The organism is Hahella sp. NS-SX17 (assembly GCF_057367735.1).
In genome coordinates this window covers 3,689,718-3,747,388 of sequence record NZ_CM170632.1, presented here as the reverse complement: position 1 = coordinate 3,747,388, position 57,671 = coordinate 3,689,718, and the positions used below count along the sequence as shown (strand labels likewise).

Sequence of the window (57,671 nt, the reverse complement as noted above, 5' to 3'; positions counted from 1 at the left end):
CCAATAGTTTCCAACAAAAACTCTTCAAACTTACCGAATGGCACACCATTCACCCAGGGCTTTTCTTTCTCTGGGTGGAGCATGAGATGCCACCAATCATCAGGCCAAAAAACATGCTCTGAAACCCATTTCACTATGGCGTATTCAATACCCTCATAATTCCTAATGGAAAGGTGCGCATGCCAACTATGCTCGTAATAAGAGCGAGAGTCGTTAGCATAAGCTATAAACGTCAATGCTTTTTCATTCTCGCTTAGTGTTGGATTGCCCCATGACCCTGGCGTTCCGATAAACTTTATTCTTCCAGAACTATACTTTTCCGGCCCCTCAAAATTATGGGTGTATGCTCTAACTATTCTGGCCTCATATTTCTGCTGATCGAGCATATGAACACTGTCTATCAACAATACATCTTTTGAGGAAAGTCGGCCTTTTAGTAATGCTTTAAACTCTTCTATTTTCATATACCAATCAAATTATTAGCGCGCTAATCTACGATTTTGTAGCGGTTATTCTGCGCTAGTAACAGGCGCCAGGCGCACCAGTAACAGCCGCTCTTACTAGCCGCTACCCTTTCAACAACCTGGTCAAAGCATCAATTTCTGACGAAGGAAATGCCCTTTGCCACCTCTTATCAAGCTCTTCTGCACTGTGTATCCCTTGAAGTCTACGCAAGCCCCTCCAAAACGGGAGGCAGATCTCTTCGTAGGTTCCTTCGGCTGCGTAAATAGTCTCAGATTTGTCCATTCTTCGATGGTCAGGATAACCGACTATATTGAGGTGAACTTTTTCGTTCTCTTTTTTGAAGTTAAACTCGTATTCATATGGTTCAGTATTAAAAGTGGCTTTCTTTTGCACAGGCCACTGCTGGGACTTCATGTCAAAAAGGGCGTCAACCAGCTCTGAAAATGAGTCGTAAGGGGTATAGGAAAAACCTTCATGGATTTGGTTCTTTCCATTTGCTTCAAGCCGAAAATTCACCCAGCCATGCTCAATATTCTCGAAGTAAACTTTCAATGGCGGCCACCTAACGTTTTGACTAGCTATTCAACCACACCAATCCCAACTCCCCAACCGCTTTTTCGCCCGACTTCAACACTCTGCAACAACACAAAATCCAGATTGAGCCGATGACAGGGCCCTGTTTCTTGAGACGAAACTCAAGCTTCTAATGTTTCAAAAATCGACTCGTCATCCACCCACCAGTCTCACTTTTTGAGACCGCCAAGCTCTGATTCTGATCCTTCATATTGAGGTTTTCAAAGGGTGTTGAGAACGAATTGTATACAATATACATTCCCTCGTTGCATAACGAAAATAATACGACGAGGTAGTCATGAAGATAAGCAAACTACTGATGCTGGGCGCTATTTCTCTGATAAGCAGCGTGTGTACGGTAAGCGCAGTGGCGAAGCCCTACCCTCCAGGAACTCAACTCGCAGCCCGACAGGAAATTACGTTGAACAATGGTGGCGAGGTCACGTCTGTCGATCCCGCCAAATATGCGGCGGAGCCCGCTTTTAATCTGGGTCGCGATCTGTTTGAAGGCCTCGCGATTCAGGACAAGACCGGTAAAACCATTCCCGGAGTGGCGGAGAGCTGGTCGGTCAATGACGACAACACCGTCTACACATTCAAATTACGTCGCTCACAATGGTCAAACGGCGATCCAGTGACCGCTCACGACTTTGTTTATAGCTGGCGTCGCCTGCTCGATCCCAAAACCGCCTCGCCTTACGCCTGGTTCGCCGCCATGCCGAAAATCAAGAACTCGGCGCAGATCATGGAAGGCGAAGCGGACCCCGCGACCCTGGGCGTGCGCGCGGTGGATGATTACACCTTTGAAGTCACCCTGGAGCAATCCGTTCCTTTCTTCCTCAAGCTCATCACCCATCCGGTGTTGGTCCCTCTGCATGAGGCTACCGTTGAGAAATACGGCGCTGCGTGGACGCAGCCGGCGAATATCGTCACCAACGGCGCTTTTACCGTGTCTGAGTGGAAAGTGAATGAAAAAATGGTGCTGAAGAAGAACCCTCATTACTGGGATGCAGATAATGTGGTGCTGGAAAAAATCACCTGGCTGCCTATCGGCGACGCCAATGTGGCCCTGAACCGCTATCTGGCCGGCGAGATTGATCAGGCGCTGTCCATTCCTTCCGCGCAGAAGAAGCAATTGCTGAAGAAGTTCCCTGAAGAAGTGGCCAACACCAGCGCATCCCTGGGCTCCGTTTACTACTACATGAACACCGTCGCCGGACCCACCCAGGATGTACGCGTGCGCACCGCCCTGTCCTACGCCATTGACCGCGACATCATGACCAAGGCGATTCTGAATAACGGCGGCGTGCCTATGTACACCCTGGTGCCGCCGCAGACCGACGGCTACAAGCCTTACACGCCCGAGTACGCCACCTGGACGCAGAAGCAGCGCAACGAAAAAGCCAAACAACTGCTGACAGAAGCAGGCTATGGCAAAGACAAGCCGCTGAAACTGTCCTTCACCGTGCCCACGTTCTCCAATGACGTGAAGATCGCCACCGCCATGGCGGGCATGTGGAAGAGCGTGCTGGGCGTGCAAGTGGAGATCAAGCAGCTGGAGCCGAAGGTGTTCTACGCCCTCAAAGAAACTGGCGACATACACCGCGGCGGCTGGGTCGCCGATTACAATGAAGCCTCCTCCTGGCTGGACGTCTTCGTCTCCTCCGGCGAATTCAACGACTCCAAATACAGCAACCCGCGCTACGACCAACTCATGCAAGCCTCCAAAGTGCTGACCGATCCCTCCAAGGAATACCGTGAGGCGGAGACGCTGTTGATCAACGATATGGCGATCATCCCGGTGTACCGCTACGGCAATGATCAGTACCTGATCAAACCCTATATCGGCGGCTATGAACGCACCAATCCGGAAGCCTCCTACTACCGCAAGAACGTGTATGTGAAAGCCCATTAAAGTGGGCGATCTCTTGGCCTGGATGTCGGAAGTACAGAGCCGGTGCGTCCAGGCCCTTTTTAACGGATTCCTGAGAGCGTCATTATGTTGCTATACATTTTGCGTCGCCTGTTGATCGCCATTCCGACGCTGCTGTTCATCGCCCTGGTGTCGTTCTGGCTGATGCACGTCGCTCCCGGCGGCCCTTTCGACATGGAGCGTCCCATGCCGGAAATCGTGCGCGCCAATATCGAAGCCAAATACCATCTGAACGAGCCGTTTTTCACCCAGTTTTTCATCTATATTCGCGATTTCGTACAAGGCGATCTGGGTCCGAGTTTCGTGTACCAGGACTTCACCGTGACGCAACTGGTGGGCCAGTCCTGGCCGGTGTCGGCGACGCTGGGTGTGTTGTCTTTCTGTATTTCCGTGCCGGTGGGCATGCTGCTGGGAACCCTGGCGGCGTTCAATCGCAACAGCAAGCTCGACTACTTTCTGATGTCGTTGTCCATGACTGGCGTGGTGGTGCCCGCTTTCGTGCTGGCGCCAGTGCTGGTCACGATCTTCGCCATACAGCTCGACTGGCTGCCCGCCGGGGGCTGGGAGGGCGGCAAAACGGCGTTTCTGATTCTGCCTGTATTGAGCCTCGCTATCGGTTCCGTCGCCAGCATCGCCCGGGTCATGCGCGGAGCCATGATTGAGACGTTAAACCAACCTTACATCCGCACCGCCATCGCCAAAGGTCTCTCCACGCCCTATCTGCTGTTTCATCACGCTTTGCGGCCCTCGTTGATTCCCGTGGTGGCGATGTTAGGCCCTGCGTTTGTCGCGGTGGTCACCGGATCAGTGATTATCGATATCTTCTTCGGCACCGGCGGCATGGGGCAGCACTTCGTCTCCGGCGCGCTGAATCGGGACTATGGCCTGGTGATGGGCATCACCCTGATCGTGGCCTCGCTGACCATCTTTTTCAATCTGGTGGTGGACCTGCTGTACACCGTCATCGACCCGCGCATTCGCATTTAGGAGGCCGTCGTGCTGACAACCAGAAAACTCGATCCGCAATGGTTCTCCGATCAGGTCACTGCCCCTGTTGAAGCCGTGGCGGGACGCAGCCTGTGGCAGGACGCCTGGATGCGTTTCCGCAAGAACCGCGCCGCCATGGCGTCGGTGTACGTGTTGCTGTTTATCGTCGTTTGTATCGTCATCGGGCCCCATGTCGCGCCTTTCAGCCACGATGAAATCGATTGGAACGTGGTGGCCGATCCTTACGAGCTGGGCAAACCCTCTCTGGAAACCGGGCATTATTTCGGCACCGACGACCTGGGTCAGGATCTGTTCGCCCGCACCATGCAAGGGGGACGTCTCTCCATCATGGTGGGCTTTATGGGCGCCCTCGTCGCCGTAGTGATCGGCACGGTCTGGGGCGCCATTTCCGGTTATGTGGGCGGGCTGGTGGACAGCGTCATGATGCGGGTCATCGAAGTGCTAGACTCCGTGCCGTTCATGTTCATGGTGATCCTGTTCGTCACGCTCTTCGGCAACAATATCTATCTGATATTTATCGTCATCGGCATGGTGTCCTGGCTCAACATCGCCCGCGTGGTGCGCGGCGTCACCTTCAGCATCAAGCGGCGCGAGTTTATCGAAGCGGCGCACTCCATCGGCGTGTCCAAACTCACCATCGTGCGTCGCCATGTGCTGCCCAACGTGCTGGGCATTGTGATGGTGTATTCGTCGCTGATGGTGCCCGGTTTCATTATGTTTGAATCCTTTCTGAGTTTTCTGGGCCTGGGCGTGCAGCCGCCGGACACCAGTTGGGGAATTCTCATCGCCGAAGGGGCGAAAACCATTGATGTGGCGCTCTGGCTGCTGATGTTTCCGTCCCTGTTTCTGGTCGCCACCCTGTTCTGTTTCAACTTCATCGGCGACGGCCTGCGCGACGCCCTTGATCCGAAGGACCGTTAACTCTCATGCGCCCCGGACCACTCATGCATCTAATAAAAAAGCAATCATCCAGTAAGCGCCAGGAGCTCTCATGACCATATTGTCCATCGAAAACATGAATGTTCGCTTCGAAACGCCGGACGGACTGGTGCAGGCGGTCAGCGATCTTTCCTTCACCGTGCGCGCCGGCGAAACCCTCGGCATTGTCGGGGAGTCAGGCTCCGGCAAAAGCCAGTCGGTGTTCGCCCTGATGGGACTCACCGCCGATAACGGCCGGGTGTCCGGCGTCGCCAATTTTCACGGCGAAAATCTGCTGGCCATGAGCAAGCGGCAACTCAACCGCATTCGCGCGGAGAAAATCGGCATGATCTTTCAGGACCCGATGACCTCTCTGCATCCATTCCTGAAGATCGACAAGCAGCTCACCGAAGTGCTGATGATTCATAAGGGCATGAGCAAAGCGGCGGCGCGGGCGGAATCCATCCGCATGCTGGACGCGGTGCGCATTCCCTCGCCGCAGGCGCGTATGGGCCAGTATCCTCACGAGCTGTCCGGCGGCATGCGGCAGCGCATCATGATCGCCATGGCGTTGCTGTGTCATCCAGAACTGTTGATCGCCGACGAACCCACCACCGCCCTGGACGTGACCGTACAGGCGCAGATTCTGTCGTTGTTGTGGGAGCTGCAGGGGGAGTTCAATACCGCCATCCTGCTGATCACCCACGATATGGGCGTGGTCGCGGAAATGTGCGACCGGGTGCTGGTGATGTATGGCGGGCGCAAGATGGAAGAAGCGGACACGGAAACCCTGTTCGAACGTCCGGCCCACCCTTACACCCAGGGCCTGCTGAAGGCGATTCCGTCGATCACCGAAGATATGCCGCGCCTGCCGACCATTCCCGGCAATCCGCCCAACGCGCTGATCAACAGCAAGGGCTGTCCGTTCCGGGAGCGCTGCGACTTGCAAAAGCCCAGCTGCGAGACCGCCCTTCCGCCCCTGACGCGGCTCGGCGCCACGCAACTGGCCGCCTGCCACGCACTGGCGCAGAACAAAACCACGCCACTGGCGCGCACCGCCTGACGCCATCGACACAGGATCTGCTGGATGAACGCAAAAGAAGTCTTACTCTCCGCCCGAAACCTGGAAGTGCACTTTGCCATCGGCAAGCACATTCTGCCCAGCCGACGCCCGCGTCTGAAGGCGGTCAACGGCATTGACGTGGATGTCTATCGCGGCGAAACCCTGGGCATTGTGGGCGAATCCGGCTGCGGCAAGTCCACCCTGGCGCGCGCTTTGTTACGGCTGATCGAGCCTACTCGGGGCGAGTTGCGCTGGAAAGGCGAAGACATGCGCAGTTTCGACAAAAAAGCTCTGGTGCGCCGTCGCCGGGAGTTCCAGATGGTGTTTCAGGACCCCACCGCCAGTCTCAATCCCCGTTTGACGGTATCGGAATGCATCGCCGAGCCTCTATTGACCCATGAGCCGGGTCTGCAACGCCGGGAAATCGAGCGTCGAGTGATCGCCATGATGGACAAGGTTGGTCTGTCGGCGAGTCAGCGTAATCGCTATCCCCACGAATTTTCCGGCGGCCAGTGTCAGCGCGTCGGCATCGCCCGCGCCCTGATTCTCAACCCGGATCTGGTGGTGTGCGACGAGCCGGTCAGCGCGCTGGACGTGTCGATCCAGGCGCAGGTGATCAATCTGCTGGACGACCTCAAACAGGAGATGGGGCTGACGCTGGTGATGATCGCCCACGACCTGAGCGTGGTGCGCCATATCAGCGATAGAGTCATGGTGATGTACCTGGGCAAGCCCATGGAAGTGGGCCTGTATGACCGGGTTTTCGATCAGGCGCAGCACCCCTACACCAAGGCGCTGTTGTCCGCGGTCCCGATCGCCAATCCCAGACTGGCGCGGCGCCGGGAGGTGCAGCTTTTGCCCGGCGATCTGCCCTCGCCGCTCAACCCGCCCAGCGGCTGCGTTTTCCGCACCAGATGCCCGGAGGCCACCGATCTCTGCGGGAGCCAACCGCCCACTCAGAGCGGCTCTGACGAGCATCATATTTTCTGTTCCAACACCTTGTTATTGGCGGGCCAATGAGATCGCTCGCCAACATGCCAGCGCCGGGATGCGCTTATCGTGGGAGACAGCACCTGACACGCGCAGGGTCTGTCGTTTTCAGTTTTTCCGCCGATTTAATCGTCTGTCATTAGGAAGTTTTAAACTATGAACACGCCCTCAGTCACGCAACGACTCGAACACCTTCGCAAGGCGATGGACAAGCAGGCGTTCGCCGCCTATATCGTCACCAACAACGACCCGCATTCCAGTGAGTATTCGGCTGATCATTGGCTGGCGCGAACCTGGATTTCCGGTTTCAACGGTTCGGCGGGCAATGTGGTCGTCACCGGCGATGGCGGCGGCCTGTGGACGGACGGTCGTTACTTTATTCAGGCGGAGGAGCAACTGGCGGGATCTGGCCTCAAGCTCTTCAAGGCCAGGCTGCCGGAGACGCCGACCATCCCCCAGTGGCTGGCCGCCACCCTGCCGGAAAACGCCCGCGTGGGCGTGGACGGTCGCTCGATCAGCCGCTCATTTTATCAGGAGCTGCTGGAAGCCTTCGCGCCCAAGTCGATTCAGTTGGTTCTGGATCAGGACCTGATCACGCCGCTCTGGTATGACCGCCCCGCCCGCCCCAAAGCGCCGGTGTTCAACCATGAATTAGGTTACGCCGGCGTGGACGCCCAGGAAAAAATGCAGCGCATTCGCGACTGGATGACGGAACAACAGGTGGACGGTCTGCTGGTCTCCACGCTGGACGATGTCATGTGGGCGCTGAATATTCGCGGCGGGGATACGCCCTATTGCCCGATTTCCGAGTCCTATCTGCTGGTCACCGCGCAGCAAAGTCAGGTCTTCATCGATCACGACAAGTTGCCAGAGGCGGTGGAGTGCACCCTGGCGGAATATGGCGTGACGGCGCACAGCTATGAGCTTGTCGTCGAAGCGGTGAATCAATTACCGGAAGGCTGCAAGCTGTCCATCAATCCCGCCAGCGCCAACAGCCTGTTGGTCAACCAGATCAAGCCTGAGATCACGCTGGTGGAAACGCCCTGTCCGGTCACCGACATGAAGGCGCAGAAGAACTCCACGGAAATGGAGAACTTCGAGCAGGCGCTGCGTCTGGACGGCGTGGCCATGGTGAATTTCATGTACTGGCTGCAGGCGCAGGTTCCCGGCGGCAAGGTCACCGAGTTATCGGCGGAGAAGCAGTTGCGGGAGTATCGTCGCGCCACGTCCAGCTATATCAGCGACAGTTTCCGCACCATCGCCGGGTTTGGTCCTCACGCGGCGAAGATGCACTATTCCGCCGGCGCCGACAGCAACGCCACCGTGGATGAGAGCAACTTCTTCCTGGTGGACTCCGGCGGCCAGTATCCGGGCGGCACTACCGACATCACCCGCACCTTTCATTTTGGAACGCCCACCGCGCAGCAATGCAAGGACTACACCCTGGTGCTCAAGGCGGTGATACGGCTGACGCAGACGGTGTTTCTGAAAGGGGCCACCGGCGCCAATCTGGATATCATGGCGCGGGGCATGTTGTGGCGTCATCGCATCGACTACAAGTGCGGCACCGGCCATGGCGTCGGTCTGTGTCTGAACGTGCATGAAGGCCCGCAGAACTTCTCGCAGAATCCCAAAGAAGTCGCCCTCAAACCCGGCATGGTCATCACCAATGAACCCGGCGTGTATCGCGAAGGCGAGTATGGCGTGCGCATCGAAAACATCATGAAAGTGGTGGAACTGGAGGAAAACGAATTCGGCGTCTTCTATGGCTTCGAAACCATCACCCTGGCGCCCATCGCGGTCAACGCTCTGGATATGTCCATGCTCAGCACGGAGGAAACCGATTGGCTCAACGCCTATCACTGGCGCGTGTACGAAGCGCTCAGCCCCTATCTGGAAGCGGCGCAAACCGCCTGGTTGAGGAACGCGACCAAGCCGGTTTAACCGCGCATATCAAACAAACACGCCGTTTTTAGCTTTACCCGTTTATCTGAAGTTGGCAGGGCCTGTTCATGTTCGGGCCCTGCCTCTCGCGGCGTATCGCCGCACCAGCGCATCCGTGCGCCCGGTTATTAACCTGTCAATGTTGGCGTCAGGTTAATAACAAGCAGTACAGGTAGTAGAAGTACAAGAAGGTCCATCCATGTATTGCCCGGCGTTCGCCGGGCTTTTTTTGCGGGATTCGAAGCGCTTACTGCCCCCGTACAAATTCGCTCCGCCAGTTTTGGATATGGGTGAGATAACGCTGACAGGCGACATCCAGTTCCGCATCGGTCAGGTAGTCGGCCTGATACACCACAAACGGATCGCCCCAGGGCAGACGGCAGCGATTGGCGGTCGCTTGCAGCGGCGTCAGCAGGGTTTCCATGGTGAAACGATTCTGCCCGCGAGGTTGATAAGCCGCCTCGGTATTGCCAGCGGTGGTGGCGATCATGATAGGCGCGCCTTCGAAGCGGCGCCCGGTGTTTTCGTAGTCCAGGTAGTACATGTGGGTCAGCACGAGGTCCTGCCAGCGCTGCAACAATGGCGGCGTGGAGTACCACTGAACAGGAAATTGCAGAATCAGGCGTTCGCTTTGCAGCAGTCGGTCAATCTCCGTGGCGACGTCTATACGCTCATCCGGATACAGCCGATTCATATCCACCACATCCAGGTTGTCGAGGGTTTGCGCCGCCGCCATCAGTGCAGCGTTGATGCGTGAAGGGCGATAACGGGAGTGGAACATCAGCAGTGTGGTTTTCATCGTTGGCAGTCCTATTAGTTGGTTTTCAACGCGTTGCTGCGCTGTGTGTCGATAGGTGCTAGATTGCGCCACGGGCTTATATTAATCTAATCGATAGTTTATATATTTGATTATTCGTTTTATGAATTTACGCAGCGTCGATTTAAATCTGTTAGTGATTCTGGATGCGTTAATGGACGAGCGTCATGTCACGCGCGCAGCGAAGCGCCTGCACTTGTCGCAGCCAGCCACCTCCAGCGCCCTGGAACGCTGTCGCCACCTGTTTGGCGACCCTCTGCTGATTCGCGGTCGTGGTGAGATGCGCCTCAGCGCCAAAGCGGAATCCCTGCGTGAGCCGATCAAGGCGCTGTTGACGCAGGCGGAGCGCGTGATTAATCAGGCTGATACGCCTCTGGCGGAACTGCGCCAGACCATACGCATCCTGATGGCGGACTTTCCCGTTTCCGCGCTGCTGGGGCCGTTACATCAACGCCTGATGAGCAGCGCCCCCAACCTGGATCTGATCGTGCAGCCCTGGCATGGCGCCAAGTCCGCCCTGGAGCAGCTCGCCAAAGGTGAAGCCGATCTGGCCGTGTCAGTGTTTCCCAATGTCGGCGCCTCATTCCGCTGCGTTGAATTGTTGTATGAAGACTATTGCGTGCTGATGCGCAAAGACCATCCCGCCGCCCAGGACTTCAACCTGCAGCAATGGCTCGCCTATCCCCATGTCCTGGTCTCCGGCCGCGGCGACACAGACAGCCCCGTCGACCAAACCCTGCAAGCCCACGGACTCCGCCGCCGCGTCGCCCTCGTCGTCCCCTACTTCCAAATGGCCCCCGACCTCGTCGCCCAATCCGACTACATCGCCCTCCTCCCCACTCACTGCGTCCCCCAAGACACCACAAAATTCAACGTCTTCCCGCCCCCCATACCAGTAGAAGGCTTCCCACTGCACCTGGCGTGGCACGTGAGAAGGCAGGGAGATCAGGCGGTGAGTCATGTGGCGGGGGTGATTCGGGAGGTTACTGGGGGGGGGAGTTGTTAATGTCTTGAAAAGTCGATCATTAACGGATTAATAATGCCTCTAGTCAGCCCAAAGAGAATACATAGTGCAGCTTCCGTCGAGGTTCAAGAAGCTTCAAATTTTGGAGTACAAAGTATCGCTGACAGTCCTTACCTTACCGATATATAGAGCTTACCTTACTTGCTGAAGTTCACAGTAAAATCGTTAGCCGTGAATGAGCCCAAAGCTGCTGTTGAAATTTCAAAGTAAAGTGATTTATCTGCCCTCCCATGTGGAAGCTAATTTTTGCACTACAATTTCATACGAGAGCTAGTCAAGAAAATCCGCTCTACTATTCAAATGATAGCTCCATAATCACGTTTAAGCCCATGATTGGTGACTTTGGTTAGCTAGTATGAGAGTTTCATGCCTTACGATAGAGAATTTCAGATGCATTAAAAACGGAGCTATCTACCTCGACAATCACACGGCACTAGTTGGGGCGAATAGTTCAGGCAAGACCAGCATTATTGAAGCGTTAGCAGTCCTTTTCGGAAGAGACAGGCTTGTTCGAAACCTTACTGAATATGACTTCTATGGAGCAGCTCCAGCTGCAAAAGATCGTTTTTTTATAAAGGCTGTCATCACAGACTTCTCGCCTAATAATCCAGAAGATCATCAAGACTGGTTTCGTATGGGGCGCGGTATTCCAAAGTGGATAAACCCTGGCGATCAAAGTATTCACCCAGTTCAACAAGAGAGCGACTGGAAGCTCTGCGTAGAGCTAGCAGTAGCTGGGCGGTTTGACCATGAGGACCTAACGGTTGAGCTCAAACGATTCTTCGTTGATAGCAATAATACCGAAGATCCGTTTGATGATGAGTTCACAGAGCGCTTTCCCTCCAGCCTTCTCAAGGATGTCGGCTTCTTCTTGGTACCAGCCTCACGCACTTGGGACAGAATGCTATCATTCTCATCAGAATTATTTAGACGAGTAGTCGCTACGGTAGGGGCTCTGCCAGCACAAGCAATTATTGCGCAGCGTGAACAGCTTAGAAATCCACAAGAGAAGTTGGAAGATGAGCCTGAAATCAAAACCGTTTTTGATCGTGTGAACGAAGAGCTAGCCCTGTTATTCAGCAACGCCCCTAAAAGTTTACTTCGGTTAACAGGAACTAGCAGTGATTCCGTTCTGAATGCTTTGGTACCTCACTTTACAAATCCTAGAAATGAGCATCCAGCTATTCCTGCAAGTAGAGAGGGAAGCGGCATAGTTTCTATGCAAAACCTACTATTGCTTTTGCAGTTAGGTGTAATGAGAAGAAACAATGATCAAAGTTTTTTTGTTGGCATCGAAGAGCCCGAACTTCATATCCCTCCTAGCCAGCAACGTAGACTAACCAATAGATTAAAGTCATGCTGCGAACAGACTATCGTTACGACACACTCACCATCAATTGCAGCTGAGTTTGAGCCACACTGCATTAGAATACTAGAGAACAAAGAAGGTGTCCTGGCTGCTCGCCCACTGATGAGCAGGCCTTTAGATAGCAACGATACAAACCCTGTCAGACAGCTAATTCAATGGCAAAGAAGAGATGCAATTAGCTCTTTGATGCACGAATGTTTATTAATACCAGAAGGTAAAGTTGACTGCGAGTGGATTAAAAAGCTAGCTGTTGGACTTGAGCTACAGCAAGAAAAACCAACTGAAAAAGGCCATATGTTCAGTTCGTCAGTTGGAGTCTTTCCAACCGATAGTTCAAGTGTTGTGGAAATCTCTAGAGTAATGTCAGAAGCTCACAGCAAAACATTTTGTCTAGTTGATGGAGATAGTGCGGGGCTAAGTTATATAAAAAATTTAAAAAATCTAAACAAACCACCCGCCGGAGTATTCAAATGGCCAAATAATTGGACTATCGAAGATGTAATTGGATCTTTACTTGAAGCTGACAGTAGCAACTTGCTACCAAACATAAACTCTATAACGAGCTCAAATCACTCCTGCATTAAAGACTTCATATCCAACCACTTGAAAAAGGGTGGAAAAGGTGACTACGTTCTACATGAGAAAATTGCCAAACAAATTTTCTCTTTCGATAAATGCATAAAATTAGCTTCCACTCTATTAGAAGCAATAATGGATATCTCCTGCACAAATAACTTACCCTCCGCAGTTTTCGTAAAATCCAGTTTATCTAATAATAAGCTCACAGTTTATGAGTACTCGCCGTGAGCAGCTCATTCTTTGAAGGTGCAGCAGGGACGGGAAAAACATTTAATCTCATTAAAAGGCTAAACGAACTAGTCACAAATAACTTTCTTGGTGAGGGACAAAAAGTCCTTGCGTTGACATATATGCATGGTTCGCGAGCTCGATTAGATCAATCACTTTCCGAACTTAAGAGCCTCAAAGGTCGCTATGACTGCATGACTTTTGACGCTTTTTCATGGTATTTGACTTATCGATGGAGAGATTTTCCTAGTATAAACTTATCTATGACTGACGCTTCCCAAAAAAACCAGTTCGATGAAATATGCCTTAAAGCTGCAGAACTGCTAAAAAATCCATGTATTCAACGCTGGGTAAACGCTACCTACCCCGTTGTTATCATCGACGAGGCTCAGGATTTATTATCGGCAAGATTGCATATCATGAAAAATCTTTTTTTAAACAGTATACTAATTGTTGCAGCTGATTCATACCAGAACCTAAATGATCAAAATGAAGAAAACGAAGCAGTTAATTGGTTAGCCAACAATATCACACCAACAAAACTAACAACACCTGTAAGAACAAATGATAGAGGACTTACAACAGCAGCTTCAAACATACGAAATGGAGAGCCAATAATTCCTTTACTAAATAAAACTGATAAAGGTTTCATAATAGAATGGAAAAACAGAGGATTTAGTATTATCGAGGTTGAATCCTGGAATATTCTCGCATGGGAGGCAGGATACCGCATTCGCAACAAGAACATAACAAATGCCATATTGGTATTATCACACAACGACACAAATAGTAATAAAGCAATCGCCAAGATAACCACTATAGAGCAGAATTTGAATAAGAAAAAAGGAACCAAATTCGGCCCATTTCCTGATTTAAAAGTCAACCCCACGTCAGAATTAAGCAACAAATCAGTATCTTCATATATAAATACTATTCCTCCTACTTTCAACATAGAAGAAGCTCTCAATCTTGCCCAAGATTTTCCTGCCCTACCGATAAGATCCTCTCTTGTTCAGAAGATACTCAAAAAGAAAAGAGTATCCGGCTTAGAAACTTTAGAAAAAGAACTCTTTATTAGAATGATAGAAAAGTCAATTCATGAGCAGAAGAAGATTTTCAATAAGCCGCCACCTAGACAAATAATGACAATACACCAAGCGAAGAACAAAGAGTTTGACAATGTTATAGTAATGTGGACTTATGCATTATCATCTAAGTCTTCAGATGAATATAAACGGCGTCTTCTATATAACGCTATCACTCGTGGCAAGAATAGTTGCACAGTAATTGTACTCGGCAAGGGGAGGCTGGGAGAAGCACCGTTCAGCAACTCAAGCTAGCCTAAGCTCTCGATAATGCCCATTTCTTCGTCTGCGCTGTTAGAACTTCACGACGAAATACCTATTTCCGCTACTCATTTCTCCTCAAACTCCCACTGTTTCGCCCCTCCCCTTGATATTTAATTGATATCTCCTTGATTTTTGCTTGGTCCCTGCTTTTCTACAATTCCTTAAAAGGCTTATCAAACAAGGCGGTTTGGCTATACGAGGGGTTGGAGGCGGTCGGATGTGGGTGTTGTTTCGTTATCTTAATCGTCAGATTCTGACGTCGCTTTTTGGATTGACGTTTCTGCTGCTGTTTGTGTTCACCAGTACGCGTTTCGCTCAGTATCTGACTGAGGCGGCGACGGGGCAGATTTCTGCGGATGTGCTGGCGCCGATCATGGCTTATCGTCTTCCCGGTTTCCTGCAGTTGATATTGCCGTTGGCGCTTTTCCTGTCGATTTTGCTGAGCTACGGGCGCATGTATCTGGATGCGGAGATGACCGTCATTTTCGCCCGCGGGGTGAGCAAGTCCAGGCTTGTCGCCGTGACCATGGGGTCTGGTTTGCAATCGCCCTGCTGGCGGTGTCCTTGTGCCGAGCGAACCCCGGACAGGGACGCTTCCACCGCCTCCTTACGGTATTGCTGGTGTACGTCAGTTATCTGGGATTACTGATCTACTGCAAAAAGGCCGTCGCAAAGCAGTCACTGCCGGAGTGGCTTGGCCTATGGTCCGTGCATATCGCCTATTTTTGCTTCGGACTGCTGCTGTTGTACGGACAGGAGATCCGCTTGCGGTTGCAGCCGCGAAGCTCAACGCCGTCGGTTTGGTCGGCGCCTCATTCCGCTGCGTTGAATTGTTGTATGAAGACTATTGCGTGCTGATGCGCAAAGACCATCCCGCCGCCCAGGACTTCAACCTGCAGCAATGGCTCGCCTATCCCCATGTCCTGGTCTCCGGCCGCGGCGACACAGACAGCCCCGTCGACCAAACCCTGCAAGCCCACGGACTCCGCCGCCGCGTCGCCCTCGTCGTCCCCTACTTCCAAATGGCCCCCGACCTCGTCGCCCAATCCGACTACATCGCCCTCCTCCCCATCCACTGCGTCCCCCAAGACACAACAAAATTCACCGTCTTCCCACCCCCCATACCAGTAGAAGGCTTCCCACTGCACCTGGCATGGCACGTGAGACGGCAGGGAGATCAGGCGGTGAATCATGTGGCGGGGGTGATTCGGGAGGTTACTGGGTGAGCGATGCGTAACACCTCAAGTTTTTACATTTCAGCACCCCAATTAGTTATTTATCCTCGTGATCTTTCCTTCTTCAGGTTTGCATTCTGATCTCTTCCAGGGTTATCAGAGTCGGTCGCCTCTGGGTCTTTTGCTATATATCGCCCAAGAGCTGGGTAGGCTTCCAAATTCTTTTTGAGCCACTCTTGCTTATCAGCGATTTCGAGAGCGCCATTGCTTAATGCCCACTTCCTGAATCCTGCAGGAGGATTTTTAATGCCATAAATATTAGCATTCAAAACTTTTGCTCCCTCATTCCAATTAATGGAGGACAAATTGGCACCAGACAGGTCTGCTCCGATAAGTGAAGTGTTATTAAATTTCGCGCCAGTTAGATTGGTATTAGAAAGATTAACGTACTCCATCTGGGACTCTGAAAAATTAACATATACAAGATCCGCATTTTCAAAGTTGGCGTGATACATGGATATATGGCTCATATCTAACGACGCCAGACTAATATTCTGCAGTGGAGCCCATCTTAGGTCTACGCCGAAACCTAGCGTCGCAGCTACGGGCAACATTTTTTTAGCTCGCAAATCATCCATAGCAGATTCAACTTCGATTCGTCTAATACCAATATATTCAGCTATGGCTTCAGATCTAATCCTAGACTGCGTATCTGGTACGGCAGCTGTATATAAAAATTTCCCATATGATTTTTCATTCGAAGAATATATTATTTTGATTAGCTCCGTTTTCCGTGATGAAACGTTAGTCAACTGCTGTTCTTTAATCTGAGTTAGAATTAAGGTATTTTGGCGATCTACCAATTTGTTTTGAGCCTCCATCAGGTCTGATTGTTTGTACATATAATACAGACTAAAGTAAGCGACTAGCCCGCCGGAAATTATTACTGACGAAGGTTTTGGAAGCCAAAACATCGCAAATGCGGTACTTGCAGCCTTTCTTCTTGGGTCATCCCTGGACCATACCTTTCTTTTTATCCAGAAGTTACTCCATATTGGAATGATACGATGCTCTTGCTCAATAAATTTTGCTTCTATTTCAATATTATCCATAACAAAGCCCACTTAAAACCACATATAAAAAGCCGAATGTATCATTTTACACCGCACTTCAAAGAAGTCTTAATCCACACAAATTAAAAACAAAAAGTCAAGAATTTATCTATATAAATAGACCTTCACCCTCTCAATCGCACTCACAAATCGTTATTCTCAATATCTTCAAGAAAGTCACTGACATCGTAATTCACGCTGAAGCCCTTTTTGGCCAGTAGGCCATGAAATTCGAACTCGGAAATCCCCGCGACTTTTCCAGCTAATGCGCCGTGAATGCCACGGTCTTTGTACAAGGCGATCGCCAGTAGTTCCAGCGCTTCTTTCTCTGTGAGCTGTAGTTTTTCGGCTAATTCATCATCTATTTCGATTTTCAATTCTCGCCCTCATTCGATAAGTACTCTTTTCGGATATCAGGTCGTACCTTAGCTCATGACGCCCCTCAGTCCCCCCTCTCCTTCAAATACCCCGAGTTGATCATCTGATTTTTGATGAGGGCCTGGGATTTTTTCAGAGCGTCGTCGATGCTCATTTTGTTTTCCAGCACATTGGCGAAGTTGAGGCTGATTTGCGCGCCGAATGAGGAGAACTCGTTGATGCTGACGTATTGCGCGCCGGTGTATGGAATCGGGAGTGCGGAGACATTGCTGGCGTCCGAGCGTTCAATGGCGTTCAGCACCAGATCAGAAAACGGCGCCGCCTGATGGTAGGCAGGGTTTTCATAGGTGGAGCGGCGGGTTCCCGGCGGAACCGCCACCCAGCCTTTGGTTTTCGCCACGAGGTCGATGTACTCCCTGGAAGTGGCCCAGGTGATAAATTTCTTCGCCGCCGCTTTGTGTTTGGACGCGGCGGGAATCGCCAGCGACCAGGCCCACAGCCAGCTTTGATCCACCTTGCCTCTCGGCGCGGGCGCAAAACCTGTCTTGTCGCTGACCTGGGAGAACTCAGGATTATAGAGAAAACTCGCCGCTACGGTGGCGTCGATCCAGACCGCGCAATGGCCTTGCGCGAACAAATCCAGGCTTTCCCGATATCCCAGACTGGTGGGGTTCGGCGGGCCCTGAGTGGTAATCAGATCCACATAATAATCCAGGGTCTGACGCCACTCTTTTGAATCCAGTTGCGGCGCCCAGTTCATATCAAACCAGCGTGCGCCAAAGGCATGCGACAGAGAGGATAACAGCGCTACGTTTTCTCCCCACCCAGGCTTCCCTCTCAGACATAGCCCGTAAACCTGATTGTCAGGATCATGCAGAGTTCGCGCGATCAGCTCAATATTCGCGAAAGTTGGATGCTCGGGCATCTCCAGTCCGGCTTTTTTCAGCAGGTCCTTGCGGTAATAGGTCATGATGCTCTCGCCATAAAACGGCAGCGCATAGAGCTGATCTTTGTAGGCAAGCGACAGCCTGACCGTTGGTAAGATGTCATCGAGACGATAGGCCGTCGGCAGCGGATCGAGAGGTGATATCCACCCATTGCCCGCCCATAGGGGGATTTCATAAATGCCGATGGTCATCACATCAAACTGGCCGTCGGAAATGGCGAGATCGCCCAGGAGACGCCGTCGTAAAGTGCTTTCGTTGATGATGCGCCAGTCGAGTTCGATATCCGGATTTTGCGCTTCAAACGCCTTCGCCAGCCCCTGCATGATCACCATGTCAGGGTTGTTCACGGTGCCGATAACCAGTCTGATTTTGTCATCGCCGCGGTCCACATTGGGCAGCAGGCCGTATTCAAAGCGCAGCCGGTCCAGCGTCCCATCCTCGCGCATTTTTCTGAGGCCTTGATTGAACGCGGTCACCCACTTGTCAGCGGACGCGCGATTGTTTGCAAAGGCGATATGAAACTGTTTGTCGGCGAGGGGCGGATAGACAAAATCCAGCTTCCCGATGTAGTGCGGCCGGTAACCGACGATCAGATCCGCCGCCGTGAACTTATCGATCAGCACGAACTGGATGCGGTTGATCGCCAGCTTGTCGATGTTTTGCAGTTCGCTGGTGACTTCCTCGATTTGAATGCCGGGAATGCTGCGCAACTCCTGCAACGTGGATTCGCCCCGGACTTGCCCGATAACGCCGCCGGACAAGCCGCTTAGCGCCTGCATTAAGTTCACGGAGGGCGGCACGGAATATTGAAAGTAATTGTCCTTGCGTTTCAGAATCCCGATGGAGTCTCCCGGGAAAGGGTCGCTCAGCCGAAACTCCTGCTGCGAAAAGGCGCCCGCATAAACCGGCACAATGCCATCGACCTTGCCGCGCTGCGCCATCGCATTGGCTCTCGCCCAGGGATGAAACGAGATATGAACGGTCACGCCAGAGCGCTTGAACGCCTCCGTCACTACCTCATGGGCATAGCCGTTCTTCCATAGATTCACGCCAATGTAGGGCTCTTTCTCCCCGCTCACCAGCTCGACCACGGGTTCCGCTCCCTGCGCCGACATCCACCCGCAAAGAAGCAGGCATAAACAGCGCGTTATTACCCTATGCAAGGCCATAGCTGATTCCTCCGGCGTCGCGTCTAACGACATTGCCCAACATTCCTTATTACTCCCTATCCACTACGCCATTTTTCATCAATACGCGTCAACGCCTTTCTGACGCAACCTTTCCGCAATATTGTGCGACGCCTGCACGAACTCAGACATATGGGACAGTTCCTGCTCCAGGTTAATCGGCTTGCCGGTGAGTTTTCGCTCCAGCAGGACGGACAGCTTTTTACCGATAAAGTCGCCAATCTGCTGGAATTCCTCCATCTGGATAAACTGAATGCCCCGGTATGGCACGGGCTGAATGCTGGGGCGTTCGAAATCCGCGCTTTTGATGGCCTTCAGCGTAATATCCGCAAAGCTGGCGTACTCGCGGTACGACGGGTTTTCATACAACGCGTGGCGGGCGCCCGGCGGCGTCTGCGAGATACCGAAATTGTTTTCCACCAGACGATGATAATCATCAGAGGTCGCCCAGCTCACGAAACGCCAGGCCGCGTCTTTGTGGAGAGAACCTTTCGGCACGGCGAAACCCCAGGACCACAGCCAATTAGTCCCTCTGTCAGTGACCTGCGAAGGCGCGGCGGCGTAACCCACCTGAGCGTAGAAGGACGCCTGGGCGATGGCGCCGCCAGCGGCGGTGGAATCCACCCAGATGTCACATTGGCCCGCGACAAAGGCCTGCAGATTTTCGGAATAGCCGTTGTTCCAGGAAGACGCCAGACCGTACTCCGCCATCATCGATAAGTAGAACTCGATGGTCTGATTCCAGGCCGGCTCCGCCAGCGCCGAACGCCAGTTTTCATCGAACCAGCGGCCGCCGAAACCGTTCACCATGGTCGCCAGGATAACGACGTTCTCCCCCCACCCCGGTTTGCCGCGCAGACACAATCGCCCATGCTCCCCTTGCGACTTCTGCCGCAACTGCGCCAGGGCTGATTCAATGCCGCGCCAAGTCGGCTGCGACGGCATCTGCAGGCCATAGCGACTCAGTACATCCTTGCGGTAATAGGTTATGGAACTTTCACCATAATACGGCAAGGCGTAATACTCGCCGTCGTAGCGAAACCCTTCGATAATCTCGGGAATCCACTTCTTCATTTCGCCATCGGTTTGATAGGCCGCCGGCAACGGCGACAAACGCCCTTTGCTCCCCCATATGGGCGCTTCAAACAAGCCCAGGGTGTAGACATCGTATTGGGCGCGTTTTTGTTTACTGTCGCTGGCCTGCATACGTCGCAACACGGACTCATCCACGATTTTCCAGCTAATTTGAATGTCCTGATTCTGCTCTTCGAAATGGTGCGACAACGACTTCATGTTCAACATATCCGCATTGTCGACAGTGGCGACGACAATCTCGACCGCCTGACTTGGAACGCTTGCGAACAGCGTCCCCAGACTCAACATCAACAAGGTTACAAACGGATAGTTACTGCGGTGCTTCATGGCGTTTCTCTCTGGTTAAAGCAGCTCCTCGCCGCTGCGGCGACTTACTTCCACAGCGACGCGACCTTTCTGCAGGCGACAAGAAGCCCTGGCCCAAAAACGCGACTGCTTTGGGCGGGTTAACTTGTCAGAAAGAAGATTCAGGTATCAGGAAAACAGGGAGCGTCGTCAGTTCGGTTTTTGACGTCGCAAAGTTTGGTCCATTGCTATAACAACAAGGGGAAACGGGCTTATCCGTGAAGATGACAGAGACTGAACACCAAGATGGAAACTGAAGACAAAGAAAACGTCTGTTTTGACTTTCATGACAGCGCCTTTGTTGTACTTATTCTGTTAACGACCAGCCTGCCCCTTTCATCAAGCGCCGATACTGACGCTCGCGGGAGAGCCTGAGAGTGCAATCATTAGACAACGTGCGCCTATCTGGCTCAAATACTAACCAGGGGAATTACCTGTACATTTTTGTGCATTGTTTTTATCTGTTTTCCGGGGTGAGTCGCCGGAAAACCAAACCGGTTAATTCACGCTACACTAACTGTGCAGGAAGATTTTCCTTATCAACCCGACACAACAAATCGGCATTCCAGCGGTCCCCTTATGAAAGCACTCGGCATCATCAGCATCCTACTGGCGCTCCTCTACGTCGCCTACCTGTCCGTCGAACACAGCGAAGAAGCGGAACGCCAGAAAGAGAAAGCCGAACAGCAGATCGATCAGGCCCAGAAGCAGATTGAAGCAGCCATGGAGAAGAATCGGGAGCGGTTGGAACAAGGGGCTCAGTAAGCTAACTGATCCTGGCCCCTCAGGCTCTAGTTAAGAGGACTCCTGAGTGAGAGGGGCGGATTGAAACTGGCGCAACAGCCGAAAAAACGCAGCCATTGCATCCTGTTCCCCGAAGTGCTTCAAAATCATGTTACACCAGCCAACAGTTGAACTCCCCTCGTCCAACTCCTTGGCGACAAAGAGGTCAAACGCAGTCAGTAGCTTATCATCCTTCGCATCATTCCGCCCCACAACCCAACCGTTTACGAACGACATCAAGCAAGGCAGATCGTGATTCTGAAGCCACAACCAAGGCCTTTTTTCGACTTCGAACAACGCCTCAAGCAACGGCTTGTCTCTCAGGTTGACGACGTTAATGGGGTACGTGTCGCGTGGGTCTTTTTCCATGGGGAAGTTCCTTCATTGGCGTCCTATACCTTCGACGCATTCAGGGAAAAAACATATTTCTCTATAGCGTCGAGTATCTTTATGGATTTAACCGTTTTCGCCTTGTTGATAAGAGAAATAAGGTTGTCCAGGATTTCCTGATTTGGCTTAACAAACCAATAAGATTGATAGTGAAGTTCGAACCATTCTCTTAGCGCACTTTCTGGCAGGTCGGACTCAGGATTCTTCAAATGGGCATTTAGAAGAATGGCCAGATAGTCCCATTTGCTTTTCTTCCTGGCTATCTTGACGATACGTCTAAGCCGCCCAGTTTCATTGCTCCTCCACAACAAGCTAACAACATCCTGGGCGCTGTAGGCTTCATCCGCCGCCAAAATCTCACTCGCTATGCGCGCCTCTGATTCTGAGCCGGCAATCATCTTGTCTTCAAACCAGGCGGGAGGCATGCAACCAAGGTTCCCCGCCGCCCTGACGACGGCGCTGCGAACTCGCGGATCATTTGAGCTTTCGAAGTGGCTCACGTGCGCCCAATCGCCAGCATTGCCCACTTCAGATAGACCTAGTATTGCTGAAGCGAGTTTTCTGGGGTTATCAGATTGCAGATGATTTATGTAGAACTCCGTGAAGTTAACGGCTGACAAACGCTGAAGATAATACTTGCAGGTATTTCGGGTGCCTTTGCTTTGATGGAGCAGGTTGGCGAGCAGGAGCGGTTCGGCGTCATTTGGAAAAGCCTCCACGACTGCATACAACGCCCTTTTACAAATTGAAGGCTGCCGATCCGCGGCTAAGGTTTCCAGAAGCGCATACTGAGACTGGGGACTCTCCAGTCTGTGAATGAGATTAAACGACTTGCCCCGGATCACCACGTCTTTGCTGGCTGTCGAGAGCTGCAGCAATGCGCCTGGATCGTATGAAAGTTCCGTTAATACCTTGAAGGCCAACCGCGCCAGTTTGTAATCCGCGTCTTTGACGGCTGTGGCCAGCGCCTCGTGTCCTTTATCTGAATCAAGGCGGTCTTTCACCGCGCGTTGGATAGCGCTCAAATCACGTCGTGTCTTGTTGGTGAGCTGATCCATGAGGTGCAAATACTGGATGAGCTGACTTTCCTGAAGCCGCGGAAGATTTACGGCAGTGACGTCAAACGCAATCTGGCTGACCTGTGACACCCAGTCGTTGGCTCGCACAAAAGAAACTCTTATCGCAGTCTCCATGTCCACCGACGCCAGTCGCTCAAGCGCCTGCATGCGGACATAACCGTTATTGTGGCAACAGAAAAGCGTGAGCGCTGTGACGAGGAGTCTTCCCTCAAAGGGGAGATTATCTACCGTTGATACGGTTGCCTGAAACCAGTTTTCCAGCCAGCTTTTACAATCAGGGTCGTAATAAGCCGAGCGAATGCTTTGATCCAACCAATGCAGGTTTAGACTGTCATGGCCGTCCAGAATGCGGGCCATTTGCTCAAGCGCCATAGTGCTTATTGTGATATCGGGATGCGCGACGAATGGCGTCAGTGCAGCAATGGCTCCAGGGCTCTCCAGTTGACTAAACAGGGCCGAAATGATTTCAGCGGGCGGTGTGTTATTCCCGGTGAAGAAGGCTCTCAGCTTCCTTTTGGGTTGAGTTGGCTGGGCTGCGGCGTAGATCTGGTGGACTATCGCTCTCTCGGCGGACGTCAGGTTTCTCATGTTATAGCTAATCTCTGCGAAGTGAGCATTACACCCTAGGTAATGCTACCAGCCGTTTTTTTGGCCAGTCGGCCAGACTAAGGGAAGTTCAATCGCCAGGTCAATCTCTTATTCATATCGCCAGATCGACCATTTTCCAGCTCCATCTTAAGACGGTCTTAATGCCCAGTAACATTTAATACCGTTTCCTGGACCAGGAATCGATCACCTCACCCACACTCGGCAACAAAAGAACAATCGGGGCATAACATTGAAAAAGTTCTCTCTGCTAACCAGTGTTCTCATGTTTTTGACGGCATGCGCTGACTCTCTTGGCTGGTTATCCAGGCCACAAGATCCTAAAGACAGGAACTATCGAATTGAGCAGGTGCGATTTCAGGGCGGCGACGCGGATGTCACGCTGGCGGGGGAGTTAACCCTTCCCCTGGGACGAGGGCCGTTCCCGGCGATTATATTGATTACAGGCTCTGGCCCTCAGGATCGCAATGAGGCGATCGCCGGTCATAAGCCCTTTCTGGTTTTGTCGGATTACCTTACCCGCAATGGATTTGCGCTGCTTCGTTATGATGACAGAGGTGTTGGCGAAAGCACTGGTACGTTCTCAAGTGAGAACAGGTGGAAGCCTACTCTATCGGATTTTGCACAAGACGCCGCCGCTGTCTACCGGTTCATGCAGAACATTCCTGCCATCAACCAGGAGAAAATCGGTTTTCTTGGTCATTCGGAAGGCGGCTATATCGCTTCTGCGGCCGCGGAGTTTGTTCCTGCCGCGTTCATGATTTTTCTCGCTGCGCCCGCCCTTCCCTTACTTCCTGATGTGATGGCCACGCAAGTAGCGGATATCGCGCGCTCGCAGGGTAAATCTCAGCAGGACATAGAGCGGGAGAAAGCGTTATGCAGAGACCTTACGGAGATATTGAGAACAAGCCCTTCCGTAGCGGATGCAAGAAGCCGAATAGAGAAACGCTTGCAGTCCCATGGCCTCACGCGGGCGGAAATAAAAGCCAACATGGAAGTATGGGGTTCGGATTGGGGACGTCATTACGCAAGTTACGACCCGCTTCCTGCATTCAGGCGCTTCAAAAACCCCGTTCTGGCCCTGTTTGGCGGCAGTGACTTGCAAGTATCAGCGGCTGAAAATGCGCCCGTTATGAAAAGCGTTCTGACTAATCCTGAATCCGAGGTGCTTGTATTAGACAAGCTCAATCACCTGTTTCAACCTTCGGAAACAGGACGAATAGAAGATTACATCTTGATCGATACAACGATTGATCCCAGGGCGTTGAATGCGATCAGCGAATGGCTGTCTGGAATATTGTAAGTATGGCTTCATTAGAAGCCTCAAATCCTGTTGCTAACTGATCGAGTAAACTCATCACCTCAACTAAATACAGGCCCACACCACGAGCCTGACCTGTTCCGGCTGATAGCGACCGCTGTCGATCAGCGCTTCAATCAACTTAATAACAGATCCCCATTGAGTCCCGGCGAGGCGCCTGTATTCCTCAGCGGATGCTGGCCTCAGTAGTTCCGAGTAATACAAATGTGTGTAGCCAAAGTGTTCGTTAGCGCAGCCCTTCTCTTCATCTTCAAACGTTTTGATGTCCTGAATATCCCTCAGGGTTTGATAGCTGGGGTTAGCGGGCAGCCCTCTTTCCATTGCGATGGGACAGACGTCTTTCCAGCCATTTCCGATGCCGAAAAGTAAAACAGACCCTCTGTCGCACACGTCGATTAACGGCGAGAGGTTCAGGAGCCCAAACCAGTGCTCACTACTATCCGCGCTATGAGCAACTTCCACCCAACCATCGATATCAATGCCCATGTCAGTCACCCCGCCCTTTGTCAGACATACTCTCCATACCCTCCCCCCGCAACACCTCCTCCAACTCCTTCCGCACCGGCATGGGCGTAAATGCGTTGACGTTGGCGCCGCCGGTGTTGCCGATGGGGAGGCGGCCGGTCAGGTGGCCGAACGGGGTCAGGAACAGGCGCCATAGTTGTCCGAGGATTTCGCGTCGGTCTCGTTTCGCCCAGCCTACCCGCAGCATCCAGAGGTGGACGTGATAGTGCCAGCCCAGGCGGCGTTGTCCCAGGACGTGGGCGTTTTCCAGATGGGCGAAGGCGGCGTCGAGGCGTCCCTGGCGCCACTCATCCCGGGCGGCGTCTATTTCTGCAGCGAAAGCTTGTTGCAATGTCATCGTCATAAGCCTCAAACCTATTGCGTCATCAAGGGGATTTCACGCATTGGATATGTCACTGAAGTAAAACCTTAGCTCGATCCATTGCGAGTCAGGTGATCTTTTAGGATCGACTCCACGTCTTCTATCAGCATGTCTTTCAACGAATGCACTTCATTGACCTCTTTCCCACTTCGTACACCACTACTTACTGGGGGATATTGAAGCATCACCTCTATTTTCTCCACCCCTAAAGCGTTCGGCGATCATGCGAATCCGGGTCTGGCGCGAAGGTCTCATCATGCTAGACTTTACCCTTACAGCCGTTTCTTCCCGCCCGGATGTCCTGGGCCATCATTTGATTGAAGTAGAGAGCGCGACGGCAATGTCCAAGCACAGAAAGGAGTTGTCACAGACAAACAGGTCCGAGCGTTTGCGTCATGCCGCCCGCGTCGATCTGGTGTTGAGCGTCGTTGTTGTCATAGGACTGACCATCCTGACCAGCCTCTTTCAAATTGATCTTCTTGAAAGCCTCTACTATTTTTCCCGCGCTCACGAAAACTGGGAACTGGATGAAGTTATCATTGGGGTCACCTGGATCGGGATTGCAGGAGTCATATATGGCGTGCGCCGCTTGCTCGACATCCGGACCCTGAATCATGAGATCGCCTCTCACGCTTATTACGACATGGTGACCGGTCTGCCCAACCGGGTGCTCGCCATAGACAGACTCAACCAGCTCCTCGCCAGCGCCAAACGCCGTGATTCACAGGTGGCGGTGCTGTTTCTGGATTTCGATAATTTCAAAGCCATCAACGATAACCACGGTCACGCCAAAGGCGACATGCTGATAAAAAGCGTTGGCGAACGCCTGTTGCTGCAGGTGCGCCAAGGCGACACAGTGGCCCGTCTCGGCGGCGATGAGTTTTTGATACTGATCGACCTTGGCGTTTCCGATAGAGACATTCTTCCCACCGTATCCCGCCTGATCAAAACACAGAAAGAGCCTCATGCATTAGACGGTATTGATATCACCGTCGGTTTCAGCATTGGCGTAGCGCTGTTCCCCAAGGACGCAGATACGCCGGAGAGCCTGCTAAAAGCGGCGGATATGGCCATGTATCAATCCAAAAGCGATGGTAAGGGGCAAGTGCAATTCTATTGCGACGACATAGGTAAAAGACTGTCTGAGCGTTATAAGCTTGAAAAAGGGCTGAAGTACGCCATTCAGAACGAGGAGCTTTATCTCGCCTACCAGCCGCAGATCGATCTGCGTACCCATCAGGTGATTGGATACGAAGCGCTGTGCCGCTGGCGGCATCAAGGCGACCATGTCCCTCCTGATATTTTTATCAAGATTGCGGAGGAAACGGGCTTCATACACGAACTGGGTCGCTGGGTTATGCTCACGGCGCTGACGGAGCGCAAGGGCTGGGTCGAAAAAAAGGACGCTATTATTGCGATGAACGTTTCCGCCCGACAGTTACAACGGGATGACTTCGTCGAAGAAGTACAACTGTTATTGCAGGAAACGCAAACGCCCACGCACCGTCTGGAGCTTGAAATCACAGAGACCGTCGCCGCCGCGGAGCACGCCTCCAACCGCAAGAAGCTTATTGCGCTGCACAAACTGGGCGTCAAGATTTCTCTGGATGACTTTGGTACGGGTTATTCTTCATTGGTGAGATTGCGGGAACTTCAGGTCAACCAGCTCAAGATCGATAAAAGTTTTGTCTCTGGCCCGGAAGATCTGGACGTCAATAAACAGATTATCAAGGCGATCATCTCGCTGGCGGACAGCCTGGACCTGACTGTAATCGCCGAGGGGGTCGAAACCGTCAAGCAGCAGGAAATGCTGCGGCAGTTCGGTTGCGACTATGTGCAGGGATACTTATTCAGTCACCCTGTCCGCGCCGAAGACATTATCGAAACATCTCGCGCGATTGAACAAAAGGCCGCCGTCAGCGTCGTCGCCAAAGCAAAAAAATAGCCCTCTGGAGCTCATCGCACTACGTAGCGCTACGTACATTTGACGAAAAAATTCCGTAGCGCTCCTAACCTCCCATTTTCTGAATCCAGGCATATACTTAAATCTTGCGCTGACTTTCACTCCGAAGGAGGATTATGCACTATGCGGGTCAACCAGCCTGTCACGGGGCGCAACCTGGAACTGCCGCCGGACGCCAACATCCTGTCCACCACCAAACCGGACAGCCACATTACCTATGTCAACCCAGACTTCATCAAAATCAGTGGTTTCACCAAAGAGGAGTTGATTGGACAGCCGCATAACATCGTGCGCCACCCCGATATGCCGCCAATGGCGTTCCAGCATATGTGGCAAACCTTGAAAAGCGGACGTTCCTGGATGGGGCTGGTGAAAAATCGCTGTAAGAACGGCGATCACTATTGGGTTAGCGCTTACGCCACCCCCATCACCAAAGACGGGCGCACGGTCGAGTATCAATCCGTGCGCACCAAGCCGGCGCCGGGACAAATTGACGCAGCGGAGAAGCTTTACGCCAACATCCGGGCCGGAAAAACGCCGCTGGCCTGGCGTCTGCCCCGCCTGGACGTACGCCTGAAAGTCTCTCTGTTGTCAACACTGAGCCTGATCCCGGTCCTGGTGCTTCTCGCCCATATGCTGCCGGTCAGCGCTGGCGACACGGCGATCATGGGCGTCTCGTTGGGCCTGCTGAACGTATTATTTATCTACTTGTGGCTGTCCCCCCTGCACAAGCTGGTGAAAAAGGCGCGCACTATATCGGATAACCCACTGAGTCAGGTGCTGTACACCGGGCGTCACGACGAGTTTGGCGAAATCGAGTTCGCCATGGCCATGGCCCAGGCGGAAACCACCGCTGTAATCGGGCGTATGGCGAATGCGGCGGATCAATTAGAGTCCCTGACCGAAGAACTGGTGTCTGAAATCGAGGACAGCAACCACAAAACCAGTGGTCAGCAATCGGAAACCGATCAGGTGGCCGCCGCCATCAATCAAATGACTGCAACCATCCAGCAAGTGGCGGCCACCACCCAGGAAGCCGCCGGCGCGGCGGACCATGCGGACCGGGAAACGGCGCAGGGTCAGGAGCTGGTCACCAACACCAAACGCATTATCAGCTCGCTGGCGGATGAGATTCATCAAGCGGCGGAAGTGATTCATGAGCTGGATAAACACAGCAAAGAGATCTCCACCGTTCTCAACGCCATTCAGGATATCGCCGAACAGACCAACCTGCTGGCGCTGAACGCCGCCATTGAGGCTGCCCGCGCCGGTGAAATGGGACGTGGGTTCGCCGTGGTGGCGGACGAAGTGCGACAGCTCGCCTCCCGCACCCAACAGTCCACCACTGACACGCAACAGATGATCAACTCCTTACAGACCGGCGCCCGCTCCGCCGTGACCGCCATGGAGACCAGCCGCGAAAAGGCCAGACACAGCGTGGACCACGCCCATCAGGCTGCGGAGAAACTGAGCGCTATCGGCCAGCGCGTCAACCAGATTTCGGATATCAGCACACAAATCGCAAGCGCAGTGGAAGAACAAGGCGCGGTCAGCGAAGGCATCAACAACAGCATCGTCGCTATCCGCGACTCCGCCACCGCCAACGCGACCCTGGGCCAGAGTAATCGCAAGAGAGCGGAAGACGTGGCCCAGCTCACCACCGCTCTGCAGGAGCTGGCCAAGCAGTTCTGGAGCAAACGACGTCAATCGTAAACCCGGCAAGTCACTCAACCGCTCCCTTCTGTTTGTCTACAACGACAGGGCCTGCGCATGTCAGGCCCGTTACTCAAAAGTTATTAGGCAAACTGCGCATTAACGGACGTCAGACTTTTACAAGCCCTCCCCTGTCAAGCGCGCTACATTGGCGTCATGAGTAAATTCAGTCAGACAGATGGAGTCCTTCTATCTCTATCTGTCTGACAACGACAGAGGAGCAATCATTTTGAGCACATCCCTTATTTCAACCGCCATCGGTTACGCGCAACTCGGTGAAGAAGAAGCCCGCCAGTGGATGCTGTCCTGCCTGTTAGACGTGATCCAGGCCGACGCCATTACAGCGGAGCCAGCGGTTCGTATGGCGCTGGGGGCCGTAATGGGAATCTACAGTGGGGAGGTCAACGCCAGCGAATACGAAGAGGCGAGGAACCATTTCTTGGGCTGGGTGTACGAAAACCAAACCGCCTTCAGCGAACCGGAGTTGATGTTCGCCAACGCCGTGCGCGCCTGCCTGGAACGCCATGAGCGGGCGCAAGACCTGGAAGATACGCTGTTTATGTTCGCCCATTATCTGGATCAGGGTCAGTTTAGCCAGTTTGTTGAGACTTAGGTCTGTCCCGTCTTTTTCGTCAATTTGCCCAGCGTTATCTCTATAGACTCTCTGACCAAGGGCGAGACCTCAACCCGCAGGGCGGCCTCCAGTTCCGAAGCCGCCCGTGCGACGCCATGGGCGCCCAGTCCGAAGGCGGCGATATCCCGCACCGTCGGCTCGGAGTCTTTAAGGCGGGCGATCAGCGCGTCCTCAAAGAGCGGTCGCGTCAATGCGGGTATGTTTTCCTGCTCCAGACCCGCCAGCGTTTTGGTCGCCTCCTGACGCACCTCCGCCGCCTTGTCTTCCATTAAGGGCGCCAGCATCGCCACGATGCTTTCGTCGGGCCAGCGTCCGAGGACGCCACAGGCCACGCGGCGCACTGTTTTATTGGCGTTGCTCAGCAAGGGAACAAACGCGGCGCGTACACGGTAGTCGGCGAAGTAACGGTGAATTATGTGCGCCAAAGCAAGGGCGGCTTCTTTAAGTAGTTTGGCGTCGCCGTGACTGAGGGCGTCAATCAGCAAGTCCGTGACGCGCGGATCGCGTATCCAGGCATGAGTGGCTTTATTCGAGGCTTTCGCCGCCTCCTTGGCGACGGCGGAGACCGCCTTGACGGCGCTATCCTCATACGGCGGCTGCAGGACGGTTTCAAGCTGGCTGAGCCTGGGCTTCAGCGCCTCTCCTACCGGGATCAGCTCATAATACGCGTTTTGCAGTAAAGGGTTGTCGCCCTGTACAAAGCCCTCCTGCAGCAACAGCTCCCGCGCATCTTCCATCGCGCCCTGCTGCGCCAGCGTTCTCGCTTTCTCAATAAGTCGCGTTTGCTCGGACGCATCCCGCCTTTGCATGAACGTCCTCCTGAGAGGTTGAATCCTGAATGCCAGACCCCGCGTCAGGCGGGGTCGATTTTCTTCACCACGTGAATCAGGCGCTGCACCTCTGTATAGCCCAGGGCGGTATGCGCCTTCAGGCTGATTTCGTTATTAACCAGCATGTCACTGCCGATTTCCCGCAGGCCCCGATCCAGCGCCCATTCTTCGGCGGCGTCCATCAAGCGCCGTCCAACCCCTTGACGGCGGCTGGAGGGGACCACATACCACCCCTCCACATAGGCGACGGGGTGACTGGCGCAACCTTCCCCATAGGAGCGCAGCCCGGCTTCCAAAAAGCCCAGCATGTCGCCGTTATCGTCAATGGCGACGAAGGTGGCGAGATCGGGCATGCTGAAGTAGGCATGAATTTCCGCTTCGTGCTCCTGCGGCGGGGTTTCCGGCCAGAGTTCCTGACGTAAGGCCAGCCAGTTGGCTTTGTCGGCCTCCATGACGTATCGGATTTTCAAAGAGTGTCTCCCGTATTCCGCAAGCGTACAGACAGAGTTTTTCAGGAGCGGCTTTGTTTTGTCAAAGTAATTTTCATCATTTGTTCCCAGGCCGGCGCGCATCCGCCTGGGAACGGTTGCACGGGGAGGTTGCAAGCGCCTCCGCCGCGCTTCAATCGCAACTGCACTCTCCGTCCACATCCACATCTTTGCAGGAGATGGTTGCGCCGTCTTTACAGTGCAGTTTTCTCAGCTTTATCGTACATTCATCGGCGTATTTGCAGTTCAGGTCGATTTCGCCGCCATGCACCGAAATTTTCTTGTAGGTGACGTTTGCGATGCTGGAGCGGGCGTTTTTATCGCACTTGCTGCTGCCAGGATCGTCACAATGATCATTGTGGTAGTCCGTTTTGATCTGGATCGGCTTGCTGGAAATACGCTTCACCAGACTGTCTTTGAATTTGATGTTTTCCACCTTGCCGTTGGCGTACTTCTGCATTTTGATGCGCAGACCAAAGCGCGAGTCCATCACCGTTACATTCTCGATTTCCACATCTTTGACCACGCCGTTCATCGCGATGGAGCCGATAGAAAGCCCATGGCCGTTGTGGCAGGTCACATTGGAGATGCGCACGTTGGACGAGTTGGCCTTGACGGCGATGCAGTCGTCGCGACTGCGGATTTCCGAATCTTTGACGCTGATGTCGTCCCCGCTGATATCCATGCCGTCCAGACTGCAGGAGCTTTTCGAGCCGGTATGATGCGTATTGATAGTGACGTCTTGGATTTCAATGCCTCCGCGGGAATGCTCGACATGCAGGTTGAACCCAGGCCCGTGGGATAAGGTAATGGACTTCACCAACAGGTTTTTGGAGCCTTGCAGATCCATCATGATGGGCCTGACTTTGCCGGAATAGTCGCCACAGTCCTTGTCTCCCATCCAGGTATTGTTGCGGCCGTCGATCTCGCCGTCCCCGGCGATCACCACGTTTTCCAGATTCTCGCCTTTAAACAGAGGCGGAAACCGCTTCTCGCCCTCAGGAATGGGCGGCCAGTCGTCTTTGGAGGGCGCTTTCAGTTTGTGCAGAATATACAGATTGAGGTTGCTGCAAAGCTGGATCGGCACGTCCTGGCCATCCACTTTGGAGTCCTGATTGTCCATGAAGACGAACTTCTTCACCGAATCTCCCACCGCGCAACAATTAGCGATGGCGGAGGGCAGGCTGTAGTTATAGTCCGATGCATAACAGCACATATTTCCCGGTTCTGAGCAAACTGGATTTTCATCCGCCTGCGCGAGACCGCTCCACAAGAGAACAACAACAGCGAGTAGTTTGATCCTTATCATCCTGTTCATAATGATCCCTCTTTTCCTGCCGTTTGGGGTTAGCTTGCCTGATATCGCAACCTTGGATAGACCCGTCATTTCTGGACAGGCCGGTCTGCTTATCCTCCTTCTTTGCATTCACGGATAAGCATCCATTATCCCCTTCCCGGCCAATCAACGTGAGACGCAGGTTAGACGCATTGCGCATAAAACCACGGCGGCGATAACGTCTCCGGGCAATTAGGGGTAGTTGCAAACAAGACTAATCAACAGGAACGGAAGGAAACACTGCGGCCAAGCTGGCTTGCCAAAACCGCAGTGTTTTTAAGGAGAGGTCGCCCTCTCCAAAAGCGTGACTAGAGTGAATTCAGGAAGTGTTTCAGGGCGTCCCGGTCAGCCGGACTTAGCGCTTCGTAAGTCTGGCGGCTGCCGGCGGCTTCGCCGTCGTGCCAGAGAATCGCTTCGTCCAGGGTTCTGGCGCGGCCGTCATGCAGGTAGCGCACGTTTTCCTGACCGTCTTGCACAAACTTGAGGCTGCCCAGCCCCCACAACGGCGGCGTGCGCCACATGGACGCCGCAGCGTCGCCCTGCGGCAGAGTGTCGGCCAGGCCCGGCCCCATATCGTGCAACAGCAGATCCGTATAAGGGTGAATCGTCTGGTTGCGCAGCTCCGCCATCGGATGCGTGCTCCCGGTCTTCAGGGTCGCGGTGTGACAGGCGACGCAGCCCGTTTGCGCAAACACCCCTTTGCCCTGGCTGATGCGCTCCGGATCGACGTCGTGCTCCGGCGAAACCCGAATCCCTTCCGGATAGCCGCTACGCAAGCTGCGCTGGGCGGGCACGCCCAACAACGCCAGATACTGACCGACGCGATCCATTTCCTCGTTGTCGATATGGGTGTCTGCGGCGTTGTCATGACAGTCCGTTTCGGTCTTCTGACAGGAGCGTGATGGGTAGGTCGGCGTGGTGACGCCCATGTCCTGCAGGAACGCAGTTCCGACCTGATGACGCAGACTCAGCTTGGAAGCTTTCCAGCCAAAGCGCCCTAACTGCACCGCGCCTGTTTCGGGATTATTGATCCAGTTGGGCTGACCGCGCACGCCATCGCCGTCCGCGTCGTTCTCATCCACACCAGCGAGAATCGTCGCCTCGGAAACGGCCTCCAGCAGCCCCATGCCAATGACCTGCGGCGCCTGCCGTACGGAATAAAGCTCCGGCGTCGGTCCCTGGAAGGCGTAATGAGGTTTGCGCAATTCAACCACTTCACCGCCATTCAGTTCCTTTGTGGTCACTTCATAGTGGCTGAGATTGACGGTGTAATTCTCCTGCCCGGCGTCTTTGGATTTCTGCAGTACATTGAAGCCATAGAATGGATCAGGCGCTGCGCCGTCCTGAGAGCCAAACGCCGCCGTCAGCACCGAATAGCCTTCCAGCGCCTGTCCCGCCTCAGCGGGTTGGCTGCGGCCATTGCTCTGGTGGCAGCCGATGCAGCTCTCATTGTTGTAACGGGGCCCCAACTGGCCGACATGCGCGCTGAACACCGGGTTGGTGTCGGAGAATTCAGAGTGTTTACCAGATGAGAATGAGGTGTGGAACAGGCGTCGTCCTTCCACGAAGCGCTGGCTGTTCTCGATGCCGATGTTGTTGGCCATCTGCTGGAACATCCGATGGGGCTCTTCCGAATAGTTGTAGGACACGCTCGCCTGACCGCCCAACAGGGTGTCGGGCGGCAGCGGTTCTGAATCCAGATTAGGAGCGATTCCGTACCAGGGACGCATGCCCTTGCCCACTACATAGAGCTGCTCAAAGGAGTAATAGCGCTCTCCGCCGCCGTCGATCACCGGCGTCAGCAAACGCGGCGCCGGAGCCAGCTCGATCTTGTCGCCAACCTTCAATGGGCTGTGCGGCGAGGTGCGCCAGTTGGAATTGAAGTCCATCATGCATTCGCGCTTACCTGCATGACAGATGGGCTGTCCTCCCTCATTAGGATTGTTGAAGCCGTAGTTGAGGGACCAGCCGAAGTCTTTCACGTTCGGATTTTCGATGTTGCGGAACAAACTGAAGGTCGTGCCGCGGAAGGTATTGGCGTTCACATGCAGCCAGACTTCAATTTTATCGCCGCCGGCGGGAACGGAGTCGCGAATTTCCAGTCCGAAGGTGCGGTTCTGGAAGTAGAAAGGCGGGAATGTGAGATAACGCCCCGGCCCCTGATCCGGCGCATCCCAGGGCTCGCCCCGTTCACGGGCGTGGCGCTCAGTAGGCCGGGCGCCCATCAGAGTGACCAGTGTACCGTCCGCATCCACATACTGAATCCGTTCAAGCACCTCCGTGCCCTTGGGATACAGCGGTGCGAAGGCGGCGGGCAGGTTATCCGGCAAATCGGGTTCATCCGGCTCGTCGGGACCGTTTGGATCACCGGGCCCGTCAGGTTCATCTGGATCGTCCGGCCCTGACAGCGGCGTTCCGTAGACCTCCAGGTCGAAGATGGAGTACCCCCAGGCGTTGCCACGACTACGCTGAGTGGCGAAAATTCGCACGTAGCGATAGTCCCCGCTGACATCTATTGTATCGGTGCGATCGCCAAACACGCCGCCGCTCTGGGCGGAAAGCCTGGTCCAGTTTTTGTTGTCGTTGGAGCCCTGGATTTCGTAGGTTTCCGGGTTCGCCGCCTCCCAGTCGATGACGACCTGCTCCAAGCTGCTCGCTTGTCCCAGATCCACGGCCAGCCAACTGGGCGACACGCCATGATTGGATTCCCAGCGGGACCGGCTGTCCGCGTCCACGGCCAGCCTCGCCTGGCGCAGCTCCGTGCTGGCGAACGTGTTTTTACCCGCCGCCAGATTGACGGCGGCCTGTGCAACGGAAATTGAAGACGCCGCAGCAGCGACGCCGATAAGTGTTCTGGCGAGCTTGCGCCGAAGCGCATCGTGGCACGAATCATTCGTATACATATTGACCTCCTTTTAACGCTCCCGTTCTTTGTTTTTTTCTAAGTTGTCTGAGTCTGGGCATAAAAAATTCACAGCGGTAGTTAAGTGATAGCCGAACAAATGACAACGCTTTCATTTAGATCTCAAGCGCTACAAAAAACAAATACAATACCAGCTTAAATTAATATATTTTTGGCATCTCTTGTGTCGCCAGTCAGTATTTGAACGCCTTCGACATGAAAACGCTTGCACAAGACAAAGCTAACAACCCACCATATCTCAAACAATCGCCCGAACGGACGAGAAAGCGGAAGTCTCATGGCCAATAAGCCACTGATCTTAAAAGGACAAATGACACTTACTCAGCTATTGCATTCTTCATCACCCTACAAAAATGTAATGCGAAGAACTGGCCGGCGAACGGTTTATAAATCGCATTATTTAAAGCCTGAAATTAATCGCCATGAGAAATTAACTAGACTCAACAAAACAGGACAAAATGTTTCGTTGATAGATGCAAGGAAAAAATATGTGGAATGAACTGGAAAGAGTGATGGCCTCACTCAGAAATACAACGCCTCTGTATACCACGCCCTACTTTGTAGATATCCCCGGCTCTACGTCGAAGGGCCAGCGCGCCATCAAAATTGTGGCCTCGGAATCACCGCTTCGTTTCAATTTTGTGCTGGGCGATGGCGCCAACTCCAGAACCGTAAAGTGGTTGCCATGGGAGGAAGGCGGCGTTACCAAATTGAAGCTGAACCGGGAAGGCGCCGACTATTGGTTCGTCACCGCTGCGTTATCCGGCTGCTCCGTTGGTTTTGACCGTAACAAAGGCGAAGTCTTTCACCTCAACGGCGGCTACAGCGACATACCCGCCGACTTACGCCAGACCAGCGATTTCCTGTGTCCCCTGCAAAGCGCCACAGGACTAACCCTGGACGCCTGGGCGCAAGGCGCCGGCGTGCGCTCCAATGCGAACAGCAATATCACCCAATACGGCTCCATAAGACGCAAAGACGCCGTCCCCGCCCGCCCGGCAAAAACCACTGGTCCCGCATTCTTGCGCAGAGCCCGCCCAGCCGAACCCGCCAAGTACATGACCGACATCGCCCGCGCGACCGTCATCGGCCGAGTCAGCGGCGGAACCCTCACCCTCGCCTACCAGGACATCTCCGAACAAGGCAAACAACTTTACCCCTGGTATGAAATCACAACGGCTGTGTTGGCCTAACGGAGAGAACGACAGAAGCATTTGAGTAAGTCGGATAAGCGAAGCGCTATCCGGCTTCTTGCTCTCCCATAACGCTGGTGTCGGAAGGCGCTGCGCTTTTCCAACCTACCTAGGGAACCTCTGAAAAACGTTGGCGTGACCGCCAGTGCAAGGAAAACGTCGGCGAAAAAGCGCAGTTTATCGTGAATAAATGAGCATTTTGAGCCGACTTTTGACGCCGCAATGGCAACGCAGGTAGTTTTTCAGAGGTTCCCTAGCTATAGGTTGTTCCTTCTTTGTAGGTTGGATAAGCGCAGCGCCATCCAACAAGCGACTATCCAACAAACCGCCACTGCCATTGAGTGGGCATGGGTGAGCTAGAGTCATGCATCTGCAATTTCGCAAACTGGTAAAAATAGCAACTTCGCCAATGAAAACAGGTTGCTGTAGCTGTTACATGTGGGTATAAGATTCCTCTCGTCAGCCTAGACGAACTTAATGGCATGCTGATGAAGTATCAGACTCAATGCTGGGATTCTGCGCGAACAGGTATGAAGTAATGGAGATTAAGTTTTGCTCACAGTGTGGTGAAACTATGAGATGGCGATCACCCGAGGGAGATAATCGCAACCGCTTTATTTGTGATAAATGTAATTTTATCCACTATCAAAACCCTAACATCGTCGCTGGTTGCATTGTTTACAAAGAAGACTCCGTACTACTTTGCAAAAGAGCTATAGAACCTCGGGCCGGGCTTTGGACTCTACCCGCAGGCTTTATGGAAAATGGAGAAACGACGAGGCATGCAGCCGAGAGAGAGACCTTTGAGGAGACTGGAGCAAGAATCTCCGCCGAAGAGCTTTTCGCAATTACAAACTCACCTCATGCAAATCACGTCAATATCTTTTACCTCGCAAAGCTAAAAGACAGCCGCTTCCATCCAACTAGCGAAAGCTCAGAAGTTCAACTATTCAAAAAAAGCGATATTCCTTTGGATAACATTGCGTTTCATACAGTTAAGGTTGTACTGGAGCTTTTCTTCCGTGATGTGGAACGAGGAAATTTCAGCCTACATGAAATAGATTTTTAATTATTTAATACCTTGCCAGTCGCAAGGAACATGCTCCTGGACATAACCAAATAATATTCTAGACAAGGTCTCCAGACTAAACGCCGCAATTAAAATTCAAATGTAGGTTGGATAAGCGCAGCGCCATCCGGTTACGCATTCCACGAGGGCGCCTACCGTCTCTTTATAAGAGTCCTTAGACTGGAAACGCGTAAATTTATCTGCCAACACAGAATAAATTTACACATAAACATACATCCACCTATTAATAATCTGTAACTTCCATACTACAAATACCAATACGAGAAAGCACTAATAAGATCCGTACTGCTCATGCGGCAAGGATGACCAGAAATTTGCCAGAAGACTAAAGGTAGGGTTATTTGCCTTCTCTGATAACTTTAGCATCGCTTTTTTCGCATCAGAAAACCTCCAGCCATTAGAGTTCAAACTCATCCAAGCTCCCGCAAAATTAGATTCTTCCAACAACTGGTAAAATAAAGGCTCTTGATCATCCGTTTTTAACCAGTATGGGGACTCTTCCAGCGTTGAGACTTGTGGCTTCAGATTTTCATCAAACTCTGTTAAACATGTTTTCGCCAGTAATTCTTTTGAAAAAATCATATTTTTATTCGGGAAATCACCTTTATAACCTGAAGAGTCAAGATGAAATGGAGGGTTTCTTTTGAATACGTCCAGCCGCATCAAACAAGCTTTATCGTCACCATAAGCTTCATAAAGCTCATTTAGCTCATCGAGCCCTTGAATAGAAATAGCAGCAGCTATATGTCTTAATTCATCGCTTACTCCATCTTCAGAGACGATATCATCAAAACAAGCCAGATATAGTAGCTGGTCTAGAGATCTAGCTATCTCGCTGTGCAAGTATTCAACCTGAGGACGCTCAATAACGATGGTTGTTGACCGACGACTAAACCAATGCTTCCAATAACCAACCATCCGTCCGTTATCTCGCCACAAGGGTATTAATCCTGGCAAAAAACCATAAAGCTCCGGGTTTTGCTCAACAAAAAACGGCAATGCTATATCGCCAGCTGCAATTTCAGAAGCAAGCAATGGGAATCCCATATTTATTAACAACGATCTGTAATCCATTACGCCACTTTCAAATGCAATTCACAGCCAGGCAGACTCTGTCGAATATACGCTGCTGTATCTTCTTTAATTTTTGTTCTGGTAACGTCTAAATATTCCAGTCCTTTCAGGTTTGCCAGCTTAATAATACCAAGGTCAGTTAGGCTTCCGCTAAGTATTTGGAGCTCTTTCAAACTAGAAATCATGGCAATATCGCTCATAGCTTCATCGACCAAGTCATTCCCAGTCAATTTTAAAACAGATAAATACTTAAAGTCATTTAAGTATTTAATAGAGGCATCAGAAATTGGAACTCCCATCAAGTGAATCTCTTTCAACTTAAGATCTGACAGGCTATCTAGGAAGCTACCGTCAACCTTTTCGCATGAGACAAGCTTGATAACCCTTATATCATGTAAGAATCTTAATTTTCGCAGCAATTCATCTGTCAGCCTTGAATTAAAAGGGTTTGTTCCATCGTAAAAAATCATGTCATAACTAGAGATATAGGCCGCCCCATATTTCTCCAGTTCTGACAACACCCAATCTCTATAATCAACCATATTTATCACTATCTTTTTTAAACACTGCACCCGGTGATATAACGCCCCCATTTGTCATCCGAATTCGCCATGACTTTTCACGCCTATGTCGCCACTGCAACAACACCTGTTTCACATTAGGGCTCGCTGTTGTTATCCAGCAGGTCGGCGTTTTTCTTCGCGTGCTTGTACCCGCCAGAGAGCGAGCGTCATCAGATTGGTCTGTTCCACGATAGATTTGATACCAGAACTCTCCTGGTATAACTCATCCTGACGGAACATCTCATGATACTTGCCCTTGAACTCCCTCAGATCGTTATAGCCTGACGCTCTGATGAAGTTATTCTCGGTAGAGAGTAAATAACGCGATACCTCATAATTGGCCTGTCGTCCAGTTTGTATGCAATGGCGACAATTCAAGCATAGAACAATCCGGCGTCTTTAGTAGGTAACACATTCGCGCAGACGGGATTAGCAGGGCCATCCGCGAAACTATATCTAAGCCTTACAGTGCATATACGAGCCGCTGTGGTGAGCGGACCTTCGCCGTCGGAAGGCGCTGCGCTTTTCCAACCTACCTGGCTATAGGTTGTTCCTTCTTTGTAGGTTGGATAAGCGCAGCGCCATCCAACAAGCGACAATCCAACAAACTGCCACTCAACAAGCCGCCGTCCAGCCATGTCCCGCATTCGCATTTGCCGGCGGGTTCGGCGTACACTCCCTGTCATATTGTCCGTGGCCGATCAATGGCTTGCAGCCGGAAACCGAGGAGAATCAGGTATGTACGTAGGCGTGGATTGTGGGACTCAGGGAACCAAGGTGGTGGTGTTGGACCCGGAGCGGGAAGTCATCCTGGGAGAGGGTTACGCGCCTCATGCGCTGATCAGCGACGCCAATGGCCGCCGCGAGCAGCATCCCGACTGGTGGACGCAAGCCTTCGTCGACAGCTACCGGCAGGCGCTTGAGCGCTCTGGCGTCGACAGTCGCCATATTCGCGCCATCGGCGTATCCGGACAGCAACATGGCCTGGTGGCGTTGGACTCTCATGGTGAGGTGATTCGGCCAGCGAAACTGTGGTGCGATACGGAAACCGCGCCGCAAAACGCCGCGTTGCTGGAGCAGATGGGAGGGGAACAAGGCTCTCTCGAACTGCTGGGACTCACGCTCGCCACCGGCTACACCCTCTCCAAGCTGCTTTGGCTACGTCAACACGAACCGGACGGTTTTCAACGCATCGCCCATATCCTGCTGCCTCACGACTACCTCAACTACTGGCTGACTGGCGAGATCGCCGCCGAGTATGGCGACAGCTCGGGGACCGGGTATTTCGATATCCGTGCTCGGCGCTGGGTCCCGGAAGCCCTTGAACTCATTGCCCCCGATGGACGCTTGGCCAGCGCCTTACCGCCGTTACTGCAGGCGCAGCAGGCCGTAGGCAGGGTCAGCCCCGCCATCGCCCGCTTGTTGGGACTGTCGGATAACGTGTTGGTGGCCAGCGGAGGCGGCGACAACATGATGGGCGCCATTGGCACAGGCAATATAGATGAAGGCGTGGTGACCCTCAGCCTGGGCACTTCCGGCGCGCTATACGCCCATTCAAACCGGCCGCCAAAACAAGGACACCCATCCCTGGCGGCGTTCTGCTCCTCCAGCGGCGGCTGGCTGCCCCTGATATGCACCATGAATCTGACGGCGGTGGTTAACCAGGTGCGAGGTCTGTTCGGCTACGATCTGGACCGCTTCAACCAGGAAGCGGCGCAAGCGCCCATCGGCGCTCAGGGCGTCACCCTGCTGCCGTTCCTCAATGGCGAGCGCGTGCCGCCGCTTCCCGATGCGACAGGCAGCTTATTGGGCCTGAATATGCAGAACCTGCAACCCACCAATGTTTGCCGCGCAGCGCTGGAAGGGGTCACCTTTGGGCTGCGTTACGGTTTGGACCTTTTGCGGACGTCCGGCATCCATTGCCAGGAAATCAGACTGATCGGCGGGGGCTCGAAAAGCCGGTTATGGCGTCAAATGGTGGCGGACATGATGAACGCCCGCGTCATTTGCCCCCAGGTTGGCGAGAGTGCGGCATTGGGCGGGGCGATTCAGGCGGCCTGGTGTGACGCGCACGCCCAGGGCGACGCCATCCGTCTGCATGACCTGTGCCGGCGCTTTGTGAAACTGGATGAAGACGCCGCCGTGTCGCCAACACGGGAAGCCGTGGAGGAATACGAAAACGCTTATAAGTTGTACAGAACAAGGTTGGCGACTATACACCCAATCGCCTAACCACCAGTTTCATTCACACTTTAAGTTTCCAGCTTATCTAGCTGTTTATAAAGCAGTTATCTTCCAACTTTGAATTGTCGCCGTTTCATCATTCCGCTATGCTTGCTCTTTCCCTTTTGCGAAGGCAAGCATAGCTATTGGGGCGCTTAAGCCCGCCCAATCACCGTTCCCGCGCATGGATAAGGAGTATTTATGCCATTTGATGAAAAATCGTACCGTGAGCCTTAGGCGCCATAGCGCTTTCCTCTCACTCTTGCCTTTATACTAAACATTAAGTTTCTAACTTATAGTATTGTTTTTAAATAAAAATCAAACATATTCGTTATCCAAAACCATGTCCGCTCCCGATTTTCCAGCTTTCCCCCTCTTTGACGCCCACCGCGAGTTCGTCAAGCTGCCTCTTGGCCTCGCCATGCTGGACGACTACCCGGACAGCAGACAATTTCTCGCTCGGCTTAAGGAAACCATTCCCGGCGTCAACGAGGACTTCATCAGCGCCCAGCGTTTTCTGAAGAGTTACTCCCGTAAAAGCGAGAAGACTTTCACCAGTTTCCGCAATGAGGTGGAGCGTTATCTGCTGTGGGCCTGGACGGTGGAAGGCAAAGCGGTGTCTCAGCTCCGCCGCTCTCATATCGAGAATTACTTCGACTTTCTGCACGCCCCGCCAGCAGGCTGGATTGGCTCGGGCAGCGTACGCCGTTTTGAGTTTATAGGCGGACAGGGCCTGTTTCGCAGCAACCCGCTGTGGCGGCCCTTCGTGATACGGGAGGCGGCGCGATCGACCAACGATCCCAAACCGGACAACAAAGACACCGCCACTTCGGCGAAGAACGATAAGAAGGACAAAAAAGACATTCTGCAGCCGGAAAAGAAAGGTTACCGCCTGAGCAACAGCGCCACCGCCCTGGCCTATTCCGCCATCAGCGTGTTTTATGATCATCTGGTGCAGGAGGACATCGTTCTCGGCAATCCTATCCCTGGTATCCGCAAGGCTTCTCCCTACCTGATCAAAGATGCGCAGGTGAAGCAGATCAAGCGCCTATCCGAGCTGCAGTGGGAATACGTGCTGGAGACCCTGAAGGAAAAAGCCGAGGAGCAGCCGAGCTATGAGCGCACTATCTTCATTATCGCCTGCCTGAAATCTCTGTACCTGCGTATCTCCGAACTCTCCGACCGCCCTAAATGGACACCCATGTGGGAGCATGTGTGGAAGGACCATGACGGTAACTGGTGGTTCAAAGCCTTCGGCAAAGGCCTCAAGATCCGTGATGTCTCTGTTTCCAGCGCCATGTGGGAGTACATCCGTCGCTACCGCGCGTATCGCGGCCTCACTGCATCGCCCTCGCCCGGCGATAAGGAGCCGTTGTTACAGAAAATGCGCGGCGGCGGCGGGCTCACCAGTCGACAGATCGCCCGTTTGGTGCGGGAGGCCTTTGAACTGGCCTATCACCGTATGATGAAAGACGGCTTCGAGAATGACGCCAAGGAGCTGCGCAAAGCCACCACGCACTGGCTGCGTCACACCGGCGCCTCTCAGGACATCGCCAACCGTCCGCTCAAACACATGGCGGACGACCTCGGCCACGCCAGCATGGGCACCACTGACCGGGTGTATATTCAGTCCGATATGAAAGAGCGAGCCGCCACCGGCCGCTCGCGCAAGGTTTAGATGCCTTTATTTCATGACCTCAGAACATATCTGGCTTAATGGCTCTTGCTGACCTTGAACCAGTTGATGTTCCAGCCCCCGGACAGCGCCTTGATACCGAATTGCAACTGTCCGGCGGGCAGGTTCACTTTGTGCTGCACCGTACGCCAGTTCTGCCAGGCTCCGGTGGCGGGAATCGACAGGCTGCCATAGACCGGACTGCCTCCGGCTTTCTCCAGTTGCAGTCTGCCGCCGCCATTCAGGCTGGCCACGCGGTATTCCACGGTGTAAGTCCCCGCCTGGGGAATATTCACCGCCGCGTAAGACATCCAGTCATTGGCGTCGATATAGCCGACATTCTGGCCGCCGCCCGCGTCGGTGGTGGGTTCCACCTGCACGCCACTCATATAGGTGTAGTTCTCCGCCTGAACGGTGATGCCGCCAGGGGTCGGGGGGTTACCGCCGTCGACTGTCTCCCAGATGGTTTTCATCAAAGAGGTATCGTCACGGGTATCCTGGGAAATTTCCCAGAACATGACGCCGCCCGCTTCTGACAGCGCCAGCTCGGTCTTCGCCCGGATAGTCGGTTGTCCGTTATAGTCGAGGCCGCCAGCGTCATCCCGTTGCGCCGCGCCGGCGCCGTAGCGGGCGATCACGTCTTTATAGGCCACCCAGTCCTTATGGGAGTAAAACGGCACGCCCAGCACCGCTTTGTGCTGCGGCAGGCCTTCGTTGAATTTCCAGTGAGTCAGCGCGTTCTGTGCGCGTTGATAAGTGGAATGCGGGTAACCCAGGTCGTACACCATCAGGTTGAGGAAATCCACGCTGTTGATAACGTCTGCGTCCACGCTGCCGGGAAAGTCCGTTGCAGTGACCGCTGCGGTCAGAATCTTGTTGCGGCTGTGCAGCGCCGCGCCCAGCTCCCGCATCAAAATTTTGAAGTTATTGGCTTCGGCGCCAGCTTCCGGGTATTCCCAGTCCAGATCTACACCATCCAGGCCGTAGGCGTCCACCATGTTCATCAGATTACGGATAAAGTTGGCGCGACTGCCGCTGTTACCGGAAAGCGCGGCGAAAGCGGAGTCATCGCCGTTATTCCATCCGCCCACGGCGATCTGCACTTTCACCCCGGCGCCATGGGCGCGCTGCACCAGCGTCCGCAAGCGCTGCTCCCCGCCTTCCAGAGGCTGCAAGCCGCCATTAGCGGTGGGCAATACAAATGAGTAGTTAATGTGAGTGACTTTATCGTAGGGGATGCTGTTCACGTCTCCCTGCCAGGTTGGAAAGTATCCCACGACTTTGAATTCGGCCATCGCCGGTGCGGCGATCATGGCGGTGGTCAGCGCGACTGCCGATGCAATGTGTTTGAACTTGATAGCCATAATTATCACCTGTCCTTTTAAGGTCATGTTTGTCGTGCTGGTTGGATGGAAGGCGCTTGCGGCGTATTTTTTCGGTTTTATTTTTGGCTTTATATTTTTCTGATCGCCCGCGTTTATTGAGGGAGCGACAATGCAAGCGCTTTCATAACATACTCAATCATTACGGATAAGGTAATCACTCAAAAAGCCTATAACCGGCGCAAATCAGGCTCGTTTCACCGGTATTTGCGAATCCCCTTCTGACCAATAAAAGACACTTAAAGCATCGAAATATCCAGCGGAACAAATGCGTAATTCTTTCAACAGTTTTTGCAAGGCTTACGCTCAAACCTTTTGTAACCGGTTCTTTTTACTGACAAAAAAACGCCTTATGCGGCTCTCGCCCCTTTGAATTCAAGGTTTGTAAGAGGTTGGCCCAGCGATTGCTCAAGCCTTATTGACAACATGAGTAGTAAACCTTCAAACAGGATATTGATTAGAGGAAATGACCATGAGCGACGTAATTACAGGTATGTTTAAAGTTCCCACTAACGCCAGCGCAGCGATTCATATGCTGGAGTACAAAGGAATTAAGTCAGACGACATTTCACTGGTGACGAACAGCACATTCACCAAAGACAGCTTCGCCCTGACCGAGCACAGCAAACTGCCGGAAGGCGTGGCGGTTGGCGCAACCACCGGCGGCGTACTGGCGGCGGTGGCAGGCGGCCTGACCGCAGTGGGCGCGGTCGCTACAGCGGGCGCAGGCCTATTGGCGGCGGGCCCCTTCGTCGCAGCCCTGGCGGCGGGCGGAGCCGGCGGCGCTGTAGGCGGTCTGATCGGCGGAGCCATCGGCCTGGCGATCCCTGAGCACGAGATCAAATACTACGAAGACGCCATCAAAAAAGGCGCTGTCCTGGTCGGCGTCCGCTACACCAGCGACACCAAGGACATGATCAAAGACGTGTTCAAACAATTTGATGCGGACAAAATAGCCACCGCATAAGCGCACGGCACACAGGCTTTTGGGAATTTCTTGAGGTCTGTGTGCGCTTTTTTCTCAGAGACTTATCCAGAATTGCTACTTGAACTGACCTGCGTTAGACGCTCTGTCCCTCTTTCGACAATGATGTATCCATCATCATTCATTAATCCAAAACACCAGCCTAGAACACCCCTCCCCGAGCTCCGCATCGATATTTTTCATTATATTTATTAAAAATTTATATGTGACGCCACAGTTATCAAGCAACTTGTTTTCGATTGATTTCAACTCACTAAGCGAGCACCACGTAGGATAATAATCAGGGCAAGTTACAATTAAAGGCTTTCCTTCTTTGTCGCTAAAGACCATCTCAGAAGTTCCATCATCAAGCCATCCCTTGGCCTCATCAGGAAAGGCAGCTAAAAAGCCTCCATCACTTAATACACCAGCATTTTCACTGACAATGCAGTTTAGCTTTCGAATAAGTTCCTCGCTCGCATTACTTGGAATACCTCTCTCCATGAAGTCTGCGTTGTTAAAGGCACTCCTCAGACCGGATGTAGGAAATGGGAAAACTTCTGCTAATAAATGGAACTCCCCATATTGACCTTCAAACTCAACGTACCCATAAAAATCCGGCATCATATTAACCTCCATCGAGGAGTTGCTCGGCCATTGACCGACTCAGATGGCATAGAGCTATGCGGTAGAGTTATCTTTAATTGTATTTCAAGATAGATTTCTCCCTGCTCGCCCGGCATTGGTGTAGACAGTAGAAAGTCGCGCCATGAAGTAAGAATATGTCTAAATACCTCAATGGGTATTATTTCGAAATAATTCTCATCGTAAAAAGAATGAATTTTTGCGCCATCTGAAGTTAGCAGGGCTCCCCAATCCTCTCGCCCCCAAGTTGATGAAGCCGTTTCGCCATTTAAGACAGAGTCTGCTCTAACGACCCCCTCCTCTATGCAACCTACAGTCTCAGCGTAACGTATACCTCCATTATCCGTCAGGAGACAGCAAAGAGGGCTGATTCCATCATGGTTAGTCACACCTGATTTACAACAGGGAGATAGCGTTCCTGCAACATCCTCCCACGAAAAAGTAACTTTCATACTGCTCTCCGAGTATTCTGGAAATATCGCAAGTCTTGAGAGTCAACCATTCCTCAATAGTAGCACTTCTGAACGCTCTTACTTTTCATCGCCATACACGCCAATCACTGAGCAAAATACGGCTGCAACCGTTCCATTAAAAAGCCTGGCCCATTGCTGCGACCAGGCTGAACGCTTTCTTGTTGTATGTTTATCAGTCGTTCCTGTCCCAATAACGCAGGGCTCTGGCGCTGGTCAGGAAGTTTTCTATATCCGCTTTTTTTGACAGGCTGAACATGGCCCGGTCGCATTCGCGGCCGTTTAGCAATTGTTCCACGGTCTCTTGCAGATTGCTGGAGTACGCTATGTATTTGCTGTGCCGGTATGCATCTTCGATGAAATGTCTGGCTGCTGGCGTCGTGGTGAACAAACTCCGTTGCTCGTCGCTGACAATCACTACGACGACGTCGTATAAAGCTGAGGGACCGCCTTCGTAGGTTTCGTCGCCGGTGATGACTTCGCCATCGCTTAGTGTCGTTCCCTGAATGGCGGGAGTGATCAAGTCATAATCCGCGCCCTCTTTTTTAAGCAGACGCTTCAAGTTTTTCAGCAGTTTGTTATCTGCGTCGTTGGATAGAAAAACGCCGAACGTGCGCCCAGCCAGCGTCGGCTGTGAGCTTTTATTGATGCTCAACGCATCTGAAACAGGTAAGTCCATCATGGGTTTCCTGGCCGCCGGGGCCGGTTTAGGCATAGTACTGATCCCTAATTTGCTGGCGACGTTTTTCGCCAGTCCCCGGTCAATATTAAGCAAGTGTGAGACCATTCTTTCCCGAATGTCGCTACACTCCACCTTGCTTAATTCAAACACCAGGGCGTCAGCGATATGGGCCTGCTCTACGTCGGTTTGACTGCGGTAAAACTGGTTGGCCTGGCTGTAATGGTCACTGAAAGTTTCGCTGCGCTGTCGGACTTTATCCCCCGTCATCGGTTCCGGATAGCTGACGTAGCCCGTCTCGCTGTCCTCGCGCGGCCCGCTCTGCTCGCCTCCCCAGCTATTCGGCTCATAGTTGGCGCGCCCCGCGCGGTTGTGCATGGCCATATGACCGTCCTGCATGAAGTTGTGCACCGGACACTTGGGCGCATTGATGGGGATGTGAGTGAAGTTGGGCCCGCCAAGGCGTTTAAGTTGGGTGTCCAGATAAGAAAAGTTGCGTCCCTGCAGCAGCGGATCGTTGCTTTGATCAATGCCGGGAACCAGATTCTGGGTGCAGAAGGCGACCTGTTCAGTTTCCGCAAAGAAGTTGTCGACCGCCTTATTGAGCACCATTCTGCCGACAATTTTCACCGGAACCTGTTCTTCGGGAATCAGTTTGGTGGCGTCCAGCACGTCAAACTCGAACTGTTCGGCGAACGCGTCGTCAAACAGCTGAACGCCCAGTTCCCAGGTCGGATAGTCGCCTGACTGAATCGCATTCCACATATCGCGACGATGGTAATCCGGGTCGGCGCCATTGATGCGCAGCGCTTCGTCCCAGGTTACGGACTGCATTCCCTGCGCCGGTTTCCAGTGAAACTTAACAAAGGTGGATTTGCCTTCAGCGTTAATAAAACGGAAGGTGTGCACGCCAAAGCCTTCCATAAAACGCAGGGATCGGGGAATGGTGCGGTCGGACATGATCCACATCACCATGTGCATGCTTTCCGGGGTCAGGGAAATAAAGTCCCAAAAATTGTCATGCGCTGTCTGCGCCTGCGGAAAGCCCCGGTCCGGCTCCGCTTTCGCCGCATGGATGAGGTCGGGGAATTTCATCGCATCCTGAATGAAGAATACAGGAATATTGTTCCCCACCAGATCCCAGTTGCCTTCCTGGGTATAAAACTTCACGGCGAAGCCGCGCACATCGCGGGCCAGATCGGCGGAGCCTTTGTTGCCCGCCACCGTGGAGAAACGGGCGAACACCGGCGTCTTGAGCCCTTTGCGTTTGAATAGACTTGCGCAGGTCACACCTTCAAGCGTGTCCAACGTTTCAAAGTAACCGTGAGCCCCGAAACCCCGCGCATGCACGACACGCTCGGGAATGCGTTCATGATCGAAATGAAACAGCTTTTCCCGCAGTTGCCGGTCTTCCAACAGGCCCGGTCCGCGCGCGCCGGCGCGCAGCGAGTTCTGATTGTCAGCAATGGGCGCCCCTTGCGGAGACCTGAGCACAGGCGCGCTCCGGGACTCCTGATGTATTTCTCCGCCCTTCCCTACATTTTCTTTGTAACTTTTACTTGCTTTAACGGATGTGGATTTTTTAGTCGCCATGATCAATTTCCTGAAGTCTGTCCCTAAGTACTGGAGTTGTAAGAAGTACGGGGGGTTGCAAGAACTTGGCGGTAATCTGATGAATGGTTAAACAAAACCGCCTTTAACTCACCATGAACAGGGGCAAGAACCGCACCAGGTCAGAAAATACCTGGGCGGCGCAGGGAAATTGGCGCGGGAAGCTTGATAAAAAAGCGCCGCTAACGCAGCGGCGCAAAAAGTGAGGTTCAATTCAACGCAGGATCAGACCGGCAGCCCGGCGCTGGCCACCCAGCCAGGAATGGTGGTGTGGTCAATGAGTCGTTTCACTTCGCGGTTCTTGGTGGCGAAGGCGAACACGTCGATGGTGTCGCGGCTGACGCAGGCCAGCACCGCGCCGGTCTGGTAACTCATCAGTTCGTCCTGCGTCAACTTGCCCAGGCTGTCCCATTTATAAAGTAGTTTACCGCCCCTGGCTTTGAAGTATTCGGTGGGGTCCGCCAGCCTGCCGCCGCCCCGGTAGGCGTGCACCGCGTGCAGGTATCCAAGCGGCCCCCGAAACAGATAGAACACACAGCCGGAGAAGCTGTCGGAATAGATATAGCCGGGAGCCTCCAGGTCGGCGAAGGTCGCCTGGCGGTCGCGATATTTGATGTTCACCGCATCCGCCCCTTCCGGCCCTGGCACAGACTTCAGAAGCACTTCATTGTCGCCAAACTCCACTTTCGCGTGAGTGAAGTTGTCCATCATGCCATCCCGTTGCGGGGCCTGAATGATTTGCTTGGACACCAGTTTTTCGTTGGCTGCGTTGTACCAGACCAGTCCGCCATTGCGGATCACCTGGCCCACTCGTTCTGCATTAACAGTCATGCGTTATTTCCTTGAAAATTAAAACGTTCCACTTGGAGTTACCGCGTCTTAGGAACGACGCCGAGACTTCCGACAGGCGTCAGCGCCGCTAGTTCCCTAACCGCAATCAGCTCGCGCTTTTCCGGTTGCGACGGCAGCCCTTGGTTTCTGCTAAGCTTCGCAAACAAAGTCAAAAAGCGACGGGAACGCTGAATTCGGAAAAGAGCGACGTCGACTCACCGGTTAGCGCCGTTGACCTTCGGCGGACCGTCATAGAATCGTCATATAGCTTCAATAGCCTTGTCGTATTTTTGGAATAGACCAGAAGAATCTTTGATGGAAAAGCAGATCGACAACCATTACCGCTACCTGCAACAGCACTTCAGCTATCTGATCCGCCAGCAAGCGCTCCTGCCTGGAGAGAAGCTGCCCTCTGAACGGGATATCGGGGAACGCTTCAATCTCACTCGCATGACCGTACGCCAGGGATTGCAGACACTAGAAGCCGAAGGATTGATCTATCGCCAGAATCGCCGCGGCTGGTTCGTCTCGCCGCCGGCGGTTGTGTACAACCCGGCGCGGCGGCAGAGTTTTATTGAGTATGTGTCCAGTCAGGGCTTTGAGCCCAGCACCGACCTGATCGGCGTCACCGTCAATCCTGCGGACGCGCGCATGGCGGAGCTGATGAAAGTCGACAAAGGCGCGCGCCTGTTGTTCTTGCAACGCCGCCGCTCCATTGATGGACGTCCCGTGTTGATCGAGCACATCTATATCAACACCGCGCTGCTGCCCGGTATCGAAAAAGAAGACATGTCGCAATCATTAACCCATCTGCTGCGCAGCAAGTATGGGCAGGCCTATCACAGCATGAACCTGACGTTTAAATCCACCGCCCTGCAGGAAGACGCCGCCCGCGAACTGGGCGCCGCTGCCGGTCTGCCCGGCCTCCATATCGAGCGCACCAATTACGACGCCTCCGGCCGGGTATTGGAGTTGGACTACGAATACTGGCGCCACGACGCTGTGACGATCCAAATTGACGTAATCGACTAGGAAGCCTCTAAACAACCAGCCGCCTCGCTATGGCGGCCAATCCCTGCTCTGGCGCATCCATACGCCGCTTAATCACAAAGTTCTTCAAAACGTCACCTTTCTGCAACATTCAGTCGCTACCGTTGCCTCTGGTATAGACCAGAAGCAACCTCCAACCCTCACCAAGGAGACTGAAAATGACGTTGAAGTATCTGTTGAAGCGTGTGAGCGTCCTGGCCGGCGCAGCTCTGTGTTCCCTGGCGGCCCAGGCGGCGACCACTGAATTGACCGTATATACCGCTATCGAAGCGGAAGATTTAAAGAAATACGCGGCGCGCTTCAATGAAGAGCATCCGGACATCAAAATCAACTGGGTGAGGGATTCCACCGGCATCATCACCGCCAAACTGCTGGCGGAAAAAGAAAACCCGCAAGCGGACGTAGTCTGGGGCCTGGCAGCCACCAGCCTGATGCTGCTCAACGACGAAGGCATGCTGCAGTCCTACAAGCCCAAAGGCTATGACGCCCTCTCGCCAAAATTCCGCGATAACAATGCGGCGCCGGTATGGACCGGCATGGACGCCTGGATGGCGGCAGTGTGTTTCAACACCGTGGAAGCGGAAAAACTCAATCTGCCCAAGCCCACTTCCTGGAAAGACCTGACCAAGCCGGAATATCAGGGCCATATCATCATGCCTAACCCCAACTCCTCCGGCACCGGCTTCCTGGACGTGAGCAGCTGGCTGCAGATGTTCGGCGAGGAAAGAGGCTGGCAGTATATGAGCGACCTGCACCAGAACATCAGCCGCTACACCCACTCCGGCTCCAAACCCTGCAAAATGGCCGCCGCCGGCGAAACGCCCATCGGCATCTCCTTCGCCTTCCGCGCCGCAAAGTCCAAAAAAGACGGCGCGCCCCTGGACATCATCTTCCCGCAGGAAGGCCTAGGCTGGGACATGGAAGCCACCGCCATCGTGAAAGGCTCCAAGAAAATGGACGCAGCCCAAACCCTGGTGGACTGGACCGTCTCCCGCAAAGCCAATGAAACCTACAACGAAGGCTACGCCGTCGTCGCCATGCCCGGCGTCGCCAAACCAGTGCAGTACTTCCCGGAAAACGCCGAAGCCCTGATGATCGACAACAACTTCACCTGGGCCGCCGCCAACCGCGAACGCATCCTAGCGGAATGGCAAAAACGCTTCGACGGCAAGAGCGAAGCCAAGTAGTCAGCGCTAACAGGACACCCACTTTTAACCACCCGTTCGTCCTGAGCCTGTCGAAGGACGGCCGACAAACCCTGCGTAAAGTGGGTGTCCGTTTAATGATTTTGATGATGACTGCAGTTAGCAGGACACCCATAAGAGCGCTTCGACAAGCTCAGCGTGAACGGGTGAGTTTGGGATTAAAAGTGGATGTCCATTTAACACCACCGCTCGTCCTGAGCCTGTCGAAGGGCGGCCGACAACCCCAGCGTAAAGTGGGTGTCCGTTTAATGACTTTGATGATGACTGCAGTTAGCAGGACACCCATAAGAGCGCTTCGACAGGCTCAGCGCGAACGGGTGAGTTTGGGATTAAAAGTGGATGTCCATTTAACACCGCCGTTCGTCCTGAGCCTGTCGAAGGACGGCCGACAACCCCAGCGTAAAGTGGGTGTCCGTTTAATGATTTTGATGATGACTGCAGTTAGTAGGACACCCATAAGAGCGCTTCGGCAGGCTCAGCGCGAACGGGTGAGTTTGGGATTAAAAGTGGGTGTCCATTTAACACCACCGCTCGTCCTGAGCCTGTCGAAGGGCGGCCGACAATCCCGGCCTAAAGTGGGTGTCCGTTTAATGACTTTGATGATGACTGCAGTTAGTAGGACACCCATAAGAGCGCTTCGACAAGCTCAGCGTGAACGGGTGAGTTTGGGATTAAAAGTGGGTGTCCATTTAACACCGCCGCTCGTCCTGAGCCTGTCGAAGGGCGGCCGACAAAGCCGGCTTAAGTGGGTGTCCGTTTAGTGACTTTGATGATGACTGCAGTTAGCAGGACACCCACAAGAGCGCTTCGACAAGCTCAGCGCGAACGGGTGAGTTTGGGATTAAAAGTGGGTGTCCATTTAGCTTCAGCGGACGCCGGTTAAATTTTGATAGACAGAACAAGAGTAATTAAAGATGTCCAAGTCCCCCGCACCTTATCTGCAGTTGACCGATATCGATCAGTACTTCGGCAATTTTCAGGCGTTGAAATCCGTTTCGCTGTCCGTGAATGAAGGCGAATTCGTCTGCTTTCTGGGACCTTCAGGCTGCGGTAAGACCAGTTTGCTGCGCATCATCGCTGGACTGGATGTCCTCAGTGCGGGACAAGTGACGCAGGGCGGACGGGACATCACTCATGCGCCGGTGAAAGCGCGGGATTTCGGCATTGTGTTTCAATCCTATGCCCTGTTTCCCAATCTATCCGTGGCGGATAACGTCGGCTACGGCCTGAAGTCCCAAGGCGTGAAAGCGGATGAGCGTCGCCAGCGGGTGCGTGAGCTGCTGAGCGTAGTGGGCCTGGACGGCAGTGAAGAGAAATATCCTTCGCAACTGTCGGGCGGACAGCAACAACGGGTCGCCCTCGCGCGGGCGTTGGCCACTTCTCCGGGTTTGCTGCTGCTTGATGAGCCCCTGTCTGCGCTGGACGCCCGCGTGCGTGCGCATTTGCGGCAGGAGATCAAACAGCTGCAGGCGCGGCTCGGCGTGACCACCATTATGGTCACCCATGATCAGGAGGAAGCGTTGACCATGGCGGACCGCATTGTGGTGATGAACCATGGCCGCATTGAGCAGGTCGGCTCCCCTCAGGATATCTATACCCATCCCCGCACGCCTTTTGTGGCGGAGTTTGTGGGAGAAATGAACTTTTTGCCCGGCCGCGTCGGCCCCAATCACTCACTGAAGGCGGGTCCAGTGACCTTGCAGTGCGCCCGCGTCGTGGAAATGTCGGAGTCCTCCTCGGTCAAAATCGCTGTGCGTCCCGAGGATATCCGTCTGCGTCTGAACGGCGACCGCCACAACGTACTCAGCGGCAGCGTGCTGGACATCCAGTTTCTCGGTTCCCGCGTCCGTTCGCGCCTCACCCTGGACAGCCAGAACGCCGTATTGGTGGCGGATATTTCCATGAATGAGATGGCGGAGTTGGGATTGCGCCAGGGGCAGTCCGTGGAATTCCAATTGCCTCGTGATCGCCTGCGCCTGTTCGCGGAGGCGTCATGAGTAGAGCGACCATGAGCCTGCCAGCCCGCCCCCGCGTCATCCTGCCGTCCATCACACTACGTCGCAGCCGCGACGAATGGGCGCTTGGCGGCGCGATGCTGATTGGTCTGCTGGCGTTGCTGGCGGCGGTGGCCGCCCCCTTGTACGCCCTGCTGTCGAAAAGTCTGCAAAACCGGGCGGGGGACTTTATCGGCCTGGAAAACTTCATCGCCTACGCAAATACCCCCTCGCTGGTGGCGTCTATCGGCAACTCGCTGACGATCGCCTTATTAAGCACCGTCATCGTAATTACCCTGGCGTTCGTGGCGGCCTATTCGCTGACCCGCACCCGCCTGCCCGGCAAAGGCGCGTTCCGTATGGCGCTGGCGGCGCCGATTCTGGCGCCGTCGTTATTGCCCGCCATCAGTCTGGTGTATCTGTTCGGCAATCAAGGCGTCATCAAAACTTGGCTATTAGGAGAAAGCATCTATGGTCCGATCGGCATTGTCATCGGCTCCTGTTTCTGGACCTTTCCCCACGCCCTGATGATTCTGGTAACGGCGCTGTCCAATACCGACGGACGCCTGTATGAATCCGCCTCCGCACTGGGCGCGTCGCCCATTCGCACGTTTTTTACTGTTACCCTGCCCGGCGCAAAATACGGTCTGATCAGCGCCGCCTTCGTGGTGTTCACCCTGGTCATCACGGATTTCGGGGCGCCCAAGGTCATTGGCGGCCAATACAACATGCTCGCCACGGATATTTATAAGCAGGTGATCGGTCAGCAGAACTTTCAGATGGGCGCGGTGGTGAGCGTGATTTTATTGCTGCCCGCGATTCTTACTTTCCTGGCGGACCGCTGGGCGCAGCGACGCCAATCCGCAGCGCTGACCTCCAAAGCCGCCCCCTGGACGCCGCCTCGTCGCCCTTGGGCGGATAGGGGCTGTACGCTTTTTATGCTGTTGCTGACGGCGACGATCCTGGGCGTCATCGCCATGGCGATCTACGCCTCACTAGTGACATTCTGGCCCTATAACCTGAGTCTGTCGTTAAAGAACTATCAGTTCGACCTGATGGACGGCGGCGGTTGGGAGGCGTACTGGAATTCCATACGAATGGCGACCTATACCGCATTTTTCGGCGCTATTTTCATCTTTTTCAATGCCTATCTGGTGGAGAAGCTGCAAGGCTTCCGCCCCTTGCGCGCCCTGTTCCACTTTATCGCTATCCTGCCGCTGGCGGTGCCCGGCATGGCGCTGGGTCTGGCGTACATCTTTTTCTTCAATGCGCCGTCCAACCCATTGAACGGCCTGTACGCCACCATGGCGATTCTGGTGATCTGCACCATCGCGCACTTTTACACCGTCTGTCATCTCACCGCGGTGACCGCCCTGAAACAAATCGATCCGGAGTTCGAAGCCGTATCCGCCTCCTTGAAGGCGCCGCAATTGTTGACGTTCTGGCGCGTGTCTTTGCCGGTATGCCTGCCGGCGGTATTGGAGATTGGCGGTTATTTGTTCGTCAACGCCATGACCACCGTGTCCGCCGTCATCTTTCTGTATTCCCACAACACCATGCTGGCGTCCGTGTCCGTTCTGAACATGGACGACGCCGGGGACATTGCTCCTGCGGCGGCGATGGCGGTCATGATCATGCTGACCTGTCTGGTCGCCAAGCTTCTGCAATGGCTGCTGGGCGGACTGTTACTGCGACGCACCCAGAAATGGCGCTGCGCCTGAAGACTCCAATGGCGTCCCCAGGATTTTCTCTTTCGTTTTTTGAGGGCTCATTAATGAACCAACCCAATTATTACCTGCTCACCCCCGGGCCAATCACCACCTCACGCACGGTAAAAGAAGCCATGCTGACGGACTGGGGCTCCTGGGATCAGGACTTTAATCAGGTCACCCAGACGGTGCGGGATAAGTTGCTGGCCGTCGCCAATTCCCAGGACACCCATGTTTGCGTACCTTTGCAGGGCAGCGGCACTTTCGCCGTGGAGGCGACTTTGGGCACCCTGCTTGGTCCGCAGGATAAGCTGCTGGTGCTGATGAACGGCGCCTATGGGCAGCGCATCGCCAAAATCTGCGACTACCTCAAGCGCCCCTACGTCTGCATCGACACCGGCGACTACCTGCCTCCCGACCCGAACGCCGTAGCGGAATTGCTGCGTCAGGACGCCAGCATCACCACCGTGGCGGTGGTGCACTGCGAGACCAGCTCCGGGATTTTGAATCCCGTTGAGGCCATCGCGGAAGTGGTCAACGCCGCCGGCCGGAAGTTGATTATCGACTCCATGAGCGCTTTTGGCGCCCTGCCCGCGGACGCTAGGCGACTGGGCTACGCCGCGCTGATTTCCTCCGCCAACAAATGCTTCGAAGGGGTACCCGGTTTTGGCTTCGCGCTGATTCGCCAGGACCTGCTGGAACAGGCCAAAGGCAACGCTCACTCGCTGAGCATGGATCTGTATGACCAGTGGGCTTATATGGAGAAAACCGGCCAGTGGCGCTACACCCCGCCGACCCATACGGTGGCGGCGTTCGCTCAGGCGTTGCGGGAATATGAGGCGGAAGGCGACGCTCCCGGACGTCTGGCCCGCTATACCCGTAATCGCGATCAACTCGTCGCCGGCATGCGCCAACTGGGCTTCCAGACCCTGCTGGAGAAACGCTGGCTGTCGCCCATCATCGTCACCTTTTTATCGCCTGACGATCCCAACTTTGATTTCAAACGCTTCTACCAGGAACTGAAGCAGCGGGGCTTCGTGATCTATCCGGGCAAACTGACCCAGACCGAAAGCTTCCGCATCGGCTGCATCGGCAAAATCGACACGCCGGAAGTGGCGCGCCTGCTGCAAGCCGTCAAAGACACCCTTATCGCTATGGAGATCTCACTGTCATGAGTTACGCCTATCAACGTTTTTACCGCGGCCCCATTGAAGCCGTTATTTTCGACTGGGCCGGCACCACCTACGATTTCGGCTCGATGGCGCCGATTCGCGCCTTTCAGAATCTGTTCGCCGAGCAAGAGATTCCCATCACCCTGGCGGAAGCCCGGGAGCCGATGGGGACGGAGAAGCGTGAGCACATCACGCGAATCCTGACCATGCCGCGAGTGCGCGAAGCCTGGAGAGAAAAATACGGCGCGCTGGCGAGCGAGGCGGACATTGATCGCCTGTATCATGCCTTCGTGCCCATGCAGATCGAGGCCATTCGCGAATGCGCACGCCCTATCCCCGGCCTGATGGAAACCGTCGCCTGGCTGGAGCGACGCAATATCAAAATCGGCGCGAATACCGGCTATAACCGCGCCATGCTGGACGTTCTGGCGGACATCGCCGCCGCCCAGGGCTATCGTCCCGCCAGCAATGTGTGCGCAACGGATGTCCCCAGAGGACGCCCTTATCCTCACATGAGCCTGAAGAACGCGTTGGAGCTGGGCGTCGGCGACGTGCGCGCCTGCATCAAAGTCGACGACACCCTGCCCGGCATCGAAGAAGGCCTGGCCGCAGGCATGTGGACCATCGGCGTCACCACCTCCGGCAATGAAGTCGGCCTGAGCCAGGAAGACTGGACCGCCCTGGACAGCG

50 protein-coding genes (2 of these 50 cut by a window edge) are annotated in these 57,671 nt (G+C 53.7%); 28 read left to right on the top strand and 22 right to left on the bottom strand.

All coding sequences use genetic code 11. The features are described from left to right. Together AC2IBB_RS16775 and AC2IBB_RS16770 are read right to left on the bottom strand one after the other, a co-directional pair. Positions 1-464, bottom strand: the 5' portion of a protein-coding gene (locus AC2IBB_RS16775) for a hypothetical protein (protein WP_486327917.1). 13 nt of this gene lie to the left of the window's left edge; only the first 464 of its 477 coding nucleotides appear in the window; the start codon lies at positions 462-464; the stop codon falls past the left edge of the window. 103 nt (positions 465-567) lie between these two features. Next, positions 568-1,017 (bottom strand): hypothetical protein, encoded by a 450-nt coding sequence (locus AC2IBB_RS16770; protein ID WP_486327916.1) that lies wholly within the window; start codon positions 1,015-1,017, stop codon positions 568-570. A gap of 319 nt (positions 1,018-1,336) precedes the next feature. Between AC2IBB_RS16770 and AC2IBB_RS16765 the strand changes: the two genes are divergently transcribed. The 6 genes from AC2IBB_RS16765 to AC2IBB_RS16740 all read left to right on the top strand — a co-directional run bounded on the left by AC2IBB_RS16765 (position 1,337) and on the right by AC2IBB_RS16740 (position 8,894). Next, complete coding sequence (locus tag AC2IBB_RS16765; RefSeq protein WP_486327915.1) at positions 1,337-2,953, top strand: peptide ABC transporter substrate-binding protein; 1,617 nt, start codon at positions 1,337-1,339, stop codon at positions 2,951-2,953. 84 nt (positions 2,954-3,037) lie between these two features. Further along, positions 3,038-3,958, top strand: coding sequence for an oligopeptide ABC transporter permease OppB (gene oppB, locus AC2IBB_RS16760; RefSeq protein WP_486327914.1), 921 nt, complete (start codon positions 3,038-3,040; stop codon positions 3,956-3,958). Positions 3,959-3,967: 9 nt separating this feature from the next. Further along, positions 3,968-4,900: an ABC transporter permease subunit gene (locus AC2IBB_RS16755; RefSeq protein ID WP_127970628.1), complete on the top strand. Its 933-nt coding sequence runs from the start codon at positions 3,968-3,970 to the stop codon at positions 4,898-4,900. Positions 4,901-4,970: 70 nt separating this feature from the next. After that, positions 4,971-5,960 carry an ABC transporter ATP-binding protein gene (locus AC2IBB_RS16750; RefSeq protein WP_279504840.1) on the top strand — a complete coding sequence of 330 codons (990 nt, stop codon included), beginning with the start codon at positions 4,971-4,973 and terminating at the stop codon, positions 5,958-5,960. 24 nt (positions 5,961-5,984) lie between these two features. Continuing rightward, positions 5,985-6,980 (top strand): ABC transporter ATP-binding protein, encoded by a 996-nt coding sequence (locus AC2IBB_RS16745; protein ID WP_486327913.1) that lies wholly within the window; start codon positions 5,985-5,987, stop codon positions 6,978-6,980. Positions 6,981-7,106: 126 nt separating this feature from the next. Then, positions 7,107-8,894 carry an aminopeptidase P family protein gene (locus AC2IBB_RS16740; protein WP_486327912.1) on the top strand — a complete coding sequence of 596 codons (1,788 nt, stop codon included), beginning with the start codon at positions 7,107-7,109 and terminating at the stop codon, positions 8,892-8,894. 247 nt (positions 8,895-9,141) lie between these two features. Here the strand turns inward: AC2IBB_RS16740 and AC2IBB_RS16735 are convergent, their stop codons facing one another. Then, on the bottom strand, positions 9,142-9,693 hold the full coding sequence (locus tag AC2IBB_RS16735) for an NAD(P)H-dependent oxidoreductase (RefSeq protein WP_486327911.1): 552 nt from the start codon (positions 9,691-9,693) through the stop codon (positions 9,142-9,144). Between the two features lie 121 nt (positions 9,694-9,814). On the opposite strand from AC2IBB_RS16735, the gene AC2IBB_RS16730 reads away from it, so the two are divergent. From AC2IBB_RS16730 to AC2IBB_RS16705, 6 genes are all read left to right on the top strand, one after another. Continuing rightward, a complete protein-coding gene (locus AC2IBB_RS16730; RefSeq protein ID WP_486327910.1) occupies positions 9,815-10,717 on the top strand; it encodes a LysR family transcriptional regulator in 903 nt (300 codons plus the stop codon). A gap of 373 nt (positions 10,718-11,090) precedes the next feature. Continuing rightward, positions 11,091-12,911 carry an ATP-dependent nuclease gene (locus AC2IBB_RS16725; protein ID WP_486327909.1) on the top strand — a complete coding sequence of 607 codons (1,821 nt, stop codon included), beginning with the start codon at positions 11,091-11,093 and terminating at the stop codon, positions 12,909-12,911. After that, the gene (locus AC2IBB_RS16720; protein WP_486327908.1) at positions 12,908-14,251 is read left to right on the top strand and encodes an ATP-binding domain-containing protein; all 1,344 of its coding nucleotides are present in this window, start codon (positions 12,908-12,910) and stop codon (positions 14,249-14,251) included. The genes AC2IBB_RS16725 and AC2IBB_RS16720 overlap by 4 nt, the downstream gene beginning before the upstream one ends. A gap of 226 nt (positions 14,252-14,477) precedes the next feature. Beyond that, positions 14,478-14,909 (top strand): LptF/LptG family permease, encoded by a 432-nt coding sequence (locus tag AC2IBB_RS16715; protein WP_486327907.1) that lies wholly within the window; start codon positions 14,478-14,480, stop codon positions 14,907-14,909. After that, entirely contained in the window at positions 14,819-15,118 is a 300-nt protein-coding gene (locus AC2IBB_RS16710; protein WP_486327906.1) for an LptF/LptG family permease, read from the top strand. The genes AC2IBB_RS16715 and AC2IBB_RS16710 overlap by 91 nt, the downstream gene beginning before the upstream one ends. After that, positions 15,118-15,486 (top strand): LysR substrate-binding domain-containing protein, encoded by a 369-nt coding sequence (locus AC2IBB_RS16705; RefSeq protein ID WP_486333970.1) that lies wholly within the window; start codon positions 15,118-15,120, stop codon positions 15,484-15,486. Before AC2IBB_RS16710 ends, AC2IBB_RS16705 begins: the two co-directional genes overlap by 1 nt. Positions 15,487-15,536: 50 nt before the next feature. Here AC2IBB_RS16705 and AC2IBB_RS16700 read toward each other — a convergent pair whose 3' ends face one another. From AC2IBB_RS16700 to AC2IBB_RS16685, 4 genes are all read right to left on the bottom strand, one after another. After that, positions 15,537-16,547 carry a pentapeptide repeat-containing protein gene (locus AC2IBB_RS16700; RefSeq protein WP_486327905.1) on the bottom strand — a complete coding sequence of 337 codons (1,011 nt, stop codon included), beginning with the start codon at positions 16,545-16,547 and terminating at the stop codon, positions 15,537-15,539. A gap of 143 nt (positions 16,548-16,690) precedes the next feature. Next, the gene (locus AC2IBB_RS16695) at positions 16,691-16,924 is read right to left on the bottom strand and encodes a UPF0175 family protein (RefSeq protein WP_486327904.1); all 234 of its coding nucleotides are present in this window, start codon (positions 16,922-16,924) and stop codon (positions 16,691-16,693) included. 65 nt (positions 16,925-16,989) lie between these two features. After that, on the bottom strand, positions 16,990-18,987 hold the full coding sequence (locus AC2IBB_RS16690) for an extracellular solute-binding protein (protein WP_486327903.1): 1,998 nt from the start codon (positions 18,985-18,987) through the stop codon (positions 16,990-16,992). 132 nt (positions 18,988-19,119) lie between these two features. Beyond that, positions 19,120-20,481 (bottom strand): ABC transporter substrate-binding protein, encoded by a 1,362-nt coding sequence (locus AC2IBB_RS16685; protein WP_486327902.1) that lies wholly within the window; start codon positions 20,479-20,481, stop codon positions 19,120-19,122. A gap of 597 nt (positions 20,482-21,078) precedes the next feature. On the opposite strand from AC2IBB_RS16685, the gene AC2IBB_RS16680 reads away from it, so the two are divergent. Next, positions 21,079-21,264: a hypothetical protein gene (locus AC2IBB_RS16680; RefSeq protein WP_486327901.1), complete on the top strand. Its 186-nt coding sequence runs from the start codon at positions 21,079-21,081 to the stop codon at positions 21,262-21,264. 30 nt (positions 21,265-21,294) lie between these two features. Here the strand turns inward: AC2IBB_RS16680 and AC2IBB_RS16675 are convergent, their stop codons facing one another. Continuing rightward, the gene (locus AC2IBB_RS16675) at positions 21,295-21,651 is read right to left on the bottom strand and encodes a hypothetical protein (protein WP_486327900.1); all 357 of its coding nucleotides are present in this window, start codon (positions 21,649-21,651) and stop codon (positions 21,295-21,297) included. 23 nt (positions 21,652-21,674) lie between these two features. Beyond that, positions 21,675-23,339, bottom strand: a complete 1,665-nt coding sequence (locus AC2IBB_RS16670) for a HEAT repeat domain-containing protein (protein ID WP_486327899.1) — start codon at positions 23,337-23,339, stop codon at positions 21,675-21,677. Between the two features lie 250 nt (positions 23,340-23,589). Here AC2IBB_RS16670 and AC2IBB_RS16665 point away from each other — a divergent pair, with 250 nt between their 5' ends. Beyond that, positions 23,590-24,660 carry an alpha/beta hydrolase family protein gene (locus AC2IBB_RS16665; RefSeq protein ID WP_486327898.1) on the top strand — a complete coding sequence of 357 codons (1,071 nt, stop codon included), beginning with the start codon at positions 23,590-23,592 and terminating at the stop codon, positions 24,658-24,660. A gap of 63 nt (positions 24,661-24,723) precedes the next feature. Here AC2IBB_RS16665 and AC2IBB_RS16660 read toward each other — a convergent pair whose 3' ends face one another. After that, entirely contained in the window at positions 24,724-25,164 is a 441-nt protein-coding gene (locus tag AC2IBB_RS16660) for a hypothetical protein (RefSeq protein ID WP_486327897.1), read from the bottom strand. A 1-nt stretch (position 25,165) separates the two neighbouring features. Beyond that, positions 25,166-25,540: a DUF3703 domain-containing protein gene (locus tag AC2IBB_RS16655; protein WP_486327896.1), complete on the bottom strand. Its 375-nt coding sequence runs from the start codon at positions 25,538-25,540 to the stop codon at positions 25,166-25,168. A 280-nt stretch (positions 25,541-25,820) separates the two neighbouring features. On the opposite strand from AC2IBB_RS16655, the gene AC2IBB_RS16650 reads away from it, so the two are divergent. The 3 genes from AC2IBB_RS16650 to AC2IBB_RS16640 all read left to right on the top strand — a co-directional run bounded on the left by AC2IBB_RS16650 (position 25,821) and on the right by AC2IBB_RS16640 (position 29,853). Further along, positions 25,821-27,509 (top strand): putative bifunctional diguanylate cyclase/phosphodiesterase, encoded by a 1,689-nt coding sequence (locus AC2IBB_RS16650; RefSeq protein ID WP_486327895.1) that lies wholly within the window; start codon positions 25,821-25,823, stop codon positions 27,507-27,509. A 141-nt stretch (positions 27,510-27,650) separates the two neighbouring features. After that, on the top strand, positions 27,651-29,240 hold the full coding sequence (locus tag AC2IBB_RS16645; RefSeq protein ID WP_486327894.1) for a methyl-accepting chemotaxis protein: 1,590 nt from the start codon (positions 27,651-27,653) through the stop codon (positions 29,238-29,240). Between the two features lie 229 nt (positions 29,241-29,469). Beyond that, entirely contained in the window at positions 29,470-29,853 is a 384-nt protein-coding gene (locus AC2IBB_RS16640; RefSeq protein ID WP_486327893.1) for a hypothetical protein, read from the top strand. On the opposite strand, the gene AC2IBB_RS16635 is transcribed toward AC2IBB_RS16640, so the two are convergent. The 4 genes from AC2IBB_RS16635 to AC2IBB_RS16620 form a co-directional block, all read right to left on the bottom strand. Beyond that, positions 29,850-30,683, bottom strand: a complete 834-nt coding sequence (locus tag AC2IBB_RS16635) for a HEAT repeat domain-containing protein (protein ID WP_486327892.1) — start codon at positions 30,681-30,683, stop codon at positions 29,850-29,852. The two genes, AC2IBB_RS16640 and AC2IBB_RS16635, sit on opposite strands and share 4 nt — an antisense overlap. 44 nt (positions 30,684-30,727) lie before the next feature. Continuing rightward, the gene (locus tag AC2IBB_RS16630) at positions 30,728-31,174 is read right to left on the bottom strand and encodes a GNAT family N-acetyltransferase (RefSeq protein ID WP_486327891.1); all 447 of its coding nucleotides are present in this window, start codon (positions 31,172-31,174) and stop codon (positions 30,728-30,730) included. Positions 31,175-31,325: 151 nt separating this feature from the next. Beyond that, positions 31,326-32,510, bottom strand: a complete 1,185-nt coding sequence (locus AC2IBB_RS16625; RefSeq protein ID WP_486327890.1) for a glycosyl hydrolase family 28 protein — start codon at positions 32,508-32,510, stop codon at positions 31,326-31,328. Positions 32,511-32,836: 326 nt separating this feature from the next. Then, positions 32,837-35,431: a di-heme oxidoredictase family protein gene (locus tag AC2IBB_RS16620; protein WP_486327889.1), complete on the bottom strand. Its 2,595-nt coding sequence runs from the start codon at positions 35,429-35,431 to the stop codon at positions 32,837-32,839. Positions 35,432-35,939: 508 nt separating this feature from the next. Here AC2IBB_RS16620 and AC2IBB_RS16615 point away from each other — a divergent pair. Next, positions 35,940-36,644 (top strand): hypothetical protein, encoded by a 705-nt coding sequence (locus AC2IBB_RS16615; RefSeq protein WP_486327888.1) that lies wholly within the window; start codon positions 35,940-35,942, stop codon positions 36,642-36,644. A gap of 538 nt (positions 36,645-37,182) precedes the next feature. Then, positions 37,183-37,713 carry an NUDIX hydrolase gene (locus AC2IBB_RS16610; RefSeq protein WP_279504801.1) on the top strand — a complete coding sequence of 177 codons (531 nt, stop codon included), beginning with the start codon at positions 37,183-37,185 and terminating at the stop codon, positions 37,711-37,713. 291 nt (positions 37,714-38,004) lie between these two features. Here AC2IBB_RS16610 and AC2IBB_RS16605 read toward each other — a convergent pair whose 3' ends face one another. Then, positions 38,005-38,808, bottom strand: a complete 804-nt coding sequence (locus AC2IBB_RS16605) for a hypothetical protein (protein ID WP_486327887.1) — start codon at positions 38,806-38,808, stop codon at positions 38,005-38,007. Continuing rightward, the gene (locus AC2IBB_RS16600) at positions 38,808-39,350 is read right to left on the bottom strand and encodes a leucine-rich repeat domain-containing protein (RefSeq protein WP_279504798.1); all 543 of its coding nucleotides are present in this window, start codon (positions 39,348-39,350) and stop codon (positions 38,808-38,810) included. The genes AC2IBB_RS16605 and AC2IBB_RS16600 overlap by 1 nt, the downstream gene beginning before the upstream one ends. Positions 39,351-40,109: 759 nt before the next feature. On the opposite strand from AC2IBB_RS16600, the gene xylB reads away from it, so the two are divergent. Beyond that, positions 40,110-41,603, top strand: coding sequence for a xylulokinase (gene xylB / locus AC2IBB_RS16595; RefSeq protein WP_486327886.1), 1,494 nt, complete (start codon positions 40,110-40,112; stop codon positions 41,601-41,603). Positions 41,604-41,937: 334 nt separating this feature from the next. After that, positions 41,938-43,272 (top strand): tyrosine-type recombinase/integrase, encoded by a 1,335-nt coding sequence (locus tag AC2IBB_RS16590; protein WP_486327885.1) that lies wholly within the window; start codon positions 41,938-41,940, stop codon positions 43,270-43,272. A 35-nt stretch (positions 43,273-43,307) separates the two neighbouring features. Here the strand turns inward: AC2IBB_RS16590 and AC2IBB_RS16585 are convergent, their stop codons facing one another. Continuing rightward, positions 43,308-44,633 (bottom strand): glycosyl hydrolase family 18 protein, encoded by a 1,326-nt coding sequence (locus tag AC2IBB_RS16585; RefSeq protein ID WP_486327884.1) that lies wholly within the window; start codon positions 44,631-44,633, stop codon positions 43,308-43,310. Between the two features lie 490 nt (positions 44,634-45,123). On the opposite strand from AC2IBB_RS16585, the gene AC2IBB_RS16580 reads away from it, so the two are divergent. Continuing rightward, positions 45,124-45,618 (top strand): hypothetical protein, encoded by a 495-nt coding sequence (locus AC2IBB_RS16580; RefSeq protein ID WP_486327883.1) that lies wholly within the window; start codon positions 45,124-45,126, stop codon positions 45,616-45,618. Between the two features lie 135 nt (positions 45,619-45,753). On the opposite strand, the gene AC2IBB_RS16575 is transcribed toward AC2IBB_RS16580, so the two are convergent. From AC2IBB_RS16575 to AC2IBB_RS16560, 4 genes are all read right to left on the bottom strand, one after another. After that, complete coding sequence (locus AC2IBB_RS16575) at positions 45,754-46,242, bottom strand: hypothetical protein (protein ID WP_486327882.1); 489 nt, start codon at positions 46,240-46,242, stop codon at positions 45,754-45,756. Beyond that, positions 46,239-46,712: a hypothetical protein gene (locus tag AC2IBB_RS16570; protein ID WP_486327881.1), complete on the bottom strand. Its 474-nt coding sequence runs from the start codon at positions 46,710-46,712 to the stop codon at positions 46,239-46,241. Before AC2IBB_RS16570 ends, AC2IBB_RS16575 begins: the two co-directional genes overlap by 4 nt. A gap of 193 nt (positions 46,713-46,905) precedes the next feature. Then, the gene (locus tag AC2IBB_RS16565) at positions 46,906-49,002 is read right to left on the bottom strand and encodes a catalase (RefSeq protein WP_486327880.1); all 2,097 of its coding nucleotides are present in this window, start codon (positions 49,000-49,002) and stop codon (positions 46,906-46,908) included. Between the two features lie 243 nt (positions 49,003-49,245). Further along, positions 49,246-49,851: a hypothetical protein gene (locus AC2IBB_RS16560; RefSeq protein WP_216738112.1), complete on the bottom strand. Its 606-nt coding sequence runs from the start codon at positions 49,849-49,851 to the stop codon at positions 49,246-49,248. A gap of 315 nt (positions 49,852-50,166) precedes the next feature. On the opposite strand from AC2IBB_RS16560, the gene phnR reads away from it, so the two are divergent. The 6 genes from phnR to phnX all read left to right on the top strand — a co-directional run. Continuing rightward, positions 50,167-50,883, top strand: coding sequence for a phosphonate utilization transcriptional regulator PhnR (phnR, locus tag AC2IBB_RS16555; RefSeq protein WP_216738113.1), 717 nt, complete (start codon positions 50,167-50,169; stop codon positions 50,881-50,883). Positions 50,884-51,059: 176 nt separating this feature from the next. Continuing rightward, positions 51,060-52,088: a putative 2-aminoethylphosphonate ABC transporter substrate-binding protein gene (locus tag AC2IBB_RS16550; RefSeq protein WP_216738114.1), complete on the top strand. Its 1,029-nt coding sequence runs from the start codon at positions 51,060-51,062 to the stop codon at positions 52,086-52,088. Positions 52,089-53,020: 932 nt separating this feature from the next. Then, positions 53,021-54,103, top strand: coding sequence for a putative 2-aminoethylphosphonate ABC transporter ATP-binding protein (locus AC2IBB_RS16545; protein ID WP_486327879.1), 1,083 nt, complete (start codon positions 53,021-53,023; stop codon positions 54,101-54,103). Continuing rightward, positions 54,100-55,821, top strand: a complete 1,722-nt coding sequence (locus AC2IBB_RS16540; protein ID WP_486327878.1) for a putative 2-aminoethylphosphonate ABC transporter permease subunit — start codon at positions 54,100-54,102, stop codon at positions 55,819-55,821. The genes AC2IBB_RS16545 and AC2IBB_RS16540 overlap by 4 nt, the downstream gene beginning before the upstream one ends. A 53-nt stretch (positions 55,822-55,874) precedes the next feature. Next, entirely contained in the window at positions 55,875-56,984 is a 1,110-nt protein-coding gene (locus AC2IBB_RS16535) for a 2-aminoethylphosphonate--pyruvate transaminase (protein ID WP_486327877.1), read from the top strand. Continuing rightward, a protein-coding gene (gene phnX, locus AC2IBB_RS16530) for a phosphonoacetaldehyde hydrolase (protein ID WP_486327876.1) crosses the window boundary here: on the top strand, positions 56,981-57,671 show its 5' portion. The gene runs 194 nt beyond the window's last position; only the first 691 of its 885 coding nucleotides appear in the window; the start codon lies at positions 56,981-56,983; the stop codon falls past the right edge of the window. The genes AC2IBB_RS16535 and phnX overlap by 4 nt, the downstream gene beginning before the upstream one ends.

Coding starts and splice junctions, on each gene's coding strand:
- AC2IBB_RS16660 (WP_486327897.1), bottom strand. CDS start 25,164: ATGGGCATTGATATCGATGGTTGGGTGGAAGTTGCTCATAGCGCGGAT.
- AC2IBB_RS16540 (WP_486327878.1), top strand. CDS start 54,100: ATGAGTAGAGCGACCATGAGCCTGCCAGCCCGCCCCCGCGTCATCCTG.
- AC2IBB_RS16675 (WP_486327900.1), bottom strand. CDS start 21,651: ATGGAAAAAGACCCACGCGACACGTACCCCATTAACGTCGTCAACCTG.
- AC2IBB_RS16615 (WP_486327888.1), top strand. CDS start 35,940: ATGTGGAATGAACTGGAAAGAGTGATGGCCTCACTCAGAAATACAACG.
- AC2IBB_RS16680 (WP_486327901.1), top strand. CDS start 21,079: ATGAAAGCACTCGGCATCATCAGCATCCTACTGGCGCTCCTCTACGTC.
- AC2IBB_RS16655 (WP_486327896.1), bottom strand. CDS start 25,540: ATGACATTGCAACAAGCTTTCGCTGCAGAAATAGACGCCGCCCGGGAT.
- AC2IBB_RS16765 (WP_486327915.1), top strand. CDS start 1,337: ATGAAGATAAGCAAACTACTGATGCTGGGCGCTATTTCTCTGATAAGC.
- AC2IBB_RS16610 (WP_279504801.1), top strand. CDS start 37,183: ATGGAGATTAAGTTTTGCTCACAGTGTGGTGAAACTATGAGATGGCGA.
- AC2IBB_RS16700 (WP_486327905.1), bottom strand. CDS start 16,547: ATGGATAATATTGAAATAGAAGCAAAATTTATTGAGCAAGAGCATCGT.
- AC2IBB_RS16590 (WP_486327885.1), top strand. CDS start 41,938: ATGTCCGCTCCCGATTTTCCAGCTTTCCCCCTCTTTGACGCCCACCGC.
- AC2IBB_RS16550 (WP_216738114.1), top strand. CDS start 51,060: ATGACGTTGAAGTATCTGTTGAAGCGTGTGAGCGTCCTGGCCGGCGCA.
- AC2IBB_RS16565 (WP_486327880.1), bottom strand. CDS start 49,002: ATGGCGACTAAAAAATCCACATCCGTTAAAGCAAGTAAAAGTTACAAA.
- AC2IBB_RS16670 (WP_486327899.1), bottom strand. CDS start 23,339: ATGAGAAACCTGACGTCCGCCGAGAGAGCGATAGTCCACCAGATCTAC.
- AC2IBB_RS16575 (WP_486327882.1), bottom strand. CDS start 46,242: ATGATGCCGGATTTTTATGGGTACGTTGAGTTTGAAGGTCAATATGGG.
- AC2IBB_RS16580 (WP_486327883.1), top strand. CDS start 45,124: ATGAGCGACGTAATTACAGGTATGTTTAAAGTTCCCACTAACGCCAGC.
- AC2IBB_RS16740 (WP_486327912.1), top strand. CDS start 7,107: ATGAACACGCCCTCAGTCACGCAACGACTCGAACACCTTCGCAAGGCG.
- phnR (WP_216738113.1), top strand. CDS start 50,167: ATGGAAAAGCAGATCGACAACCATTACCGCTACCTGCAACAGCACTTC.
- AC2IBB_RS16635 (WP_486327892.1), bottom strand. CDS start 30,683: ATGCAAAGGCGGGATGCGTCCGAGCAAACGCGACTTATTGAGAAAGCG.
- AC2IBB_RS16600 (WP_279504798.1), bottom strand. CDS start 39,350: ATGGTTGATTATAGAGATTGGGTGTTGTCAGAACTGGAGAAATATGGG.
- AC2IBB_RS16625 (WP_486327890.1), bottom strand. CDS start 32,510: ATGAACAGGATGATAAGGATCAAACTACTCGCTGTTGTTGTTCTCTTG.
- AC2IBB_RS16690 (WP_486327903.1), bottom strand. CDS start 18,987: ATGTCGGCGCAGGGAGCGGAACCCGTGGTCGAGCTGGTGAGCGGGGAG.
- AC2IBB_RS16750 (WP_279504840.1), top strand. CDS start 4,971: ATGACCATATTGTCCATCGAAAACATGAATGTTCGCTTCGAAACGCCG.
- AC2IBB_RS16685 (WP_486327902.1), bottom strand. CDS start 20,481: ATGAAGCACCGCAGTAACTATCCGTTTGTAACCTTGTTGATGTTGAGT.
- AC2IBB_RS16585 (WP_486327884.1), bottom strand. CDS start 44,633: ATGGCTATCAAGTTCAAACACATTGCATCGGCAGTCGCGCTGACCACC.
- AC2IBB_RS16715 (WP_486327907.1), top strand. CDS start 14,478: ATGTGGGTGTTGTTTCGTTATCTTAATCGTCAGATTCTGACGTCGCTT.
- AC2IBB_RS16725 (WP_486327909.1), top strand. CDS start 11,091: ATGAGAGTTTCATGCCTTACGATAGAGAATTTCAGATGCATTAAAAAC.
- AC2IBB_RS16745 (WP_486327913.1), top strand. CDS start 5,985: ATGAACGCAAAAGAAGTCTTACTCTCCGCCCGAAACCTGGAAGTGCAC.
- AC2IBB_RS16650 (WP_486327895.1), top strand. CDS start 25,821: ATGCTAGACTTTACCCTTACAGCCGTTTCTTCCCGCCCGGATGTCCTG.
- AC2IBB_RS16605 (WP_486327887.1), bottom strand. CDS start 38,808: ATGGATTACAGATCGTTGTTAATAAATATGGGATTCCCATTGCTTGCT.
- AC2IBB_RS16620 (WP_486327889.1), bottom strand. CDS start 35,431: ATGTATACGAATGATTCGTGCCACGATGCGCTTCGGCGCAAGCTCGCC.
- AC2IBB_RS16730 (WP_486327910.1), top strand. CDS start 9,815: ATGAATTTACGCAGCGTCGATTTAAATCTGTTAGTGATTCTGGATGCG.
- oppB (WP_486327914.1), top strand. CDS start 3,038: ATGTTGCTATACATTTTGCGTCGCCTGTTGATCGCCATTCCGACGCTG.
- AC2IBB_RS16735 (WP_486327911.1), bottom strand. CDS start 9,693: ATGAAAACCACACTGCTGATGTTCCACTCCCGTTATCGCCCTTCACGC.
- AC2IBB_RS16570 (WP_486327881.1), bottom strand. CDS start 46,712: ATGAAAGTTACTTTTTCGTGGGAGGATGTTGCAGGAACGCTATCTCCC.
- AC2IBB_RS16645 (WP_486327894.1), top strand. CDS start 27,651: ATGCGGGTCAACCAGCCTGTCACGGGGCGCAACCTGGAACTGCCGCCG.
- AC2IBB_RS16560 (WP_216738112.1), bottom strand. CDS start 49,851: ATGACTGTTAATGCAGAACGAGTGGGCCAGGTGATCCGCAATGGCGGA.
- AC2IBB_RS16535 (WP_486327877.1), top strand. CDS start 55,875: ATGAACCAACCCAATTATTACCTGCTCACCCCCGGGCCAATCACCACC.
- AC2IBB_RS16705 (WP_486333970.1), top strand. CDS start 15,118: ATGCGCAAAGACCATCCCGCCGCCCAGGACTTCAACCTGCAGCAATGG.
- xylB (WP_486327886.1), top strand. CDS start 40,110: ATGTACGTAGGCGTGGATTGTGGGACTCAGGGAACCAAGGTGGTGGTG.
- AC2IBB_RS16545 (WP_486327879.1), top strand. CDS start 53,021: ATGTCCAAGTCCCCCGCACCTTATCTGCAGTTGACCGATATCGATCAG.